We start from the raw sequence: 57,671 nt of genomic DNA, 5'->3' as shown, positions 1-57,671 counted from the left end.
GTTGGGATCAGTATCGGTATTCAAAAATCAATCGAGGACTTAGTGGCGTTAGTAGATGGTTTTGTGAATGAAGGCTATAAACGAATGAAGATTAAAATCAAACCGGGTTGGGATGTAGAAGTAATGCGTACATTACGTGAGACGTTCCCAGATGTGGCGTTTATGGCGGATGCGAACTCAGCTTATCGTCTCACAGATGCTGAAACGCTCAAACAGCTAGATGCTTTTAATTTAACAATGATTGAGCAGCCATTGGCGTCAGATGACATTATTGATCACGCAGCTTTACAAAAATTAATCGATACGCCTATCTGCTTAGATGAAAGTATCCATTCATTAGAAGATGCACGTAAAGCTGTTGAATTGGGCAGTACTAAAATTATTAACATTAAAATTGGACGTGTCGGTGGTTTAACTGAAGCCAAGAAAATACATGATTATTGTGAGGCGAATGACATTCCTGTTTGGTGTGGCGGCATGCTGGAGTCGGGTATTGGTCGTGCACATAATGTGGCGTTAACTACATTATCGAATTTTATTTTACCTGGTGATACAGCAGGTTCCAGTCGATATTGGGAAAAAGACATTATCGACCCAGAAGTTGTGGTGAAGGACGGTCTTATTGAAGTTCCTCAAAAAGCGGGTATCGGTTATGAAGTAAATAGAGAGACGATCGACTTGTTTACAGTAGCACAGAAAACTTATAAATAATGTGACTTCCGCTGAAATAGAGGAGCTCAGGCTAAGAACTTCACATCCTGTGGAAACGCCTGAATGATCAGGATAGTGCTGTTGCTGGCGCTACGCTTTCACGCAAAAGCCATTTGTTGGCCTATAGCCTGCAGTGGATGACATGGAATTATGCCGAGGCATAGTTGATTTAAATAGAAAAGCAGGTGTTCTATGAAAAAAAGTTGGCAGATAGGTGGCGCATTTGTAGGATTAATCGTTGGTGCTGGCTTTGCATCAGGACAAGAAATTATGCAATACTTTACGAGTTTTGGTCTTTACGGTATAGCAGGAGGAATTGTCGCAACAATCGCATTTGCTTTTTTAGGGATGAGTCTAGCGCAATTAGGGGCAGATTCACAAACGACATCTCATAAAGAAGTAATCTATCAAATCGGTGGGCGTTATGTTGGCGTACTATTAGATATAGTCATAACGTTCTTCTTATTTGGTGTAGCGGTTGTTATGTTTGCGGGATCAGGGTCAACGTTTGAGCAAATGTTCGGTATGAACCCGATGATCGGCAGCATTTTCATGGTAATCATTACGATTTTAACGCTGCTATTAAATGTGAAAAATATTATTAATATAATAGCTTTAGTGACGCCATATTTAATGGGGATTGTTTTTATCATATTAATTTACTCTATTTTCACAATGGACTTAACAATTGCAGAACAGAATGTGCTAGCGAAAGAGCAATCATCTGCGGCTTCCAATTGGCTAGTAGGTGCACTCCTCTATGTATCTTATAACATAGCTGCTGGTACGGCGATGCTAATTGTTATGGGGGGGACGGTTAAAGAGCGTAAGATTGCTGGTTTAGGCGGTTTTCTTGGTGGTATTATGCTCGGTGTTTTAATCATACTTATTAATATTGCTTTATTCGTTAAAATGGACGTAGTTGGTGGGACAGCGATGCCAACATTAGAGCTAGCCAAACAAATTCATCCTGTAGTGGGGATTTTAATGTCTATTGCTTTATTAGGCATGATGTACAATACGGCTGTAGGAATGCTTTACGCCTTTACAGTACGTTTTATAGCGCCTGACCATAAATATTTTAAAATAGGAATCGTGGTAATTGGTTTAATAGGCTTTGTTGCGAGTTTAGTTGGGTTCACGACATTAGTTGGAAAGGTTTATTCAACAATGGGCTATTTAGGTTTTGCATTAATTATTGCAATAATCATCTCTTGGTTACGTAGAATACCAAAAGCTTCATAACTATGTTTTGTAGATTCTCTAGTGTTTTTGTACAACACTAGGGAATTTTTTTGAGATTTTAGTAATAAAATAAAATGGAAAGCATACAGTAATTGTAGGTTTTTTTATTTGTAGTGATTTTTAAAATTCTACTTTATGTAAAATAAATTCTCGAAAAATTAATTATATCCTATATAGACGCTAGACACTATTTTTTAGAAATGCTATATTAATGATGTCATAGTTTTTTAATAATTAGGAAAATTAAGGGGTTGTCAACAGAATTATAGGGTGGCATTGCATATTGTTAAAACGTATGTCATAGAGACTGGACGCCCTTAAGAAAGCGCTCAGTCGGAACGGAAATCAACATACATTATGCGATAACCTACAACCTTTTCTAATTATAAGAAGTGATTGAGTAAAGAGTTATAAGAAGGATGATAGATGTCTATGGTAAAGAAAACATTAAAACAACGCATTGTTGACGCTTCTGTAGTGCTATTTCAGCAAGATGGCTATCACAATGTAACTGTTGATCGCATTGTTGAATATATTGGTGCATCAAAGGGTGGATTTTATCATAATTTTAAATCGAAAGATGAACTGTTATATGAAATTCACGATGTATTTATTTCGTATGTGATTAAACAGTCACAGGAGGCATATGACAAATACGAGACACCGATTACACGTTTATGTGCAATGCTGCAAACACTAACACAAGTGTTTGATATGTATCAAGCGCATATTACGGTTTTTTACGAGGAAAGTCATTCCTTGGCACAGGAATATAGTGAAATCATTCATAAAAAACGAGACCAATATCGGGATATTTTACAAAGAGTCATAGAGGAAGGCCAGCAAACAAAGGATTTTCGTACAGAACTACCTTGTACTATTGTAACGATGGCTATTGTCGGGATGATTAACTGGACATACAAATGGTTTAAGCAATCAGGTCCATTAACAATGGAGGAAATTACAGAAGTATTTACGGATATGATATTGCGTGCGATTGTCACTGAACAAGCAATGGACGAAGCAATTCAATTTATGGTCAAGGGGAAGCCAGCAACGACTGGTTTTATTAATATTTAAAACAAACCGACTAGTCGGTATTAACTTATTTCAACGCGTATCCAAACACCCGTTGAAATAGAGGAACTCAGTCTAAGACCGCCACGTCCTGTGGCAACGACTGAATGACCAGTATCACGTTGGTCCAAAGCCTTTGGCAAATGTCACGGAGTTATGCCGAGGCATAATTGATTTATTACAGCTGTCATCTGAACGAAATCTGCTATGGCAAATTAAACATTAGGGGGACTGGGGATGAACTTTGAACTAACGAAAGAGCAAGAGATGATTCGAGATATGGTACGTGATTTTGCTGAAAAAGAAATTAAACCGTATGCTCGTGAGATTGACGAGACATCGACGATGAGAATAGAGAGCTTTAAAAAGATGGCAGAGCTAGGCTTATTAGGGATCCCGTTTCCTGAAGAGTACGGCGGTTCAGGCGGAGATACTGTTTCCTATGCACTTGCTGTTGAAGAAATCGGACGTGCATGTGGCGGCACAGGATTAAGCTATGCAGCCGCAGTTAGCTTAGGTGCTTCGCCTATTTACAATTTCGGCACAGAGGAGCAAAAGCAAGAATGGCTTGTTCCGTTAGCGAAGGGAGAAACATTAGGTTCGTTTGGTCTAACAGAGCCAAATGCAGGTTCAGATGCTGGTGGAACACTTACAACAGCTGTAATTGATGGTGATGATTACATCATTAATGGTGAAAAATGCTGGATCACAAACGCGGGCTTTGCACGTCAAATTATTGTGACAGCAGTGACAGGTAAACGTGAAGATGGTAAAAAAATTATTTCATCTATCATTGTACCAACTAACACTCCTGGCGTAACGATCAACTGCAATTACGACAAAATGGGCGTACGTGGTTCCAATACGTGTGAGATTATTTTGCAAAATGTTCGTGTACCAAGAGCTAATCTTTTAGGGGATGAAAAACGAGGATTTAGCCAATTTTTAAATACGTTAGACGGTGGGCGTATTTCCATTGCTGCATTATCAGTAGGAATTGCACAGGCAGCTTATGAGAAAGCATTAAAATACGCTAAAGAACGTGAACAATTTGGTGCACCTATATCAAAACTTCAGGCAATACAATTTAAATTAGCCGATATGGCAATGGAAATAGAGCTTGCACGTACGTTAGTACATAAGGCGGCATGGCTTAAAGATCAAAAGAAACCATTCGGGAAGGAAGCGGCAATGGCAAAATTATTTGCCTCTGAAATGGGCTTCCGCACTTGTAATCAAGCAATTCAAATTCACGGTGGTTCAGGGTATATGAAAGAATACGACGTAGAGCGTCATTTGCGTGACATTAAGTTAATGGAAATCGGTGAGGGAACATCTGAAATTCAACGTCTCGTTATTTCTCGTCTAATTGGTTGCTAATCATAATCAATTATGGCTCGGCATAGTTGCGTCCGGAATCGGCTTTGTGCTAGCACAAAGCACTCCTTTCCGATTCTGTGACATCCGCTGGAGGCTTTGGGCCAACTGATGTTGGTCACTCAGTCTTTGCCACAGGACGTGGCGTTCTTAGACTGAGTTCCTCTATTTCAGCAGGTGTTTGGACATCCACTGGAAAGTAGCTTAAACAAGCATTCATTTCACCACTTATAGAGATGTGAGATGAATGCTGAAAGAAGTTAAATAGCATAGGGGGATTTTCATGGCAGAACTTGTGTATCAAACTATTGGTCAATTGCTAGATGAACAATCTAAACAATATCCACAACGCGAAGCATTAGTGTATGCAGATAGGGATTTACGTATGACTTATGAGGAGCTCAATCGGCAAAGTCGTTTAGTCGCTAGAGGGTTGATGGCTCTTGGAATAGAGAAGAGTGAGCATATTGCAGTTTGGACGACTAATGTTCCAGAATGGGTACAGTTGCAATTTGGTACAGGTAAAATGGGAGCCCCAATCGTCACTGTAAACACTAATTATCGTTCAAGCGAGTTGGAATATTTATTGAAGCAATCCGATGCAAAAACGATTATTTTAATTGAAAATTATCGAGACCATTCTTTTATAAATACACTGCAAGAGTTATGTCCAGAGCTTGAACATTGTGAACCAGGCAATTTGCAATCAGAGCGACTACCTTTATTAAAAAATGTTATTTTAATTGGCGAGACAAAATATCCCGGAGTGCTAAACTGGTCTGATGTGTTATCTGCTGCAGAGCAAATAACAGAGGAGCAATTAGACCAAAGACAGCAAGCACTTCATTATGATGATGTTATTAATATTCAATATACTTCAGGAACAACAGGTTTTCCGAAAGGTGTTATGTTAACGCATTATAACTTAGTCAATAATGCGATTAATATTGCAGAATGTATGCGTTTAACTTACGAAGATCGCTTGTGCATTCCTGTCCCATTCTTCCATTGCTTTGGTTGTGTAATTGGAACATTAGCGATTACTACTAGTGGTGGGACGATGGTACCAGTGCAAGAGTTTTCACCTACTGAGGTGTTACAAACGGTTGAAAAAGAAAAGTGTACCGCGTTACATGGCGTACCAACGATGTTCATTAGTGAACTTAATTTACCGAATTTTGCATCTTTTGATCTATCAACGTTGCGTACTGGAGTAATGGCTGGCTCTAACTGTCCGATCGAGGTTATGAAAGCAGTTATCGACAAAATGGGTATGAAGGATATTACGATTTGTTACGGGCAAACAGAAGCCTCACCTGTTATTACACAAACGAGAGCTGATGACCCGCTACTGTTAAAGGTGGAAACAGTTGGCCGCGCATTGCCAAATCTAGAAGTTAAAATTGTCATTCCTGGTACGAACGAAGAAGCTGCGCCGAATGAGCAAGGGGAGCTATGTACGAGAGGCTACCATGTCATGAAAGGTTACTATAATAACCCAGAAGAAACGCTTCTTGCAATAGATGAGGATAACTGGCTGCATACTGGGGATTTGGCAACGATGGATGAGGCGGGCTATATACGTGTAACAGGGCGTTTAAAAGATATGATTATTCGTGGCGGTGAAAATATATCTCCTCGAGAAATTGAAGAATTCCTTTATACACACCCAAAAATTGCGGATGTACAGGTTGCAGGTGTTCCTGATCCTGTTTATGGAGAGGAAGCGGCAGCCTGGATTATTTTGCGAGAAGAAGAGCAGGCAACAGAGGAAGAGATTCGAGATTATTGTCGGGATAAAATCTCTAGACATAAAATACCACGACATATTTTCTTTATCGAGGACTATCCAATGACTGCATCTGGAAAAGTACAAAAGTTTAAATTACGAGAAAATTTTGTTCCTACAGTGAAGTAAAAAGGGGGTCAGACTTATGTTCAAGAAGGTGTTAATTGCCAATCGTGGAGAGATAGCTAGACGTGTTATAAGAACATGCAAACGGCTAAATGTTCAAACAGTTGCAGTCTATTCTGAGGCAGACGCTGAAAGCTTACATGTGAAGGATGCAGATGAGGCGTTCTGCCTTGGAAAGCCACCTGTTGCCCAAAGCTATTTAAATATTGATCGTATTCTTGAAGTTGCGAAGGAAAGTGGCGCTGACGCAATTCATCCTGGCTATGGCTTATTATCAGAAAACGCTGAGTTTGCTAAACGTTGTACAGAAGCGGGCCTCGTATTTATTGGGCCAAGCGCGGACGTAATTGCTTCGATGGGTAGTAAATTAGAAGCTCGAAAAACAATGAAAGCTGCCGGTGTACCAATTGTTGAAGGTGTAGAGACACCGGTAAAAGATGTCGCGGAAGCTATTGAAATTGCTTCCCGCCTAGGCTATCCGATTATGTTAAAAGCCTCTGCTGGCGGTGGAGGGATCGGCATGCAGCTCGTTGAAAATGCCGAGCAATTAGCAAAAGCCTTTGAGGGGAATCAAAAGCGTGCACAGTCATTCTTTGGTGATGGCACGATGTATATGGAACGATTTATTGCGGATCCTCACCACGTCGAGGTACAAATTATTGCAGACCATGAAGGTAATGTCGTACCACTATTTGAACGTGAGTGTTCGATTCAACGTCGAAATCAAAAAGTAGTCGAGGAAGCGCCATCTCCATTCATTTCTGAGGAAACAAGAAAAAGAATGCTAGATGCATCAGTTAAGGCAGTTCAGCATATTGGCTATGTGAATGCTGGTACGATTGAGTATTTAGTAGATGCGGAGCAAAACTTTTATTTTTTAGAGATGAATACGCGCCTACAAGTGGAACATCCGGTGACGGAGGAAATTACAAAGCTAGATCTTGTGGAGGAGCAATTAAAAATTGCGGCAAAACAACCGCTAGCATTTACTCGCGATAGTATACAAAGACAAGGACATGCGATTGAAGTACGTATTTATGCTGAAAATCCGTCAACCTTTTTCCCTTCTCCAGGCACCATTACGGCATTTGAATTGCCTACAGGTGAAGGTATTCGCCATGAATGCGGCGTAGAGGCTGGCACTGCGGTAACACCTTTTTACGACCCAATGATTAGCAAATTAGTTGTGTGGGGAGAAACACGAGCAATTGCGTGTGAAAGACTGATTAAGGCACTTAACGCGTATAAAGTAGAAGGTATTCAAACAAATATTCCGATGTTGTTGAAAACAGTGACACATGAACAATTTTTAAAGGGCTATACAACCACTAAATTTGTGGATGAATATTATTTACCTCAATTAGCAGAGACGAAGTAAGAACATTTATCCTCATGCAGCAGATTCCTGCTGAATGAAGATAATGGCCTCCGGCGGATGTCACGGATTTTAAAAGAAATGAATAAAGGATGTTAGCCTAACACTTTCGCATCCTGCGAAAACGGCTAACTGACCTGCATCGGTAAAAACGCCACGCCCTGTGGCATTACCGAAATGACCGACATCGTGTCGGCCCTCGTGCAGGCCTGTGCACAATTCAAAATCCGGACGCATTGTTTATCTGCGCGAAAGCGAAGCGTCAGCGGTAATTACGCCAAGGCGAAATTGATCAAAGCATGCGCACTTAAACAATGAGTGCGCATGCGTTATTCATACATTTGGAGGGATTTACAATGGCAACAGTTAAAGCGAGCATGGCAGGAACAGTATGGAAAATCGTTGTAGTAGAAGGCGAAAAAGTGACTGCAGGACAAGATGTGGCAATTTTAGAGTCGATGAAAATGGAGATTCCTATTGCAGCAGAAGAAGATGGCGTAGTTACAAAAATCATTGCGAATGAAGGGGATTTCATTAACGTAGATGACGATATTTTAGAAATCGAATAAGGAGGCTTCTTTATGCAGCTACCAAAGCATGTAACGTTAAAGGAAGTTGGTCCTCGTGACGGCTTGCAAAATGAGAAAACGCATATTGCAACTGCCGATAAAGTACAGCTAGTAAATTTACTTAGTCAAACTGGATTGAATTATATCGAGGTAACGTCTTTTGTGCATCCGAAGTGGATTCCGCAGCTGGCTGATGCAGTGGAGGTTCTTCAAGCCATTAAACGTCAAAAAGATATCACGTATGCGGCACTAGTACCGAACATGCGTGGCTTAGAACGTGCATTGCAGGCTGAAATAGACGAAGTGAGCGTTTTTATGTCGGCAAGTGAGAGCCATAACCAAAGTAATATTAATAAATCAATCGATGAAACATTTCCGATATTACAGGAAGTTGTGGACGGGGCAAAGGCAGCGCATAAAAACGTACGAGGCTATATCTCAACGGTGATTGGGTGCCCGTATGAAGGTTACATACAACCAGAAAAAGTTTTGCGAGTAACAGAAAAATTACTGGAAATGGGCGTCGATGAAATTTCTCTTGGTGACACGATTGGCGTTGGTGTACCGACACAGGTGGAAAGCCTTTTAGAAGAATTATTAAAAAGATTCCCTGTAGAAAATTTTGCGATGCATTTTCATGATACACGTGGCACAGCGCTAGCAAATATCGTTAAATCTTTAGAAATGGGCATTACGAAGTTTGATAGTGCGCTTGGTGGACTTGGGGGCTGTCCATATGCCAAAGGAGCATCAGGTAATGTGGCTACGGAAGATTTATTGTATTTATTAAATGGAATGGGTATTAAAACGGGTGTAGAACTGAATAAAGTGCTAGAGGCTGCACTGTTTATTGAACAGAAACTAGGGAAGGCAGTTGCCTCTAAACAAATGGCGATTGCCCGTAATGAAAGGAGTGCGAGTCAAATATGACGCAACTCGTTCGTTTTGAATTATTACATGGTTGCATTGGGCTTATTACCCTTTCAAGACCGGAAGCGGCAAATGCGATGTCTGTACAATTACTCCAAGAGCTTAGCACGACACTCGACAACATAAATGGTGATCCGGCAGTACGAGTCGTCTTACTAACAGGAACGGGGGAAAAAGCCTTTTGCGCAGGAGCAGATTTAAAAGAGCGTAAAGGGATGCCAGACCGACAAGTAAAGCAGATTGTGCAATTAATCGGAGCAACAGTGGCAAAAGTAGAAGCACTCGCTCAACCAGTTATTGCCGTATTAAATGGCGTCGCTTTCGGTGGCGGACTCGAGCTAGCGTTAGCTTGTGATTTACGCATGGCAGCTGCCCATGCCAAGATAGGCCTTACGGAAACCTCTCTCGGCATTATCCCGGGGGCAGGAGGTACACAACGACTTCCGCGACTAATTGGTATTGGAAAAGCGAAAGAATTAATTTATACAGCGCGTCGATTAAATGCAGAGGAAGCAAGAAGTTACGGCATTGTAGAGTATGTTCATGAGGGACATGAAGTACTTGAAAAGGCACAGCAGCTTGCACTTGAAATGGCAAAAAATGCTCCACTTTCTTTAGTACAGGCGAAAATCGCCATGAATCAAGGTGTTGAAGTCGATTTAGCTACTGGTTTAAAAATCGAATCACTCGCATATAATGCTCTGATTCCTACAGAAGATCGATTAGAGGGCTTACTTGCTTTCCAGGAAAAACGAACACCGCAATATGTAGGGAAATAAAGATCTGATAAGAGATTTTGAAAGGTTTTAAAGTAGAATTTTAAAATATTGGCATATCATCAAAAGTGGAGCTAGATGACTTCTTGGGGCTCATCGAACGCCCCTAGGAAGCTCTGCGCGAAAGCGAAGCGACAGCGGCGAATGTTTTAACTGTGCGAAAGCGTAGCGACAGCAACAAAGCGCCCAGCTGGAACGGAAATCAACCCCACGCTATGATGACGAACCAAAATCTAGGTATATTATTAATTATTTATGCTAAGGCGTAACCGTTTAGGCAAAAGGAGGAATTAACTATGAGCAATGTACCGACAGAAAATACGACGAAAACAATGAAGGAACAAATTTTAGCAGGTGGCTTGCCAAAATATCACGATAAAAATGCACAACAAGGAAAGCTATTTGTACGTGAACGACTCGAATTATTATTAGATGATGGGCTTCAATCCGAAGATGGCTTGTATGCGAACTGCTTAGCAGGGGACCTACCAGCAGATGGCGTTATCACAGGAATCGGTAAAATCCATGGTCGTACTGTTTGTGTTTTAGCAAACGATTCGACGATTAAAGCTGGCTCTTGGGGTAAACGTACAGTAGAAAAAATGATTCGTATTCAAGAAACAGCTGAAAAGCTAAATTGCCCATTACTGTATCTAGTCGATTCAGCAGGTGCACGTATTACTGACCAATTAGAAATGTTTCCTGGTCGCAGAGGGGCAGGACGCATCTTCTATAATCAGGTAAAGCTTTCAGGTAAAATTCCTCAAATATGCTTACTGTTTGGGCCTTCTGCGGCAGGTGGTGCCTATATCCCTGCATTCTGCGATATCGTTGTCATGGTAGAGGGCAATGCATCGATGTATTTAGGATCTCCTCGTATGGCGGAAATGGTTATAGGCGAGAAGGTAGATTTGGAAACAATGGGTGGAGCGAAAATGCACTGTTCTGTTTCCGGTTGTGGAGATGTGCTTGCTAAATCAGAACAGGAAGCTATTTCCTATGCTCGTAAATACTTGAGCTATTTCCCGAATAACTATGCAGAGCGTAGTAAGGTAGAAGCTCCAAAACCACCAGCTTCGTTTGAAAAATCGATTGATGAGCTAATACCGAAAAATCAAAACGTTCCTTTTGATATGTATAAGCTAATTGAACGTATTATTGATGAAGATTCGTTCTGTGAAGTAAAAAAATTATTCGCTCCAGAATTAATTACAGGGCTAGGACGCATTAATGGGCAACCCGTTGGAATTATCGCCAACCAACCGCGCGTAAAGGGAGGTGTTTTGTTCCACGATTCAGCTGATAAAGCTGCAAAGTTCATTTCACTTTGTGATGCGTTTAATATTCCGCTTCTTTTCCTTGCCGATGTACCAGGCTTTATGATTGGTACACAGGTTGAAAAAGCAGGGATAATACGCCATGGTGCGAAAATGATTTTTGCAATGAGCGAGGCAACCGTTCCTAAATTAACGGTCATTGTTCGAAAGGCATATGGTGCAGGGCTGTATGCAATGGCAGGTCCAGCTTTTGAGCCAGACTGTTGTATTGCATTATCCAACGCACAAATTGCTGTAATGGGACCTGAAGCTGCAGTTAACGCAGTCTATGCCAATAAAATTGCTGAACTCCCAAAAGAGGAGCAAGCAAGCTTTATTGCAGAGAAACGCAAAGAATATCAAGAGGAAATCGATGTCTATCGTCTAGCTTCAGAGCTGATCATTGACGATGTTATTGAGCCAAATGATTTAAGAAAAGCACTTGAATCACGTTTAGAGCTTTATATGTCAAAGTACTTATTATTCTCAGAACGTAAGCATGGAGTAAATCCAGTATAAAACCTTGAAATAACGCTGTCTCAGCTAATAATTGAGGCAGCTTTTTTTATTTTGTGTTGTATTTGACATGTTGTTCAGTCATCTCTTTTCTAAGCGAGATCGGACAGATGTGAAGGCTATACAATTTGCGATAGTATGCTATAACGCTTTATCCATCTTATTATTACCACTTGCTTAGGGAAGCAGGGAATATTAAAATTATGTGAGGATATAGGGAAGTAGGTGGTATTGGCATGACAAAAAATAGTATACATAGTGGAGCCAAGCTACCGTTACCTTATCGTTCATTAATAGATACATATTATTTACCGATAAAGATAGCAGGGTGGATCTTTTTTTGTATCTATTCTGTAATAGCTTTTTATAAACTAGTCATTGATCGTCTAGTGAATGTGGTCGTTATGTTGTTCAATGGTGAATATTCTTTTGGTGAATTAGGGCTGTTTGATTATAGTAACTGGCGATTAACGACAAATTTTATTCCCTTTGATACAATTCTTCGCTATATAAATTACGCTCAGTATTTTAATGTTGATATCATTATTATTAATTTACTCGGCAATTTATTAATATTTACCCCAATGGGCTTTTTACTACCACTATTATCAAAAAAGTGCCGCAAAGCTTGGATCGTTATTTGTATAGGCTTTATCTCTAGCCTAGCGGTAGAAACTATCCAGTTTATTTTTACGGTTGGCTCAGCAGATATTGATGATTTAATTTTAAATACGCTAGGAGCATGGCTTGGCTACCTAGCCTATAAAAGTATACTTATTAAACCTAAAAAAGATAGATAGAAAACAGTCCTTGCTAAAGGGCTGTTTTTTTAGTGGTGAATTAACACCATTTATAAAGTAATAACAGTAATAATTTTTATTGAAATTATATATTGCAGTAATAAATGAACGAAAAAACAAATTTAACTATAGGTTTTTATGCCTATTTTGACGAAAGTGAATTATTTCGTTAGGAGCTTAGTATTAATTTGCTCTTGAATTTGATAAAGAAAATTCCGATAATTAAGGTACAGAAACTATTCAGAGAAGAAATTATCATATCTATTTTTTAACTCGCATATTAAATAAGAAAGCCGAGGTGAATCATATGAAACTATCAAGTTTATTAGAACAAGAAAGACTGTCATCACACTATAATCGTAAAAAGATTTTACAGCGAAAACAAGCAGGTGATGCATATCGAAAAAATGCAATGTATTTTCCACCAAAGAAAAATCCATTATTGCTTGAGCTAGAAAATTTACTTTTAGGGCATACAGATCAAGAACTCTATGAACAACAAAAAGAGGAATCTAAAGAAGTCACGCCACAACAACAAGCAATCATTCAAGATTTGCAACAAACGAAAAAGAATGTGCTCGCTCATGAGCAAACGCAAAAAGCTGAAGCTCTTGCGTATTCACAGCTAGAGCATGTAAATGTGGAGACGTTACAAATATTAGATCAGGTGAGGAATACAGCGCTAGCCCCCTCGCAGCCATCACCACAAGATTTACGTGTAGCGGCAAGTGCAAATGCTCAAATACAGCATATGCAAGCGCAATTAAATGGTCAAGAGGTAGATGAAAGTGAACCTGCTTTTGTACGTGAAAGTATTGACGTTAATGTACCAGAGCGTTTTTCGAAGGAATTGAAATTGGATCCATTTGCAGATACAATTTTCGGTAAGAGTTATGCGGAGGCATATAAGGCGCGAACATTTAAATCCGCTTCTGAAAAATATGCCACTCATATTCAAATGGCAAAAGAAGGCTATCAACCAGGAAATGACCCTATGTTCTCCATGATAGCCTAATGCTGCAGATAGGAGATTTTTGACATGGCGAAGGCAAAGCATGCGAAAACAAATGCGATAAGATTATTGGAGCAACAAAAAATACAGTTCGAAGTAATTGAATATGAGACTGGTGACGGCCAAGTTGACGGAATATCGGTTGCAGAAAAAATTGGTCACCCAGTTTCTCATGTTTTCAAAACATTAGTAGCAAAGGCAAGTGCACAAAAGCTCTTTGTGTTTGTTATCCCTGTAGCAGATGAGCTTGATTTAAAAGCTGCTGCAAAGGTTATCGGAGAGAAAAAAATCGATATGCTCCCGGTCAAGGAGTTACTTGGTTATACAGGCTATGTACGAGGCGGATGCTCGCCAGTCGGCATGAAGAAGCTTTATCCGACTGTGATCGATGCGTCGGCTCAAGAGCAAGGAAGTATTATTGTAAGTGCCGGAAAAATTGGCATGCAAATCCACGTACAGCTAGATGATTTAGTCGCTGTGACAAAATCAAAGATTGCATCAATCACCACTACCCAAAAATGATATGCTGGGTAGTTTTTTTATTGGCATTTTGCGGATGAATCACTTAGATAAGCAGTAGACTGCTAGCTAAGAAGGAGAAACACTTAGGTAACTCGAAAATGCTCTGCAAGTCGGTCGATATCCATGAATTTGAGAACATTACTTTCTATTTTGTTTTTTTATGGTAGGGGCAGGAGCAAATGCAACTGTTATTATTACTCCTAAATATAAAGGATACTTTAAAAATTCATTTGTTGAATAACCCAATAAATAAGGTACACCTATTAACATCATTGTTAATACCAATTAAACAATCCCAATTTTTTTTATCATACATTTCCCTCCAAACGTAAAAATTCGACTTTATCTTGGATATTCCTTTTTTATCTTATGTGAAAAATTAAAAGTAGCTTTTCATTTTTTTTAAGGTTCCTTCATATAATGCAAGGCATAAGAAAGGGGGATCGAAATTGAACGGAAATGTGACTTATTACTATGGACACGCACTGACTGGGCAAGGAGTTAAACATTTATATAAAGAACTGATGGATGAGGCAGAATTAGTTTATATTTTGCAGGGTGCACCGACGTTTAAAGGATCTGAGCTTCTTAAAGAGCTTGGGTATTTTTATGTGAAGCAGGGCTTTGCGGTGGAGTGGTTTAAGCATGCTTTGCTGGAGGATGTTGTAGAGGCAGTATACGTTCAAGGCTGTAATCGATTATTTGTATGGTCATCGGAGTGGGGGATTGAACCCACTTTTCTTGGCACAAAGCATCGGGTGATGTCATTTTATGATTGCTTAGAAGAAGTTCAGCTTGAAAAGGTTGGCGAACAGCTTGCTAATACGATGACGGAACGAGAGTCATGGCGTGAGAAGTGTATTTCGTCGCTTACTAAAGCTATAAAGATTCATGATGATTGGGAAGTAGTCACACAGAGCTGTATGAACTGGGAGGCATTAAATGACCAGGTTGAAAATTTAAAGGCAGATGTTTTCCAATCGATGGTCTTGAACAAAACAGGTGTGCGCACGCACCGCTTACTCGGAACATTAACACCGAGGGGGGCCGAAAATACAGTAGATAGTATAACGAAAAATGTATCTCGGAGATTGATGATCAAAGGAAAACCGGGTACAGGTAAATCTTCGTTAATGAAAGGTTTGGCAGACGAAGCGAATGCGAGAGGTCTCGATGCGCAAATTATTTGGTGTGGGTTGGATGCAAACTCTGTTGATATGGTTCTTATCCCGGAATTAAATTTCTGCATCTTTGATAGTACGGATCCTCATATCTTTGATCCCGAGGACGGCAGACTAGGGGATGAAATTTTCGATATAGGGAAACATTGTGCAATTTCACAGAAAGCAGAGGCGCAAATTGAAGATATTCGAGCAAATTATAAAGAAGCAATGCAAGATGCCATGGGTTATTCGAAACGTTATGCGGAAGCGGAGTATACAGTCCGTCGGCTAATCGATAATTGTCTATCGTCATCTCTATGGCGAGAAAAAACTGCCCCACTATTCGAAAGATTAACAAAGTAATTTTTCTTATAACATGCATGTGCTACACTAGGAGCTAGAACAGTTTTCCTAGGAAAGGATGATACGCTTGTCAAAAGTATTGAATGCATTTTTAGATGAAAACCTACAAGACTTACATGAACAAGGCTTATACAATGAAATTGATCCAGTAGAGGGAGCAAACGGACCCATTATTCAGGTACGTGGCAAAGATCTAATTAATCTATCCTCAAACAACTATCTTGGCTTAGCAACGAATGAAGAATTAAAGCGTATTGCCAAAGAAACAATAGAGACATACGGTGTGGGGGCTGGAGCAGTCCGTACGATTAACGGTACACTTGATTTACACGTAAAATTAGAGGAAAAGCTTGCTGAGTTTAAAGGAACAGAGGCAGCGATCTCTTATCAATCTGGTTTTAACTGTAATATGGCAGCTATTTCAGCTGTTATGGATAAAAATGATGCGATTCTTTCAGACCAATTAAATCATGCTTCGATTATCGATGGCTGTCGTTTATCACGTGCGAAAATTATTGCCTATAATCACTCCGATATGGATGATTTACGTGCAAAGGCAAAGGCCGCAACAGAATCAGGCTTATACAATAAAATCATGGTTATTACGGATGGCGTATTCTCAATGGACGGTGATATTGCAAAATTACCAGAAATCGTCGAGATTGCGAAAGAGTTTGATTTAATAACATATGTAGATGATGCGCACGGATCAGGGGTAACAGGTAAAGGGAAGGGTACTGTAAAGCATTTCGGTTTAGAAAAAGAAATCGACTTCCAAATTGGTACACTTTCTAAAGCAATTGGTGTTGTTGGTGGGTATGTAGCAGGTAAGAGAAATTTAATTGACTGGCTAAAAGTGCGTTCTCGTCCATTTTTATTCTCAACAGCATTACCACCAGGTGATGTTGCTGCGATTACAGCGGCAGTGCAAATGCTGATTGACTCAACAGAGCTTCACGATAAGCTTTGGGAAAATGGCGATTATTTAAAAACGGGTCTTGCTAAATTAGGCTTTAATATCGGCGAATCTGAAACGCCAATTACACCATGTATTATTGGTGATGAAAAGCTTACACAGGAATTTTCACGTCGCCTATTTGAAGAAGGCGTCTACGCTAAATCAATCGTTTTCCCAACGGTTCCAAAAGGCACAGGACGTGTTCGTAACATGCCTACAGCGGCACATACAAAAGAAATGCTGGACGGCGCTCTAGCAATCTATGAAAAAGTCGGTCGTGAACTAGGCGTTATTCAATAAAAAATTGGGCTATCTCAATAGTGAGGTAGCCCAATTTATATTAATGTTCCGATAAATCGGTGAAACGTTCCGATAAAATCTGTAATTGTTCCGATAAAACGCAAATTTATTCCGATAAATCTTTTATCTCCATCTCAAACTGCCGGACGATTTATTTACGCTCCATCTTTTTTCACTAATGTGATATCACGTAGTCCTTTTATTGATATTGCCCCCGCTAAAGCGATGGAAACTTTTAATTCATCATATAAATTCGTCATTACTTTTTCGACTCCTTGCTGCCCATCTAATGCTAGTCCGTAGACGAAGGGACGACCAATGGCAACAGCATCAGCTCCTAAAGCGAGTGCCTTAAGAGCATCCATTCCACGATATACACCGCTATCTAAAATAACAGGAATTCGTCCTTTTACAGCTTTCACAATATCAGAAAGGGCATCGAGTGAACCAATTACGCCATCCAATTGGCGACCACCGTGGTTTGATACGATAATACCGTCAATGCCGTTTTCAATAGCTAGTTTTGCGTCTTCAGGATGTAAGATTCCCTTCAGTAAAATAGGGAGATTAGAACGGCGCTTTAATTCACGTACATTCTCCCAATTTAATGTAGGATGGAACACATTTTGCAAAACGCCCTGTATATATGACTCGAATGAATCATCTGGTAAAGAAGCAGTAAAAACAGGATCATTCATATAGTTTCCTCGAGCATACCCAAGTTTTAAAGGTGAAAATTGATTGCGAACATCTTCTTCGCGCCAGCCAAGCATGACGGTATCTACAGTTAAAACAATAGCCTCAAAACCAGCAGCCTCAGCTCGGGCTGCCATGCTATATGCAATTTCCTCATTTGTTGACCAATATAATTGAAACCATTTAGTAGCAGTAGGGGCTGTTTGTGCCACATCTTCAAGTGCATAGCTTGAAACTGTACTTTGAATATAAGGAATTTTTAACTGATCAGCCGCACGTGCAACGGCAAGCTCTCCCTCGTCATGTGCCATTTTGTTCATGCCAACAGGAGCAAATAAGAGCGGAGTTGGATGTACTTTTCCGAACAGCTCAATCGATGTATCAATACTTGAAACATCCTGTAAAAAGCGTGGAATAATAGAGTATTTTTCAAAGGCGGCACGGTTATTTCGTAATGTTTGTTCACCCCCAGCACCTGAACGAATGTAGCCAAACGGACCAGCTTCCATCTTTTCAGCAACAGCCTTTTCTAAATCTGCAAAGCAAATAGGGAAGGGGGCTTGTGCATTTATATTTTTTAACAGTAGATCACCATGTGTTGTTTTTGTCATCGTAATCCTCCTATCAATCTTTCTTTAGTTTCGCAGCAAAGCGGTTACCCATTGATTGAATAATCTGAACAAGGATGATTAAGATAAACACTGTCGCATACATCACATCGACCTCATAGCGTAAATGACCGTAACGATATGCGAGATCACCTAAACCACCAGCACCAACCATTCCAGCCATTGCTGTTGCTCCTATCAGACCGATTGTGGCAATTGTTAAGCCTAAAATAATGGATGGACGAGCCTCACGTAGTAAGACATTCCAAATGATGTGACGACGTTTAATACCCATTGCTGTATAAGCTTCCACAACACCTGGATCAACTTCCAATAGTGCCGTTTCCATAAGTCGCGCAATATAAGGCGCTGTATAAACAACAAGCGGCACAATAACACCTTTTACACCAATAGTTGTGCCAACGATCAGCTTCGTGAACGGTAAAATGAAGAATAGTAATATAATGAACGGTACAGAGCGAATAATATTAATAAATAAATTGAAAAATTGATAGAGAAATTTATTTTCAAATGATTGCCCTGGTCGGGTTAAAACGATTAAAAGCCCTAAAGGGATCCCAATTAAAATAGAGAACAATAATGAAATCCCGACCATTTGAAAGGTTTCGATAATGGATTGCCCAATAACATCTGACCAGTCTGCAAAGAAGCTTTGAATGCTATTCATTTAATTCGCCTCCTAATTCCTCAACGTCTACCCCGTTTTCTGTAAAATATTTAAGTGCCTTTTCTACGATATGTGCCTCACCGTGAAGATGCACGACAATATTCCCGACGATGCCGTTTTTTAATTCAATGATATTGGCTGTTAAAATATTTGGTTGTACATCATAAACTTTGCTGACTTCTGCAAGTAATGGCTTCCCGGTACTTTCACCAAGGAATGTTAAACGAATCACACTTCCGGAAAGATTCAATTGCTCGATAAGGGAAGGAGATAAATTACGTTGAGAAATAGTGTTTAAAAACTTTCGTGTCGTTGGGTGCTGAGGCTTCGAAAATAGTTCTATAGCAGAGCCATATTCCACAACCGTCCCTGATTCAAGAACGGATACATCATCGCAAATTTTTTGAATAACATTCATTTCATGTGTAATGAGTAAAATAGTGATGCCCAGTTCACGGTTAATTTTTAAGAGAAGCTCAAGAATAGCGTCAGTTGTTTCAGGATCGAGAGCACTTGTCGCTTCATCACTGAGTAAAATCTCAGGCTCTTGGGCTAGTGCACGTGCAATAGCGACACGTTGCTTTTGACCACCCGAAAGCTGGCTAGGATAACTATCTAATTTCTCTGTTAGGCCAACAATTTCTGCATATTTTGCAACGCGTTTTTTCACTTCAGAGTCGTTATAGCCTAGAAGCTTTAATGGTACCGAGATATTGTTGTAAACGGTCGCTGTTTTTAAGAGATTAAAATGCTGGAAGATCATGCCGATTTTTTGACGCGTTTCGCGAAGGTCGTTTAAAGAAAGGGAAGTAATATCTACATTGTCGATCAATACTTTACCTGTTGTTGGACGCTCTAATAAATTAACACAGCGAATAAGGGTACTTTTTCCTGCACCACTGTAGCCAATAACCCCATGAATTTCACCTTTTTTGACATGTAGGTTAATGCCATCTACTGCTTTAACGATGCCTTTTTTAGTTTTAAATTCTTTTGTTATATTTTCTAGTTGAATCATACTGTGATATCTCCTTTCTAAGTCCTTTTATAAAGCAAGAATCTGCTAGCATTCCTATAGGAGTCTCGCAGATTCTTAATTTATGAAAGGCCCTTCATCGTTACTTACCAGCTTGGAATGATAGAACCTTTGAATTCCTCTTCAATAAATTTGCGTACTTCATCAGATTGATAGGCTTCAACAAATTTTTTAATCGCTGGGTCATCCTCGTTTTCAGAACGTACCGCGATGTAGTTTACATATGGAGAGTTAGTAGATTCTAAAAGAATGGAGTCTTTTTTAGGATCAATACCAGCATCAAGAGCGAAGTTCGTATTAATAGCTGCCACATCTACTTCACTAAGCTGCTTCGGAATTTGTGCAGCTTCTAATTCAATGAATTTAAAATTCTTTTTGTTTTCTTCCACATCGCGAGTAGAAGCTGTTAAGTCTGCACCTTCTTTTAATTTAATGATGCCTGCCTCTTGAAGAACAAATAGAGCACGAGCACCGTTTGTTGGATCATTTGGTAATCCGAAAGTAGCACCATCAGGAACTTCATCCAATGATTTATATTTCTCAGAGTAAATGCCCATTGGAGTTAAAATTGTTTTTCCTACTGGCACTAAATCTGTTTTGTGATCTTTGTTAAATGCATCGAGGAAAGGCTTGTGTTGATAGCTGTTTACATCAAGATCACCCTCGGCTAACGATGTATTTGGCAAAACATAATCAGAGAACGTTTTTAGTTCTACCTCTAAGCCATTTTCTTTGGCAACTTTTGCAGCAATTTCTGCAATTTGTTCGTGTGGACCAGAAGTTACACCTACTACAATTTTATTTTCATTAATAGCCTTACCTTGACTACCTTTATCTTCTTTAGTACCGCAACCTACTAATGCTGCTACTAATGTGAGACTTGCTAAACCTAGTAAAATTTTGTTTTTCTTTTTCATGAGACATACCTCCAAAGTTGTTTTATCGGTTTGTATAAAAAACAATTTCGCCTTGGCGTAATTGCTGTCCGGATTTTGAATTGTGCTAGCACAATTCATTCCTTTTTAAAATCCGTGACATTCGCCAGAGGCTTTTATCTTCATGTAAATGAAGATAAAAAAAACTCTCTTAAAAAATTAAGAGAGGCTCATAAAAAAGTGTCCTCTCTTATCTTTCAAACGATATCGTTTGCAGGATTTAGCACCTTCCTTAAAAAAGGAGGTTGCCGAGCTTCATAGGGCCAGTCCCTCAGCTACTCTTGATAAGAGATTTATAATATTTTTTTGTAAATCCGATAGGACTAATATAAATTATTGGTTATGGTAAGTCAATGGAATTTTTAAAATTTTTTATTTTATTACAATATTCCATTAAGGGAGATGGGTGGGAATGTTAGTGAGAGTCAACTATGTGTGGGGTGGGAGATATGAAACGCATTTTCATGGCTCTATGAGCGATTAGTGGGGTGGTGTGTCCGTATGAAGAAATGGGTTATGACCAATGTTATCCAATAGAAGAAGGGCTAGAGCTACCACAAAAGATAGTGAGATCAAAAGACTGTCCCTTAGCAAGCGTGAGCTGATGGGACAGTTTTTTTGATAGAGGGAATCAAATGTTCATGAGTTAAATAGGTTTAATTTTTCAATTCTGCTGACCGCTTCACGTAAGCGTTCTTCACTTACGAGTAAACCTACACGAACATAGCCTTCACCGTATTGACCGAAGCCATTGCCAGCAGCTACTGCGATATCAGCTTTGTTGAGCAATACATCAGCAAACTGCTCGCTTGTATAACCTAATGGAACAGGGAGCCATGCAAAGAAAGAGCCCTTTGGTGCCGTTACTTGCCAACCAATGCGCTGTGCTTCTTCGATAAGAACATTTCGTCGACGCTCATAAGTCGCTCTTAGCGTATTCGCGCAATCCTGTGATGCTGTAAGGGCAACCGCTGCTGCTTGTTGTACGGCAGGGAATTGACTACAAAATAGATGATCTTGAATAAGATTAATAGCCGCAACAATATCAGCGTTACCAACTGCAAATCCAATACGCCAGCCTGCCATATTGTATGTTTTAGATAATGTATACATCTCGATGCCGACCTCTTTGGCACCTTCCGCTTGCAGGAAACTAATAGGTTTCTTGCCGTCAAATCCAATTGCACCGTAAGCGAAATCATGTGAGACGATCATGTTGTGCTCTTTAGCAAAGCGCGCCGTTTCCTCGAAAAATTCAAGTGTTGCAGTACCACCAGTTGGGTTGTTCGGGTAATTTAAGTAAAGTAGCTTAGCCTTTTCTTTTACGTCATCAGAAAGAGCATGATAATCAGGCAGGAAATCATTTTCTGCAAATAGTGGCATAACTTCAAAATTAACATCACCTAATACAACACCAGATAAGTAATCTGGATATCCAGGATCGGGTAATAACATTGTATCACCGGGGTTTAAAACCGCTAATGGTAGCTCAACAAGACCAATTTTTGTACCACCAAGAATAGCTACCTCAGTTTCAGGGTCAATATCAACATTGTATTCACGTTTGTAGAAGTCTGCAGCTGCTTGACGTAATTCTACTAGGCCGCGGAATGGAGAATATTTATGATTTTGAGGGTTTTCAGCTGCCTCCTGTAACGCTTTTATAACGTGTTGGGGAGTGGGCTGATCTGGATTGCCTTGACCGAGATTGATAACATCGCGCCCTTCTGCTAAAGCACTATTCACTTTTTGCACCAATGCTGCAAAAAATTGAGTCGGGAGTTGCTGTAGTTTTTTTGAGAATTCCATGCATGTTCTCCTTTTTAGAAAATAATAATTGATGCAAATATTATTACTTTTTTTACTAATTGTCTAGAGTCTCAATTTATAAAGATGGACGCACAAAATACAAACAGAGAGCATGCGAGCCTAAGTACAAAGAAGATTCCGAACGTAATTATGCCTTGTCATTGTAACAACATCTGAGGCATCTTAACAATGCCCATAAAACATAGGTTTTGGCCTTACTTTTAAGCCCTTTAAAATAATATTTAATTTTTTTTTAATTACTGTAACTTTTATTAATCTTAATCGTACTAATTAATAGAATCTAAAACTAAGAGCAAAAATGATTAGTAAGATTCACTTTCGCGAAAAGGCCAGGGCTCACTTTATTGCTGAGATCCTGGTCTTTTTGTTTTTGTTCCAAAGCTGCTCTAAGCTCAGACAACAGCGATATCATTTTCAATTGTAGTATAATGAAATATAGAAAAGCACAAATGCAGTAAAAGAAATACTTTTGGGAGAAGGGGAGGAATTAAGATGAAAATTGGGTGTATCCAACTAAATGTTGGTTTTGGCAAAGTAGAAGAAAATTTTGCTCGTGCGGAAGAAAAGATTCGTGAAGCGGCAAAACAAGGTGCAGAAATTATTGTATTACCGGAAATGTGGAATACAGGCTATGCACTTGAAAAATTATCAGAGCTTGCAGATGTGAATGGAGAACGTTCGAAAGCATTTTTATCAAACCTAGCGAAAGAGCTTGGCGTACATATTGTTGGAGGCTCTGTTTCAACGAAGAAGGGCGATAAATTTTTCAACACGATGTATACGTTTGATAACAATGGTGAGTTAGTAGGTGAATATAACAAGGCACATCTTTTCCGATTGATGGACGAGCATTTATATTTAGAAGCAGGGGATGAAATGAATCGCTTTGCCCTTGGTGATATCGAGGCTGCAGGTGTGATTTGCTATGATATTCGCTTCCCAGAATGGCTACGTGCTCACGCTTTAGATGGCGCAAAAGTATTGTTCGTGCCGGCACAATGGCCGACGCCACGTATCGATCATTGGAACACATTGCTGCAAGCACGTGCCATTGAAAATCAATGCTTCGTGATCGCTGTTAATCGTATATCGAGAAAAGTAGAAAACTTTAATGGTCAATCAATGATTATTCAACCGTGGGGCGAAGTGCTTTGGGTTGGTGCAGAGGACGAGGAAGTAGCTGTCATTGACGTGGACTTTTCGATTGTCGATGAAGTACGAGGCAGAATTCCAGTTTATGACGACCGCAGACCAGCATTATATAGTGGAGTAGTTACCGAAAATTAAAATCTGATAGCACGCTCATAGCGATTTTGAGCGTGCTATTCTTCAACATCACTGATCAATCATAAACATGTAGTTAGTTTTTATCCTCAATTAAAGAATTGGCGAGCAACATAAATTCAAGCGTAATTCGATTATGCCCCTTCATGAAATTTTTCCCTAAAAGACTTTCAAGCTTTTTTAAACGATGGTAGAGTGTTTGGCGTACGATGAACAGTTGGTTAGCGGTTTGTTGTTTAGAGCCGTTCGTTTGCAAGTATACTTGCAGCGTTTCTAATAGCTTACTATTATTTTTTTTGTCGTATTCAATAACGGGCTGTAAATAATCTTGAATCACTTCCTGCAAATTTACTTGCATCTGTAATTTATAGATGAGGTGATACAAATGTAAATCATCATAAAAGTAAGATGTAGTTTGTACTTTACTGCAAATATACAATGTTTCGAGTGAAGTTTGATAACTCTTCGGTATTTCCTCTACGTCTGCTACGACTTTGCCAATGGCTACTTGATACCCTTGAATCATTTGTTTTTTATAAAAATCAGTTTTCTGCAGGGAAGAAACTAATGTATTTAATAATTCGCGACTCGATTTACTATCTTTCTGATGAAGTAAAATAAAAATGACATAGCTTTTCCTTTCGTATAGAAATGGTATAAATCCATTTTGCTCAAAAAGGTTTCGGTAGTAGAGCTTGCTGTAGACGACATCCTCTTGTACTTTAGAGACTGCATTAGGCATTGCTAACATAAAAACGGCCCCGCTAGAAAGCTTATAGCTAGAATGATAGCTGACGATAAATTTATAAATTTCCTCTTTCGATAGTTTTTGATCGATCCAATCTCCTAAAATAGAGGCATCCTCAATGTCCCTTTTCTCTTCAATATAAAATTCTCTCATTAACAGCTGTGCCAAGGCAGTAGCTGTACGGTCTAAAATAAGTAATTCAAACTCTGAGAATAGACCATCTTCTCTATAGAGCGTTAAATCTGCATAATGCTGGTCAAAAATAAAGATGGGCTCATTTTTAAACACGGTTGCTGATTTTTCCAGCGTAACTAGTTGTTGGCGCTTAGTATGCGGCATATTTGGAAAAAAGATAGGCTCTCGACCTTTAATAGAAAAGATGATTTGTGTCTTCAATTCATGATACATATTTTGTAAAATTTCTTCTGCGTTTTGTCCTAATAGAGCATTTTTATTTAATGTTTGAGAGTAGGATTCTAAAGTAGAGATCATTAAATATTGTTGATTCATAATTTGACTATGTAAATCTTGTGTAATACGGACGAAAGGAACCGTGTCATGAAAAACGATAATAGGGAAGCTATGACGGTTAGCAAGAGCTACAATCACTTCCGGGATGGTCTGTATGGAAGTCCCGTATTCAATGCATAGTGCCGCGCAATTTTTTTCGATTAAAGATTCTACGAAAAAGATAAAGTTTTCGATGCTGTGCTGAAGGCTGATCCCCGTTGTTAAAACTAATTCATCACCAGCTAGAAAATTATCTACTTGTATAATTTCAATGACATGAGCCCACTTTACAATTCGTAATAAACCATCATCACCAGCTACGACCTCTGCACTTTGGAAGTATGTGTTTTCTAATACATCCTTCACTTGAAGCTTAAATTGACTCATGTTACCCTCCCTCCTTTTAACATAGATATTTATCTAGTTTTCTCATTAATGTATTATTTTTGCTGAAATTAACTTGAATATTGTATTTTTAGAATGTTTAGTCTATTTTACATTATGTTTAAAACAAATGCATAGAATTTTACAGTCTGTCTATACCTTCATTTCTATGTAACATGTAAAATTTTTGTAAGCGGTAATCCAATCTAATAAAAGAGGTGAGCTGAATATGGAGCAACAAACGCAATTACAGAAAGGGTTAAAGAAAAGGCATATGACGATGATCGCGATTGCGGGGGTTATCGGAGCAGGTCTATTTATGGGAAGTGGCTCAGTAATTAACCTTGCCGGCCCTGGCGCAATTTTATCTTATATATTTGCGGGCATTATCGTTATTCTTGTCATGCGAATGCTTGGAGAAATGGCAGCTGTCAATCCAACAAGTGGGTCTTTTGCGCATTATGCACATGAAGCCATTGGTCCGTGGGCAGGTTTTATGATTGGTTGGTTATATTGGTTTTTCTGGGTTGTTGCTATTGCTTTAGAGGCAACTGCAGCAGCTGCAATCATTCAATATTGGTATGACGGGATTCCTTTATGGTTACTAAGTCTTTTATTAACTGTCGCACTTACTTTAACAAATGTCATTTCCGTAAAAGCTTTTGGTGAATTTGAATATTGGTTCTCTCTTATTAAGGTTGCGAGTATTATAGCTTTTCTTGGACTAGGTGCATTCATTATTTTTGGTATCGCACCTAATTTTAATGCAGTAGGTACTGCTAATTTGATCGGTGAGGGTGGCTTTTTACCGAATGGTTTTGGAGCAGTCCTGATGGGGGTAGTTATTGTTATTTTCTCCTTTATGGGCACAGAAATTGTGGCCATTGCGGCAGGGGAATCTGACGAACCGTTAGCAGCGGTGACAAAAGCTACGAATTCAATTACTTGGCGTATTTTGATTTTCTACGTGGGATCGATAACGGTAGTTGTCACATTATTACCTTGGCATTCCTCAGATATTTTAACAAGTCCCTATGTAGCAGTGTTGGATTACATCGGAATTCCCGCAGCTGCACAAATCATGAATTTTGTTGTATTAACAGCGGTTTTATCTTGCTTAAACTCTGCGCTTTACGCTACATCTCGAATGGTATTTTCTTTAGCGGAGAAGGGGGAGGCCCCAAAAGCATTTTTGAAATTAAATAAAAAGGGTGCACCTGTTAATGCCATATTAACAGCGACATTCTTCTCTTATATTGCCGTTATTATGAACTATGTTTCACCAGATAAAGTGTTTATGTTTTTACTTAGTTCATGTAGTGCAATTACATTGATTCTTTACTTAATCATTGCGTTTTCACAATTAAAAATGCGCCGGAAAATGGAGAAAGAAAACCCCGAGCTATTAAAAGTGAAAATGTGGTTATTCCCATATTTAACGTATTTCACAATCTTGGTTATAACAGCATTACTGATCGCCATGTTCTTTATTGAATCGATGCGTTCACAAATTTTATTCACATGCATTGTAGTGGCAGTAGTGATGATTTTCTATTTAGTTACACAAAAGAAAAAGTCGCCTAACCCGGTAGATGAGGCTAGCTCTATTTTCCAAAAGGAAGAGTTGGATTTTGAATAACTATAAACGAGGAGTGGGGAAATTATGACAGTTCAGCAAAAAATGAAAATATTATCACATTTTATTAATGGTGTTGAAACAGCCGGTACTAGTGGTCGCTACGCAGACGTGTATAATCCAACAATAGGAGAGATCATTGCGCAAGTACCGTTAGCAACTAAAGATGAAGTGAAGCAGGCTATCCAGCTAGCGAAGGCAGCATTCCCTTCATGGAAAAAGACATCGATTGGCAAACGGGTTGAGGTTTTACATCGTTTCCGTCAGTTATTAGTAGAAAGACAGGATGAGCTCATTGAAGTCATTTGTGAGGAAAGTGGGAAAACGAAGGAAGATGCAAAGGGCGAAATTGTTCGTGGCATTGAATCCGTAGATATGGCAATCAGTTCCCCGCAAATGCTGAAGGGAGAATACTCGGTGAATGTAGGCGGCAATATTAATGCCTTCTCTGCAAAAGCCCCACTTGGAGTTGTTGCTACAATTGCTCCATTTAATTTCCCTGTTATGGTGCCATTGGCAATTACAAGTATGGCGGTTGCAGTAGGAAATGCAGTGATTTTAAAGCCATCTGAGCGTGTGCCAATCTCGGCATTATATTTAAGTAAGTTATGGAAAGAGGCAGGACTGCCAGATGGAATTTGGACAGTCGTTAATGGTGATAAAGAAGCGGTTAATGAACTGCTTGAAAATAAAGAGATACAAGCAATTTCATTTGTTGGATCCACACCTGTTGCGGAATATATTTATCAAACAGGGACGAAGAACAATAAACGTGTCGCTGCATTTGGTGGCGGGAAGAACTTTATGATTGTAATGCCCGATGCAAACCTAGAGCAAACAGCTAATGCCTTTTTAGGTGCAGCATTTGGAGCGGCGTCTCAGCGTTGTATGGCTATTTCTGGAGCAATCGTCGTTGGGAAAGATACGGAACAACGCTTTACAGAAATATTGAAGGACAAAATCTTGAAATTAAAGGTTGGTCCATATACAGATAGCGAGGTAGATTTTGGCCCAGTTATTACGCAACAATCAAAAGAGTCGATTCTTCGATATATCGATGGTGCTGTTGAAGAAGGGGCTAACCTTGTAACGGACGGCCGAAATCCGAAAATATGCGAAACGTCTAAAGGCTTTTTCCTTGGACCGACATTGTTAAATAACGTAACTCCACAAATGACTATTTTTAAAGAGGAAGTTTTTGGCCCTGCTCGCATTGTTGTAGGCGTCGAATCCTTACAAGAAGCTATTGATTTAATTAATGACCACGAACTTGGAAATGGTGTCACGATGTTTACGAGCAGTGGTTCGGCGGCGCGTAAATTCCAGGAAGAAATTGAAGTAGGAATGGTAGGTGTTAATGTTCCGATTCCGATTCCAGTTGGCTATCACAATTTTGGAGGTTGGAAGCGCTCTAAGTTTGGTGAAGGGCATATGTTTGGACCGGACCAAGCACGATTCTTTACGAAAGCGAAAACGATTTCGGAACGCTGGCCTGATGAAACAGAGGATACGGCAAGTTCATTTGCGTTTCCAAGCAATAACGATGTGACTAAGTGAAAAAAACTAAAAGGAGTGTATAGATATGGTTCAAGTAAATCTTAAAAGTGATATTTTAAAGAAAGATGAACAATATGTATGGCATTCAATGAAACCTTACAATCCACAAGCGACATATGTAGTAGAAAAATCAAATGGTGCGAGGATCGTCGATACAGATGGCGTTGAATACATCGATGCAATGGCAGGTTTATGGTGTGTAAATGTAGGCTATGGACGCAAGGAATTAGCAGATGTTGCCCATGAGCAAATGATGAAAAACGCTTATGCTCCTTTATCGCAGGGGCATTTACCAGCAGTTGAACTGGCAGAAAAAATCAATGAAATGCTTGGTGGAGATTATGTTATTTTCTTCTCTAATAGTGGGTCAGAGGCTAATGAAACTGCGTTTAAAATTGCACGTCAGTATCATCAACAAAAAGGAGAAAGCTCTCGCTATAAAATCGTTTCTCGCTACCGTGCCTATCATGGGAATTCTTTCGGAGCATTGGCTGCGACAGGGCAAGCGGAACGCAAATATAAATATGAACCATTATCTCCTGGCTTTATTCATGTAGCACCACCAGATCAATATCGAGAACACGAAAGTGATACACTTGCTCCAACAGATTTAGCAAGCGTTAAGGCTGTAGATAAGACGATGACGTGGGAGCTAAGTGAAACAATAGCCGCGATGATTTTAGAGCCGATTATTACAGGTGGAGGCGTCATTATGCCTCCTGAGAACTACTTAAAGGGCATTGAAGAAGTATGTAAAAAACATGGAGCATTAATGATTGTAGACGAAGTAATTTGTGGCTTCGGTCGAACAGGAAAGCCATTTGGATTCATGAACTACGGTGTAAAACCAGATATTATTACGATGGCCAAAGGGATTACGAGTGCCTATTTACCATTATCAGCTACAGCGGTAAAACGAGAAATTTATGAGGCATTCACTGGCTCTGATGCATATGGTTATTTCCGCCATGTTAATACATTTGGTGGGTCACCAGTCGCATGTGCGGTTGCATTAAAAAATATTGAGATTCTTCAGCAAGAAGCATTATTTGAAAGATCTACTGAGGTTGGAGCAACTTCCCTCCAAACACTGCAGCAAGCATTAGGTAATCACCCGAACGTTGGGGATGTTCGAGGCAAAGGCTTATTACTGGGCATCGAGTTAGTGTCAGATAAAACGTCGAAGGAGCCTTTACCAGTAGATAAAGTAAATGCTATTATTGCTGCATGTAAGGAGCAGGGTGTTATTATAGGTAAAAATGGTGCAACTGTTGCAGGCTTTAATAACGTATTAACATTATCTCCACCACTTAATATTGTACAAGAGGATCTTGATACAATCATAAAAGTTGTGATTGATAGTATTCATAAAGTGCAGGCATAATATAAAATCTAAAAGTAAAGCTGTCTCAAAAGTCGTAAAAACTTTTGAGACAGCTTTTTGAATGTCTTATAGCATAAGAAAGGCAAGGCGGAGTAGGAGTATGAACAAAGCTCCTCCTGCTAGGAATAGCAATAATAAAATTCTCTTTTTAATAATGTTGTTCATACCCTTCACCTTACTCTTTTGTTGTTTTAAACATGTAGCCGCTATATGAATTATAGATAATCATCACAATACCCATTAACATGAAATTGGAGATGAGTGAACTACCACCATAGCTTAAAAATGGCAATGTCATACCTGTTACAGGTAAAAGTCCAATGGTCATACCGATATTTTGTGTAATTTGGAAAGCTAATAAACTGGCAATACCGGCTCCCATCAGCGTCATAAATGGGTCCTTTGCTTCTACTGTAATAAGAACTATACGGTAAATAACAAAGAATAAAAGAACAATGACAAATGCCCCTCCGATGAACCCGAGCTCTTCAGCAATGTTCGCAAAAATGAAATCTGTATGCTTTTCCACGACATAGACATCATTGTTCATGTAGCCTTTTCCGGTAAACTGTCCTGAACCAATTGCCGAAAAACCCTGCCTTGTTTGAAAAGATGAGTCCGGATATTCATTAGGCTGCAACCATCCATAAATGCGAGAAACTTGATGCCTTGATAATTTATTTAAAATTTTATCTGTAAAAAAATCATTGAATTTTACATAAAGAATAACCATAACGCTGAGAATTGATACTGGGATAGCTGTGAAAATGATTAGCAATTTTCTTTGTATACCTGAAAAGAAAAGCATCGGTACAATCATCGACATATATAGCATGACCATGCCCGTATCAGGTTGCTTGTAAACAGCAAGCGTAGGTGGAAGAGTGATAACAGCGATGATTAAGAGTAGCCGCATATCTGTTAAAAAGGTAGGGCGCACATATTTTTCTCTATGCGCAACAATAACCTTACTGACCACGATTAAAAACGCCAACTTTAAAAACTCTGATGGCTGAATGGATCCTAACACAGGGATATGGTACCAACGTTTCGCTTCATTGACAGTGCGGGCTATACTTTCGGGGGCAATGAATAAGCCAAATGTTAACAAGACCATCGCCCAATAAAATGGCCAGCCTATTTTTTTTAGCTGCTCAATATCAAGTGTTGCTACTCCATACATAATGAAAAATCCGATTAGGTAATAAAAAAGCTGCTTTATAATGAACGAGCTTGTATACTGCTCAAACACCGTGCTACTGGAATGGACAAATAGACAACTAATAATACCGAGTAATGACAAGCTAATGACTAAATTTTTATCTAACTTCTTGAACTGTAACATTCAAACACCCCCTTTTTTAATCAACTTCGCCTTGTTGTAATTGTTGCTGACGCTTCGCTTTCGCACAGAAAAAACAATTGTTGCTGACGCTACGCTTTCGCACAGAAAACATTGTGGTTTAACATATCTGCATTCATCTCACTACCTTTCGAAAGGAGCGTTTTCTACTGAATGAAGATAAACCAACTATTAATAGGCGACGATTGGTAAGAATGGAAGGTTGCAGGGGAGTGAGGCTCTTCACCATAATGTGGAGGTAATTTCCGGATCGTATGGGCGTGTTGCTAAAGGTATTTGATGAGGACTAATATCACGTTACCAAGAGGGGAAAATGCACCTATTATAGTAGAAGTAATGGGATAAATTTCATAACTCTTCGCGAAATCTTTACAAAAACAAAACACTAGCTTTATATTGTCATACTATTATTATTGGTAAGAGTTGGAGAAGGAGCCGAAGATGATGCGTTTTTTTCGATACATAATGGTGAAGGACAAGCTACTTGTACTGATGATTGTTTGTGTACTATCGAATGTATTGCTAGGTATTTTTAGCGTTGATTATTTACGGAAAATGTCATGGCATGCAAGTGAAAGCTATACAGAAGGACTTGTGCCGATCGGATGGTTAAATGAACTAGAAGAATCACAACGACAATTAGATTATTTAGTGAGTTCAGCTAGGGATTATCGAGAAATGTCTGACATTTTAATAAATGCTGAGCAGCCTTTAAATCATTTAGAAAGTGTAGAAATCGATAAAAAGATGAACCATCAGATGAAGAAATTGAAGACCTTGCTAGCTCAGCAAGTAGACTTGATTAATCGTTATAAGCAATTGGGGCACAATGAACAACAATCATTTTATGCGCAGTCGTATTTGCCTGTAAGTCAGCAAAGTCATTCATTATTAGAAGAAATTCAAAACTATTTGGTTCAGAAGGCTACGGAACAGCAACAGACATATCAGAAAGATGTGCAATTTGGTTATTGGCTATTAGGCGGAGTATGTTTATTTGTTGTTTTGCTAGTCATCTGTATAGGATTTATAGCAACAAAAGCTGTGAATATACCGACGCGCCAATTGAAGTCATTATTAAAGCGTGCAGAGCAGGGTGACTTCACCGCGAATGCTAGTTATGTGGCACAGGATGAGCTTGGCGAAGTCGTATTGTCTTACAATCAAATGGTCACAGAGGTGAAAAGACTACTTCACACAGTATCAAATAGTGCGCATGAGGTTGAAGAAATGACAGGGAAACTGCAGAAATCCTCCGAGCAATCGTCTAACACGACACGTAAAATTGCAAAGGATGTGCAGTCCATTTCAAATTCAACTGCTGCTTCTACTGAGAAATTAGCTTCCAATACAGCATCGCTAGAGGAAGTGCTAAATGGTGTGCAAGTGATTTTAGAAAAAGTACAGGTTGTTGAAAACTTTGCTCATAAAACTGCACGTGATGCAGAAAGTGGTACGGAAATTGTACAGGCAAATTTAACACAAATACAAGCTATTAAACGTGCAGTTGAAAAATCGAATACTGCCATTTTCAATCTTGTAGAAAGAGCAGCTACAATCGATCAAATGGTTGAGGTGATTGAAAAAATTACAGCGCAAACAAATCTCCTAGCCTTAAATGCATCTATTGAGGCTGCTAGAGCAGGGGAGCACGGTAAAGGATTTGCGGTTGTGGCCAATGAAGTACGAAAGCTCGCGGAGCAGACAGTCCACTCAACAAAAACGATTACGTCCATCGTACAAAACATTCATTTAGATTCTAGCTATGCTGTGCAAATGATGGATGGAGTGTTAGTCGCAACTGAAAAGGGCGTACAGGTTACCGGGGATACAGCAACAAGCTTTGATCAAATTTTAGAAAAAGTACATACAATGAAGCCGTATATAGTGGAAGTATCTGCAACCGTTCAAGAAATTGCTAACCATACGAAAAAAGTTAGTGATGATGCGGCAATGTTAACATCATTTTCGGATACAAATGCAGCATCAACTAAACATGTAGCTACTTTAACTACTGATCAGTTAACCGCGCAGCAGCAATTCCATGATTATATTAAAGAGCTACATAAAGTATCGAAAGTTTTACAAATAGCCGTAAAGCGCTTCTCAATTTAATAAGAACAAAAGGACCTTTCTTTGAATACAAGGGAGGTTCTTTTTTTGGGGCAAGTAGGGGCAAGGATCATTTCAATGTACAATGCTATTATAAAAAAATGAACAAATGTACTTTTCGGGTGTACATATGTATTTTGTATGTTTGTCTAGCACAATATTTTGTAGGGCTCATATACTGATAGTAAAGGATTTTTACTGTCTGTCTTTCAAAATTCTAAATATTATGGTTGTATTTTTAATATGAACAAATTATAATGATAATCATCAGAAGTGTTGTTAAATCAATGTTTGTTTATATATTAATGTACTCTTGAGAAGTGCAATTGTTCACAGGTGGAGGTTTGGAGAAATGAAAAAGATAATGGTTACAGGTGCGCTAGGTCAAATAGGTTCTGAGCTTGTAGAAAAACTTCGTGGTATTTATGGAGAGGACAATATATTAGCGACAGATATCCGGAAGCTTGAGCATTCTAAAGGTCCGTTTGAAGTATTGGACGTGACAGATGGACAAAGAATGCATGATTTAGCGAAAGATTTTGGTGCAGATACAATGATGCATTTAGCAGCGTTATTATCAGCAACAGCGGAAAAAAATCCATTGCTTGCGTGGAATTTAAATATGGGTGGTTTAATGAATGCGTTAGAAGTATCACGTGAGTTAAACTTGCAATTTTTCACGCCGAGCTCAATAGGCGCGTTCGGTCCGTCGACACCGAAGGATAATACGCCACAGGATACATTACAGCGTCCAACAACAATGTATGGGGTAAATAAAGTTGCTGGTGAGCTATTATGTGATTATTATTTCGATCGATTTGGTGTAGATACTCGTGGTGTCCGCTTCCCAGGGTTAATTTCATACGTAACTCCTCCAGGAGGAGGAACGACAGACTATGCAGTAGAAATCTTCTATGAGGCGATCAAGCAAGGAAAGTACACGTCTTATATTCAAGAAGGTACGTACATGGACATGATGTACATGCCAGATGCATTGCAAGCTATTGTAGATTTGATGGAAGCCGATAGTAGCAAACTAATCCATCGCAATGCCTTTAATATCACTGCAATGAGCTTCGAGCCATCTGAAATTGCGGCGGAAATTAAAAAGCATTTGCCACATTTCCGTATGGATTATCATGTAGATCCAGTACGTCAAGCGATAGCAGATAGCTGGCCAAATTCTATAAATGTAGAAGCAGCACAAAAAGAATGGGGCTTTAAAGCACAGTATGACTTAGCAAAAATGACAGTTGATATGCTAGAAAAATTAAAAATCAAACTGCAAACAAAAGCTTGTTCATAAATAAATACCTAAAAATCGGACGAAGAATTTAATTTCTTCGTCTTTTTTATTTTGATTAGGCTCATCGGAATAATGGAAATCAACTTATAAACATGGTAGACGTTTTAACAAATGTCACCCTCAAATTATTGTCGCTTTTTAGTAAAAGTTAACAATAAAAAGAAAATTATTGGAATATATAGCGTAATTTATAATTTTCCAATATAATCATATTCAGAATATTAATAGTATTCAATTAAATTAACTATTAATATTTCACAAAGGTAAAAAAGGAGTTCACTAGAAGAGGGGATTGATGGTTTTTATGATGCAGACGCCGTTAGTATTAACAAACTTTATTAAACGAGCAGAAAGCTATTTTGCTAGAAAGACTATTGTTTCTCGGACGAGTCCACAGAAGATTCACCGTTTAACATATGGAGAATGGGCGAAAAGAACGCGTCGCTTAGCGGATGCGCTCACAAAGCTAGGGATGACAAGAGGAATGAAGGTTGGCTCCTTTGCTTGGAATCAGCATCGCCACTTAGAGGCTTATTTTGCGGTGCCATGTTCCGGCGCTATTTTGCACATGGTGAATATTCGTTTATCAGAAGAGCATTTAATTTATATTATTAATCATGCAGAAGATGAAATTTTAATGATTGATGTGGACTTGCTACCAATCATCGAAAACATTGCGCCTGAGCTTAAGACAGTGAAACATTATATTATTATGACGGACGAGGATACTTTGCCAGAAACGACATTACCGAATGCCTTATCCTATGAGGATATATTAGCAGCAGCAGATGAAAACTATCAATTCCCAGAGGATATAGGGGAAGAGGAGCCTGCTGGAATGTGCTATACAAGTGCTACAACAGGAAATCCAAAAGGGGTTGTATATTCACATCGAGGTCTAGTGCTACATAGTATGATGCTGAGTATGTCTGATTCAATGGGCATTTCTGAGCGTGATGTCGTGATGCCAATTGTACCGATGTTTCATGCAAATGCATGGGGCCTACCATTTGCTAGTGTCAATGTAGGTGCTACACAAGTATTGCCGGGCCCACAATTCACATCAGCAATCATATTGGATTTAGTAGAGCAGGAGAAGGTTACATTAACAGCTGGGGTACCGACAATTTGGATTGGTGCGTTGCAGGAACAGGAGAAGCGTGAGCGAGATATAAGTTCGTTACGTGCTATTTGTTGTGGCGGGTCAGCTTCACCTACTCGACTTATTCGTACATTTGAAGAACAATATGGCATTCCGTATATTGTCGTGTATGGAATGACTGAAACTACTCCAATTGTAGCGTTATCAAATTATATGTCTTGGATGGATGAATGGCCTATTGAAAAGCGTATTGAATCGCGAGCAATGCAAGGAATGACGATGGCTGGTATTGAATCGAGTATTATCAATGACAATGGGGAAGTGCCGTGGGATGGAGAGACGATGGGTGAGTTACGTTTACGAGGTCCGTGGATTTCACACGAGTATTATCGGGATGAGCGTACCAATGATGCCTATCGAGACGGTTGGTTATATACAGGTGACATTGCGGTACGAACAGAGGATGGCTTTATCAAAATAACAGATCGTACGAAGGATTTAATTAAGTCGGGTGGAGAGTGGATATCCTCGGTTGATTTAGAAAATGCATTAATGACTCATGACGCTGTGCTGGAAGCAGCAGTTATCGCAATTCCGCATGTCAAATGGCAAGAACGCCCGTTAGCTTGTGTAGTATTGAAGGAAGGAATGTCAGCAAGTGAAGAGGAGCTTCTTGCATTTTTAGAAAGCCAGTTTGCAAAATGGTGGGTACCAGACGATGTAGTATTTTTAGATGAAATACCAAAAACATCAGTTGGAAAGTTTCTGAAAGCTAGGCTTCGAGATAATGTAGCAGAAATTTATCCGAAATTAGGTTCACTCGTATAGATTAAAGAGCGATTTCCACAAAGGGAAGTCGCTCTTTATCTTTATTTATTTAGCATTTGGAATACTTGTTCAACGTCTTTGTCTCCACGACCAGAGATATTGATAATAATGCTTTCTTCCGGGGATAATGTTGGCGCAAGCTTAAGTGCATGAGCCACGGCGTGGGAGCTTTCAAGTGCAGGAATAATGCCTTCAACCTTTGATAGCACTTGGAATGCTTCGAGCACCTCTTCATTTGTCACTGTTACATATTCTCCGCGACCAATTGTTTTTAAATAGCTATGCTCTGGACCAGCTCCAGGATAATCTAGTCCAGCGGCAATCGAATAGGTTGGTAATGGATTGCCTTCTGCATCTTGCAGTACTAAACATTTGAAGCCGTGTAATTCACCCGGTGTTCCTTCATTTAATGTGGCAGCCTTATCTGGCTCAATACCGATGAGGCGAACGTTTTCATCTGCAATATACTCTGCAAACGCACCGATCGCATTACTACCGCCGCCGACACAAGCAAGTACTGCTGCTGGTAGCTTGCCTTCTTTTTCTAAAATTTGTTCGCGACTTTCACGGCTAATAACGGATTGGAAATGCTTCACCATTGAAGGGAACGGGTGAGGCCCAACAGCAGAACCTAGTAAATAGAAAGTCGTCTCGTAGTTTTCTACTAAATCAGCAAATGCTTCATCCACTGCATCCTTTAATCGTCCTTGACCTTTATCAACAGCTACTACCTTTGCACCAAGAAGCTCCATACGGAAGACGTTTAATGCTTGGCGTTTTGTATCCTCTAAACCCATATAAATTGTGCAATCCATTCCGAACATTGCACAAGCAGTTGCTGTTGCTACACCATGCTGACCTGCACCTGTTTCGGCGATAACACGATGAGCACCCATGCGCTTGGCCAATAAAATCTGTCCAAGAACGTTATTAATTTTATGTGAACCAGTATGGTTAAGATCTTCACGTTTTAAATAAATCTTTGCGCCACCTAATTGTTTTGTTAAATTTTCAGCGAAATAAAGTGGAGATTTGCGTCCAACATATTCACGGAAATAATAATCCAGCTCTTTATTAAAGTCTTCATCGTCTTTATATTTTTGAAAGTTTTCATCTAAAATACTTAAAACATTTTGAAGCTCATCGGGAACAAAGCTACCGCCAAATTCACCAAAATATCCTTTTTTCTCTGCTACTGTACTCATCTTCTCTCGACTCCTCTATCTAATTTTTCCATAAAAAAAAGCCACTACAATCCTTCTGTAAAAAGGACGAGTAACCGTGGTGCCACCTTCATTCGCAATAATTGCGCGCTTTCGTACTCCGATAACGGGGAGTAACTTCGTCCTCACATTTGATGAGGCTGCTCCAAAGTCCATTCACAAGTAGGTACTACTGATTTGCACCAACCATCAGCTCTCTTTAAGTACTAGCGCTTGCTACTATTCTTTTTCCTAGCATTTATTGAAATGAATTGTAGGATATTTTCAGAATATTGTCAAGGTGTCTTCCAAGAAATAAAAAAAGACGAATCTAAAAGATCCGTCAATAAAATTAAATTAAATTTTTGAAGTTTAAGCGTTTGTTCAATACATACATAATCGGTGCACCAACCGCCAAGACAACAAATTCACCTGCAGCAACAGTTAACCATGTCCAGAAGAATGGTAATTCTAACGCTAAATTCAATTCAAATGCAATGATGAACATTGTACAAGTAAATAAAAATGTATTAATGATTAAACGTGCCCAAATATTTTTGACAAATTTACAAATAAGAATGAGCAACCCAAGAGTAATCATCGAATGGCCTACACCGAAAACTAAATCGTAGATGCCGAGTGGTGAAAAGAGGTTAGAGATGAATACACCAATAATGATCCCAACGGCAAAGCGTGGATTAAACGCAACTAAATGGTTAAACATTTCCGATATTCGGAACTGCACCTCTGTAAAGCCAAATGGCGCGACTAATAATGTAATAGCAATGTAGAGTGCGGCAATAATGCCACTCGTTGCTAAAAATTTTATTTTCATATTTATTTCTCCTTAGTTTTTTTACGTGGGATGGTTACGAACCACGTGAAGCAAATGCAATCATATCAATGTTCATGCTTATTTGTAAATAGCTACGTGTAAAAAATTATAGTATTAACGATAATAATTTGATCTTTGTCAAAGTTTTTTTATGACAATGCCTATGAAAAGGGGCTTGTACACCTACTAAAAAGTTATGCAGAAATAGCAGATGAGAAGTAACCTCGAAAGTTAGAAGTCGTGGATCTGGCCGGTCACTTGTTAAAACAGTACTTTTAACAAGTGACCATTTCAGTAATTTAAAACACTAAATAATTAAGCAAATTTTGGGGCAAAGGTGAATGGAGGCTCTATTGATTGAAAATGGACGTACAAAATAGTGGGGGATGAATATATCCAATGACTATGAACAGCACTTTTAGACATTACTCCTCTAAAGTATTTTTAATTTCTTCTATTTCAAAAATTAAATCGTTAACTTGTTTCTTGAATTCATCTGTATATTCTAATTCCTCTTCCATTTCTTTTGTATACTCTAAGGCATTTAGGGTGAAATCCAGAGCAAATTCAAATAGACTGTCACATAGATTAGAAATGATTGTATCAATATTTCCTGTAGTTGCATTTTGATGTTCTTGCGAATAAGAAGGTTGATTTAAATCGATTTTATCATTATTCATGGTATTCCTCCTTTTTGGGAACGGCACTAATCTCATATGCATCATATGCATTAAATGTAAAAAGGGGGACTAAAATGAACACTTTCTGTAGATCTACTAGCAAGAAATAAAAGAGTATTGCACGTCTAACCATAAAGGGAGTAATACTTCTAAAGCACTCGCAGGTTGTTTTTATTCACCAATTTAAGACGTTACTCAAACTTCTAAAATATCCCTTTACTCAAAGTAGTTGGCTAGTTGAAAACTTGAAAAAGTAAGAGTGAATTAAAGCTGTTATGAAGTCCTGACATTTTCATTGTCAGGTTTTTTAGTTTTTACATATATTACTTAAAATTAGATGTCGGAAAAATAACTTCGCTAAATTGTAAAAAATTTTTTTGTTATGTTAGAAAAAGAAATCAAATTGTAAAAACAGCGTAGTTTAGCGGTTTAAAGCGACAAATTGATTGAAAAGAAAAAATATTCGACTGGAATTAATAGTCAGAAGATTCATAATGTTGTTGACGAACCTTGCTAATAACGATAATATAGCGATACGTTCACACTTCGCTTGGATAAAGTGTGATAAATATAAGAGATCAAAATCGGGGGGATTATTTGTGAAAAGCAATTTAAAAAAGCTTTCGTTCCTGTTATTTGGGTTAGTTTTAATACTTGCTGCTTGTGGTGGTAGTGGTTCTAGTTCGTCGGATTCGAAAGGGAACGAAACGAATAACGCAAGTGAGAGCGGTAATGCAGACGATAAAACATATAAGATCGGGATTACTCAAATTGTGGAGCATCCATCTTTAAATGCTGCAACTGAAGGTTTCAAAAAAGCGATTGAAGAATCTGGCTTAAAAGTAGATTACGATCCACAAATAGCGCAAGGGGATAACAGTCTTAACACGACGATTGCAAACAATCTAGTAAGTGCAAACGTAGATTTAATCTTTGCGAACTCTACGCCGTCTGCACAAGCGGCAGCAACAGCAACTAGCGATATTCCAATTATCTTTACTTCTGTAACAGATGCTGTTGGCGCACAGCTCATTGACTCTATAGAGAAGCCAGGGAAAAATGTAACAGGAACAATCGATTTACATCCTGATACTATTTCGAAAACAGTGGCGTTCTTAAAGGATTTGGGAGCGAAAAAAGTAGGGATGGTTTACAATGCTGGTGAGCAAAACTCAGTGGCACAAGTAAAAGAAGTGAAAAAAGTGATGGATGAGCAAGGCTTAACGGTGGTTGAGGCATCTGCGGCAACGTCTGCAGAAGTAAAACAAGCTGCTGAATCGTTAATCGGTAAAGCTGATGCATTCTATATTATTACTGATAATACAGTAGTTTCGGCACTTGAGTCTGTCATTGATGTAGCAAATGCTAATAAATTACCATTAGTTGTAGGAGAGCTTGACTCTGTGGCACGTGGTGGCTTAGGTGCATATGGTTTTGAATATTTTGACATCGGTTATGAAGCAGGGCAAATGGCTGTGAAGATTCTAAAAGGTGAAGGAACTCCTGCTGATATTCCAGCTCAATATCCACAAAAGCTAAAACTATTAATCAATAAAAAAGTAGCAGATGATTTAGGAATCGACATTAAAGATTCTTGGGGTGCGGAGCTTTTAGAAAAGTAATGACCTAACATATCATCTTATGGAGTGAAGCGGGGGAGAACTAAAACTGCCTCCGCTTTATCTTCTTTTAGAGTGTTTTGGGGCGATGTTGAATTCATGTAATTCCTATTTAAAATTTGCCTAGTATCATAACGTAGGGTTGATTTCCGTTCCGACTGGGCGCTTTGTTGCTGCCGCTTTGCTTTCGCACAGAGCAAAGCTTCCTGGGGGCGTCCGATGAGTCGCTTGGGGCAACAGGATGTTGGTCACGAAGGCGTTATCACAGGACGTGATGCTTTTAGCCTTCGTTCCCCTACCTGCTCGCTCCAGGGTCTCGGGCCAACAGATGTCTTTTGCGCGAAAGCGTGAGTGCAACGTAGCGGCAGCAGCAGGTTTTGATTGTGCGAAAGCGCAGCGACAGCAACAGGTTTTGGTTTTGTTTGTGCGAAAGCGCAGCGACAGCAACAGCAACAGCAACAGCAGGATGTTGGTCACGAAGGCGTTATCACATGATGTGATGCTCTTAGCCTTCGTTCCCCTATCGCTGATCCTCGAGGAGTCGCCCAGTCTCCACTCCAATCAACTTATATACATTGAATAGTATTAATTAAATCATCTCCAACTTTTGGTGATGAGCCATTATTGAACAAGTGGATTTAGTAAAGCTTTCTACAAGTGAGCACGGAACCTACTTCTGGCAATATGAATCCATCGTTTTAGAGAATGGATCTCAGATAAGAATTTTTAATGAAAATTAGTTTAAGAAATTATTAGGAGATGATTCAACTATGTTTATAGCAATATTTGGCGCAACGGAGCAAGGAATCATCTATGCGATTATGGCACTTGGTGTGTATTTAACATTCCGCGTGTTAGATTTTCCGGATTTAACGGTTGATGGAAGCTTTGTAACAGGGGCGGCTACAGCGGCGACGATGATTCTGCTTGGTTACCACCCGATCTTAGCGACTTTAGTGGCAATTGTTGCTGGATTTATTGCTGGATGTATGACAGGAATTCTTCACACAAAGGGGAAAATTAATCCTCTATTATCGGGGATTTTAATGATGATTGCTTTGTATTCTATTAACCTACGTATTATGGGATCCACTGCAGAAAATACGATAGGTCGTCCGAATATTCCACTTTTAAATTCAGAAACTTTATTTTCAAAGTTTCAAGCATTTTGGAGTAATTTAGGAATTGATACGGCATTAAATAACGTGCTAAAAGGTTTTGGTGTTCAGCAGCAACCTTCAACATGGAGCACAATAATCGTAGTATTAATCATCACGATTTTAATTAAGTTCATTGCAGACTGGTTCTTGAAAACAGAAATCGGCCTGGCTATTCGAGCAACTGGTGATAATAAGCGTATGATTCGTAGTTTCTCGGCAAACACAGATACTCTTATTATTCTTGGGCTTGGACTTTCTAATGCACTTGTCGCATTTTCGGGAGCTTTAATCGCTCAATATTCGAAGTTCTCAGATGTAAGTATGGGGATCGGGATGATTGTTATCGGTCTGGCATCTGTAATTATCGGCGAAGCAATCTTCGGTACAAAAACGATTATGCGCACAACTTTCGCCGTCATTGCCGGAGCTATTATTTACCGCATTATTTTAGCATTAGCTTTACGAGTAGACTTCCTTGATTCAGGAGATATGAAATTAATAACAGCTATCATTGTTATTATAGCGTTGATTTTACCTCAATTTATCAATAAGAGTAAGGAGCGCAAACGTAGGGTGAAGCGCGCAGCGGAGAAAACACGAGTAAAGACGGTTGAGCAGGGAGGGAAGGGCCTTGCTTAAATTACACGGTATTAATAAGGTTTTCAATGAAGGTACGCCTGATGAAAAAATTGCACTTGCAGAAATTAATTTGCACTTAAAGCCAGGGGATTTCGTCACAATTATCGGTAGTAATGGTGCTGGTAAATCGACTATGATGAATATGATTTCTGGCGCACTAACACCAGACTTTGGCACGGTTGCAATTGATGGAAATGAGGTTACATCTTTACCAGAATATAAGCGCTCCCACTACATCGGTCGCGTATTCCAGGATCCAATGGCTGGTACAGCACCAACAATGACGATTGAGGAAAATTTAGCATTAGCTTACTCACGTAATAAGAGTAGAGGTATGCGCTTCGGTGTTGATAAAAAGCGCCGAGAATTTTTTAAGGAATCGTTGGAGATGTTGGGCTTAAATTTGGAAAATCGTCTGTCTGCAAAAGTTGGCTTACTGTCGGGAGGTGAGCGTCAGGCGCTGTCTCTTTTAATGGCGACCTTCACGAAGCCTTCGATTTTATTGCTAGATGAGCATACTGCGGCACTTGACCCATCTCGTGCCGAGTTAATCACACGTATTACGAAATATTTAGTCGAGAAAGACAGCTTAACGACCTTAATGGTCACGCACAATATGCAACAAGCTTTAGACTTAGGAAATCGACTGATTATGATGGATAAAGGTCAAATTATTTTAGAGGTTGGCGAGGATCGCAAGCATGAATTAACTATCCCAGATTTAATGGCAGAGTTCGAACGTATCCGCGGTGAGAAAATGAACTCAGACCGTGCGTTACTAGGATAATAAACGATAAAACGCTCATACATAGGTGTGGGCGTTTTTTTCGTTGGATATCGATATTTTTAAAAAGTTGGGTGATAATGCAATAAAGTTAGTTAATATAAAACTGAAAATTTAGTTAATTTAGAAGGAGTATATTATAATCTAGCTAAAGGAGGTGAAAATATGTTACTCAAAAAGCGCGAAGTTTCATCAAAGCAACGCGTGTTAGAAATGATCGAGAGACGTTTACCGAAATCTCACGCTAAGTATAATTATTTTCAAGAAATGCTAGGAAGAACAAGGGCTGGCATTGTTGGCGAGCAAAGAGTAGATCGGGAATGGCGTGAAATCTATTTGGAGCATGCGTATTATTTATTGCATGATGTAGATCTTAAGGCTGAGAGTGCTGCTGGATCGACACACCAAATGGATACATTATTTATGTCCCAACATTTTGTGCTAATCGTTGAAATCAAAAATATCGTTGGGCATGTAGAATATATGGAAGATAACCATCAATTTATTCGAATTACTTCTGATGGCAAAGTAGATGGCTTTAGAAATCCTATTGATCAAGTGAAGCGACATGCTAGATTTTTGCGTCGGCTATTTCAAATGAGTGGGCAACATATACCTATTGAATATATAGTCGTTTCTGCAAATCCGAATATGATTATGACGTCCTCTTTCTTGTCCCAGCCAATTATTCATGTAAGTGGCTTGGCTGAAAGGATCAATCAACTGTTCAAGCAGCATCAACAAGTCTGTCTAAGTGAAAAAGATTTGAGAGACATATCAGCGCATATTTTAAAGATGCACACACCAACTCACTGGACCCTAGATATTATGGTGGATGAATTGAAGACGGGGGCACTATGCTCGCAGTGTCATTTTGACCATGTCCTACGTTACACCCATGGGAAATGGCGTTGTAGCAATTGCCAATCGATTGATAATCAATCAATGCTAATAGCATTACATGATTTTCGATTAATGCTGGGCAACAATATTACAAATGCTCAATTTCGTAATTTCTTTGATATTGACTCAGAGAAGGCAGTTTATTATTTATTGAAAAAGTTAAAATTTGAAGAGATAGGTAAAAATAAAAATAGGAAATATGTAATTCCTACCGATTTATTGAAGTGAAGGTAAGCGGCGCAAACTATCGGTGCGGTCAGATAGTGTCGCTTGTAAGGTAAATGTCGATATTTTTTTAAAGTTGGTCGATAAAACTCTGAAAAGTCTCGATAAACAAGAGAAAAGTTTCGATAAATCTCTGAAAAGCCTCGATAAATCTCAAAAGTGCCTCGATAAACCTAAAAAAGCCACACTCATATAGCAAGTGTGACTCTTTATTTTAGACCAGTAAACCGAATAGTTGAATGTCGTTGTTTACTTCTTTGTATTTGAAGCCGAATTCATTCATGCGTACTAGTAAACCTTCGTAGTCTTCTCGATTGCCGAGTTCGATGCCGACTAAGGCAGGACCACTTTCTTTGTTGTTTTTCTTAGTATATTCGAAAGTTGTAATGTCGTCATTTGGTCCTACAACGCTTGTTAAGAATTGGCGAAGGGCGCCGGCACGTTGTGGGAAGCTTACGATGAAGTAGTATAGTAAGCCTTCGTGAATTAAAGATTTTTCTTTAATCTCCTGCATACGACCGATATCATTATTACCACCACTAATGATGATAACGACTGATTTGCCTTTAATTTCCTCTTTATAAGAATCGAGGGCTGCTACTGATAATGCTCCAGCAGGCTCTGCGATAATGGCGTGTTTGTTGTAAAGATCTAAGATGGTTGTACATACTTTCCCTTCTGGTACTAGTACGATGTCGTCTAAGTAGCGACGACAAACATCGTATGTGTGATGTCCGACGCATTTTACCGCGGCCCCATCTACGAATTTGTCAATCCAATCAAGTGCCACTGCGCCACCTTCTGCAAATGCAGCTTTCATACTGCCTGCCCCAGCAGGTTCTACACCGATAATTTTGCTATGAGGAGAAAGGTTTTTCACATAGGCAGAAACACCGGACATTAAGCCACCGCCACCAATACTACCAAATACGTAGTCAATTGGCTCCTCCATGTCATTCATAATTTCAACAGCGACAGTTCCTTGACCAGCAATGACATCAAAATCATCAAATGGGTGGATAAAGATTTTTTCGTGCTCTTCACAGTAAGCTAATGCACCTTCTGCAGAATCATCAAAAGTATCACCTGCTAAAATAATTTCTACATAATCACGACCAAACATACGAACTTGGTCGATTTTTTGTTTAGGTGTTGTTTGAGGCATAAAAATACTTGCTTGAATTTTCAATTGTGCACAGGCGTAGGCAACACCTTGAGCATGATTGCCCGCACTTGCGCAAACAACGCCAGTTTTACGAGCCTCTTCTTCAATTTTTTTAATCTTATAATAGGCACCACGAAGTTTAAATGAGCGTACATGCTGTAAATCTTCGCGTTTAAAATAAATATTAGCTCCGTATTTCTCGGATAAATAGTCATTTTTTTGTAGCGGCGTGTGCACCACTACGTCTTTTAAGAAATGATGTGCAATCAAGATATTTTCTACTTGCACGGTTCTAGTGTCAGCAGCTTCCATAGTATTCATCCTCCGTTATCCGTATAAAACATTTATCTATGATAGCACACTTTATATGCTTTTTGTCATTAATTTTTAGTAAATTCTAAATTTTCGGTGTCTATTTAATGCAAAATAGATTTATTCGAGAATTTTTTGGAGAAATAAAGGATGCACACATTTCCTCATAACGGAAATGGTCCAGCATATACTAGAATACCTTAGGACAAGTAGGAGGGTATGTAATTGGAAATCATTCAAGGAATTCTATCTACATACATTCAATTTTTCAATTGGGAAATGTGGAAAGAAATTTTGACTGACCCTGTATCTTGGGGGTTAATATCAACACTTATTATAATAGAAGGTTTGCTTTCGGCTGATAACGCACTTGTATTAGCTGTGCTAGTGAAGCATTTGCCAACCAAGCAACGAAAACGAGCATTAATGTACGGAATGTTGGGAGCCTATTTTTTCCGATTTTTATTTATTGGGGTAGGCGTTTACTTGGTAGAATTCTGGTTTATTAAAGTGCTAGGAGCTCTGTATTTAGGTTGGCTATGTGTCGCTCATTTCTTACAGATAGGAGAAGCTGATAGTGCTAAGGAAATGAAAAAAACAGGGTTGATGGTTCGCATTTTTGGAACGTTTTGGGCAACCGTTATTTCTGTAGAACTGATGGATATTGCCTTTTCAATTGATGCGATTTTTGCAGCCTTTGCGATATCCAATCAAATTTGGATATTACTCATCGGGGGAGTACTAGGTATTTTAATGATGCGAACGATTGCAGGCTTATTTTTAGTCATTATTGAAAAAATACCAGAATTAGAGGCAACAGCATTTATTATAATTGGTATTATTGCACTGAAAATGCTAGCTAGCGTCATCGGTATTCACATTCCGCATTATATGTTTTTCGTTGTGCTAATTATTATATTTGCTATAACCTTCATGATTCATTTCTTAAAAAAAATGAGGACTGCTTAACATAAAAGCGGATCTGTTCTCCATTTAAAAAGAGGACAGATCCGCTTTATTGTCAGTAACAAAACGAAAACTTTTATTTTACATAATGATCAGGATTCACAATATAGAACTTTTCAATATTAAGCCAGCTTTCGCTCATTGGTTCACCGTCATCGATGCGTTTTTCTGTTTCTTGCATCATCCAAGCAGTTTGGGATGAGTGTGCTTGTAAGGCACTAATTTTATCTGCCTTCATTTCGCTTATATTGACGACAACATGTGGCTCCCCATTTTTTTCAATCGTATCATTTGCAAAGGCACAGCCCAATACTTGTGGACGAGCGGCTTTTGGCATACGACGAACAGCTTCTACTACTGCACGTGCTGTTGCCTCATGGTCAGGATGCACTGCAAAACCAGGTAAGAATGTAAAGATAAGAGAAGGCATTAACTCTTCTATTAAACCTTCAACAAGCTTTACCATTTTTTCATCGTCTTCAAATTCAATCGTTTTATCACGGAAACCAAGCATACGTAAATCTTGTATGCCCATAGCATCTGCTGCTGCAATAAGCTCCTTACGTCGAATTTCTGGTAAGGATTCACGTGTTGCAAAAGGTGGATTTCCTAAATTACGCCCCATTTCGCCTAAAGTTAAACAGGCATATGTAACAGGTGTATTCATTTTCTTCGTATAGTAGGCAATTGTTCCAGCAATTGAAAAAGCCTCATCATCTGGGTGAGGGTAAACAATTAAAATATGACGTTGTGGTTGTAAATTCAAAAAGTCGTCCCCCTTAATAAGCAAACGGCGTTTCGCTAATTTCAAGTGCAATCGCCAGTTTACCTGAGTAATCTAGTCCAGCCATTAATAAACGGCCGAGATCATCTAGTTCAAAATGTGTGATGCCCTGTGCATAAACCCAGCCATGTGCCATTTTCAAGCCAACACGATGGGGTGAATCATCTACCACTTTAGCAAGTTCATAGTTGATTTTAGCATTACGAATAAAAGCACCTGCATTAAAAAATTTTTCATCAAAGTGTGCTGCATAAGAACCGTTCGTCGTCTCAAGATGGATATAAACGTCTTTGTTGGCGAAAGAATTCAATAATTCCTGTAACGTCTTTACTTGTACCTCTTGCATCTTAACACTCCTCTCGATTATTTCTATTTAAGTATAGTCAAAAAAGATGACAAAGGGAAATTGAAAGGCTTTTGTTGTCAAAATAACAATAAATGCTGTTGGTGAAATACAGAAATTTCTTTATATTAAGATAATTATATTTACTATTTGTATAGGGTTAATTACTTGAAAAAGTTATTCTAATGTATCAATATAGGACACATGAAACGGGTTTATATAAATTGTGTCGTTATAATTTGTATGCGGTTTCATAAATAAAATATGGGGAGATTGATACTATGATTTATGCAAATCCTAATACTCCGGGCGCAGTAGTAAATTTCAAAGAAAAATATGATAACTTTATCGGTGGCGAATGGGTTCCTCCAGTAAAAGGGCAATACTTTGAAAATAAAACACCTGTAACAGGTCAAGTTTTCACAAAAGCAGCTCGTTCAACAGTTGAAGATATTGAGCTTGCTCTTGATGCAGCACACGCAGCAAAAGATGCATGGGGGAAAACAAGCGCAACTGAGCGTGCATCTATTTTAAATAAAATCGCAGATCGTATTGAAGAAAACTTAGAAAAGATTGCTGTTGCAGAAACATGGGATAATGGTAAAGCAGTTCGCGAAACTTTAAACGCAGATATTCCTTTAGCAATTGATCACTTCCGCTATTTTGCAGGTGTCATCCGTGCACAAGAAGGGCGTACAACACAAATAGATAACGACACTGTTGCATACCACTTCCAAGAGCCACTAGGTGTAGTTGGCCAAATCATTCCTTGGAATTTCCCAATCTTAATGGCAGCTTGGAAAATTGCTCCTGCACTTGCAGCAGGTAACTGTATTGTGATGAAACCAGCTGAGCAAACGCCAGTTTCATTATTAGTGTTAATTGAAACAATTCAAGATATCCTACCAAAAGGCGTACTTAACATTGTAAACGGCTTTGGTGTTGAAGTTGGTAAACCACTTGCAACGAACAAACGAATTGCAAAAATTGCATTTACTGGTTCAACAGCAGTTGGTCGCCAAATTATGCAATATGCAACTGAAAATATTATTCCTGTAACGTTAGAGCTAGGGGGTAAATCACCAAACGTATTCTTTGAGGACGTAATGGCTTCAGATGATGAATATTTAAATAAAGCAATTGAAGGCTTTGTGATGTTCGCATTAAACTCAGGTGAAATTTGTACTTGTCCTTCACGTGCACTTGTTCAAGAGTCCATTTACGATAAATTTATTGAACTAGCAATAGAACGCGTAAAAGCTATTAAAATTGGTAATCCATTAGATACCGAAGTCATGATGGGTGCTCAAGCTTCTAACGAACAAAAACAAAAAATCCTTTCTTACTTAAAACTTGGTAAAGAAGAAGGTGCTGAGTGCTTAATTGGTGGAGAAGAAAATATTCTTGAAGGCGATCTTGCAGGCGGTAACTACATTAAACCAACAGTATTCAAAGGTCATAATAAAATGCGAATCTTCCAAGAAGAAATCTTTGGTCCAGTGCTTGGCGTAACTACATTCAAAGATTTCGATGAAGCAATGGAAATTGCAAATGATACAGAATATGGTTTAGGTGCTGGTGTTTGGTCACGTTCTGGTGACATTGCATATCGTGCAGGTCGAGCTATTCAAGCTGGTCGTGTGTGGACAAATACTTATCATCAATATCCAGCAGGTGCTGCATTTGGTGGATTCAAACTTTCTGGTATCGGTCGTGAAAACCACGCAATGATGTTAGATCACTACCAACAAACTAAATGCCTTTTAGTGAGCTACAAAAAAGAAGCACAAGGATTTTTCTAATACCAGAGGATGAATAACAACATGGTAGAACGAGTTACAGCAACAAAAGAGGCTTTAAATTTGATAGAACTAATTAAGAGTCGGCATGGCGCTATCATGTTTTATCAATCTGGGGGTTGCTGTGATGGCTCTGCACCGATGTGTTATGTAGAAGGAGACTTTAAAATTGGTGAAAACGATATCTATCTTGGTAAAATAGGTGACGTTCCTTTTTACATTCATAGAGCGCAATATGAATATTTTAAGCATACGCAATTGATTATTCATGCGATTGAGGGAAGAGGTGCAAGTTTTTCTTTAGATAGTGTTGAAAATATGCATTTCATTACGAACTCTAGAGTATTCACAACAGAAGAGTATAAAGAAGTAATAAAGCTCTTTTAACTTCTTTCAGCGCATGTTTTGTGTAGCGACAGGTAAGGAAGTCTCCCATCACTATAGATGGTGAGATGAATGCGAGTTTAAGTTACTATTTCAGCGGGTGTCCAAACACCTGCACCTGTCGCTACGCTTTCGGTTTAATAGACATTTGCTGAAATAGAGGATCTCAGTCTAAGAACGCCACGTCCTGTGGCATTACCGAAATGGTCGACATCGTGTCAACCCTCATATAGGCCTAAGCATAAAGCCGAATCCAGACGCAATTATGCCGAAGTATAATTGATGGCATCCTTTAATCTATGAAGATGTATCGAGCAATATTCTTGAAAAAAATATTGAAATATATCAATATAATAAAGGTGAAAGCAATTTTGTACAAAATGTGTCGTTTTGTATTGTTTGAGGTTTCACAACCGAAAAGATACTGCGACCACGATTTCTTCTTGAATTGACGGATAAGAAGTGCATAGTATTGAAGGGAATTTAAAACTAGGTAATAACGAATTCTATCTTGGTACAATAGATGACGTTCCTTTAACATTTTATGCATGGACACGGCAAGGAAAGAAGACGGAAAGCTAATTATCATAGTATAGTAAAAAGCCGCGATTCTCTTTTATGACGGAGAATCGCGGCTTTTTATAATGTTTAGTTTTTGGGAGTATGTATTTGTTAATATCGGTTGAGTTTTCGTTCAATGGAATCTAGACGATTGTTGAGATGTTGTAGATGCTTGTGCATGTTTCTAAACTGTAAATTTTGATTTTGTGCGTTTGAGGTTCTTGTTTGTTCCAGTTGCTCTTCCTCTTGCAATGCTAAAATGGTGGAGAGGGTTGCTAATGAATATCCTATTGTTAAAATCATTGAAGATATCACTTCTACTTTGGTAGACGTTATATCTCCAGCTAGAATACCTGTGCCTTCACCTAGGAGACCGGCTTCTTGACCACCTAGATTAGTTGGATCAACATTTATGTTTTGTTGTTTACGTCTTTTCATTTTTCTCCCTCCCATATACAGCTAATATATGGTATAGGAAGAAGTAGCGTATCTTGTCCTGAGCTTTTTACATTTGAGTAATAATCCCCTAGGTTCTAAGTGTGAATTTCTTAATTTTCCGTCAATTTATTTGATTTTTATGGAAAAGTAGAGCAATATAGTGAAAATAAACAGTCGTTTTTAGGGGGGATAGATGTGAATAAAGACTTTAAATATTGTAAAGAATCAAGAGTCATGCGTACAAGTCGGGTTTTTCCGAATGATATTAACAATCATAATACACTGTTTGGTGGTCGATTAATGAGTGATATCGATCAAGTAGCTTCAATTTCTGCTGCGAAGCATAGTCGTAGAGATTGTGTAACAGCCTCAACGGATTCAGTAGACTTCTTGCATCCAATACGCCAAACTGATTCTGTATATTTCGAATCATATGTATCGTGGACAGGAACATCTTCAATGGAGGTTTTCGTAAAGGTTATTTCTGAGAATTTGAAAACGGGTGAACGAAAGGTAGCTGCTACAGCATTATTAACCTTTGTTGCATTAGATGAAAATAATAAACCAACTCCAGTTCCATCTGTCATTCCGGAAACAGTAGAGGAGACAAAGCTACATGAAACCGCAGCTGTACGAGCAAAAGCGCGTGCAGAGCGTAAAAAGGAAAGTAAGGCTTTGGCCAAATTCATTTCGATGAACAATCCATGGGATTAACAGCTCGAAATGATGGAGAACCACTATATGTAAAAGAGGCATCTGATATTCAGATGCCTCTTTCGTCATTAAATTTCAGTCACCGTTACTTGTGGTGCGCCAAAACGAGATTTAGCACCGTGCATAACTGGTCCTACATAGTCATTTAATGCCCAACCGTGAGCGATTGCAGCTGAAACAAATTCTTTTGCTTCAATTACAGCCTCTTTTACTGAAAGACCGTTTGCCAAGTTTGCTGTTACTGAAGCAGCAAATGTACAGCCAGCCCCGTGGTTATAAGTAGAAGCAACTTTTTCAGATTCTAATAAGTAGAATTTTTCACCGTCGAAAAACAAGTCAGTCGCTTTTTCAGTAGCTAGCGCTTTTCCACCTTTAATGACAACAGCTTTAGCACCAAGCTCGTGGATTTTACGAGCAGTTGTTTTCATTTCCGCGATTGTTTTCGGTGTTCCAGTCCCGGCTAATTGTCCAGCCTCAAACAGGTTAGGTGTTGTAACTGCAGCTAATGGTAAAAGATGTTGAATCATTGCATCTGTGTTACCAGGGTTCAATACTTCATCTTCTCCTTTACATACCATTACAGGGTCAATAACAACATTTGTCGTACCAGATTTCGCAATAGCATCACCTGCAATACGAATAATCTCTTCCGTTGACAGCATACCAGTTTTTATTGCGTCAATGCCTGTTGACAGAGCCGTATCGATTTGTTTTTGCAAAAGCTCTGTCGGTAATGGCGTTACGTTATGAGTCCAACCGTTTGGATCCATTGTTACGACAACCGTTAATGCCACCATGCCGTATGTGCCGTGCTCTTGAAATGTTTTAAGGTCGGCTTGCATACCTGCGCCACCTGATGTATCAGAACCAGCAATCGTTAAAGTTTTTTTAAGAACCATGTGGAAGATCTCCTTTATAGATGGAATTTTTAAAATTATCATCTAGTATAGTCTTATCCTGGTTGTATAAAAATAGTCAGTATTATATATTTTTATAAGGTCAGTTTAACTTCTATCAGTAGAAATCTCCCCCTATATATAGGAAAGGAGTTCATATAGGGTGTTAGCCTAACATCATCGCATCTACCCATAACTGACCTGCAAGAAGCAATACAGTCCTTATGAAGGCCTAAACTAAAAGCTGATTTTGGACTTAATGATGCCAATGTATAATTGAATTGAAGCTTGAATTCGACATTATTTTTTTGTACCGTTGTAAGAAGAGAAAGGGGCTTATATTAAGATGAAACAAGCATTCCCGAATGATTGGCAAGCAATACTTGCAGAAGAGATAGAAAAAACATACTTTACAAAGCTCTGTCAATTTGTAGAACATGAGTATTCAACACAAGCAATTTATCCACCGATGAATGATATAATGAATGCATTTTATACAACAGCTTATCAAGATGTGAAGGTCGTAATTTTAGGTCAGGATCCTTATCATGGACCAAACCAAGCACATGGCTTAAGCTTTTCGGTCATGCCAGGAATCCCACATCCACCAAGCTTACGAAATATGCTAAAAGAGTTACAGGATGATCTTGGCTGTCCAATCCCTTCAGACGGAACATTAACAAAATGGGCACAGCAAGGTGTAATGTTATTAAATACTGTATTAACTGTTCGTGAAGGCGAGGCGAATTCCCATAAAGAACAAGGCTGGGAGCAATTCACGGATGCTGTCATCGATAAGTTAGCATCTAGAGATAAACCCGTTATTTTTGTACTTTGGGGTAGACCAGCACAACGAAAAAAACAATTAATTGGTCAATACTCAACGCAACATATTATTTTAGAAGCGCCTCATCCAAGCCCACTAAGTGCTTATCGAGGGTTTTTTGGCAGTAAACCATTCTCGAAAATCAATGCACAGCTAGAGGAATGGGGAGAGCAACCGATTGATTGGTTCCTAGCTTAATGTTTTTTATCTTCATTAAGTAAATGTTTGTATAGCGTCAGCAACAAATGTTTTCTATGCGAAAGCGAAGCGACAGCAACAAATGTTTTCTGTGCGAAAGCGAAGCGGCTCGTTAAAGCGAAATTGAAGCGCTTATCGTTTCGTGTTACATTTAATAATAGAAGAAAGTGGGGGACAACGATGAAGGTGAATTGTTTCAAATGTCAATATTTTAAAGTAACATGGGACCCGCAAACTCCACGGGCTTGTGTAGCGTATGGCTTTAAAACAAAGCAAATACCATCCGTTGTCGTTAAACAATCCTCTGGCACAGACTGTCTGAAATTTATGCCAAAAGCAGAAAGTGGGGGAATGCAATGATTCCTTATCAAGCCGTTATTCAACAACTTGAAAAACAATTATCCGGTGTCAAAAATACTGGAGACGAACAACAAATTCGTGAAGCCTTAACAGCAATCCGAGCATTATGCGATGTGGTATTAGACACCATTTCTAAAGCGCAGTCAAAACATTTGCCACAAATGCTAGTGTCAGAGCCGAAGCAACCAAGTTTATATACAGCAAAAATTGAAGAAGAAGACGGAGCAAATGGCGATTCAATTTTTGACTTTTAATCATGATTAAAGGTAGGGAAATGATATGAAGAAATTTATCGTGACAGGTGCACTTCATGGCTTTTTAGCAGTGGCACTAGGTGCATTCGGTGCACATGCTTTAAAAGAAGTTCTAGACGATTATAGTCGTGGGATTTGGGAAACAGCTGTGCAGTACCAGATGTTTCAAGCTACGGCAATCCTTATCATTGGACTATTGATGAGCTCTAAAATACTAGGTGAGGTCAAGCAGTTAAATTTAGCAGGAATCTTTTTCAACCTAGGGATTGTCTTCTTTTCGGGAAGCTTATATGTACTGGCAATCAGCGGCGTTAAAGTTCTAGGTGCCATCACACCAATTGGTGGTGTTCTATTTTTAACTGGCTGGGTTCTAATTATAGTAGCTGCGCTTAAACATGCTCGATAAAAATCAGACTACAAATTTACTCCTTCACACTATGTGTGAGGGAGTTTTTGTTTTTTACGGATAACAACTAGTAATGAATCAAGAGAATTTTTCTTCCGGATCAACAATATAATTACTATAGAATGGTAGTTTTAATTCCTATTGTTTTTGTAAGGATTTATAGTACACTATAATTATCAAATAAGTTCGACAAATAAGAAGTGAGGTTTTGTGATATGGAGAAGCTTTTTACTTTACTAGATAATAACTATGATGAAATGGTAGCGATTCGTCGTCATCTACATGAATATCCGGAATTATCTTTTGAGGAAGTGGAAACACCAGCGTATGTAGCGGCTTTTCATCGAGCGTTAGGACATGAGGTTCGTGAGCATGTAGGTGGACGGGGTGTTGTTGCAACTTTATATGGAGGGAAGCCAGGTAAAACAGTAGCATTACGCGCTGATTTTGATGCATTAGCCATTCAGGAGGAAAATGACGTTCCTTATAAGTCAAAAGTAGATGGTAAAATGCATGCATGTGGACATGATGGTCATACTGCGACATTACTAGTGCTTGCTAAAGTGCTTCATGCATTGAAAGATGATATTGCGGGCAATGTAGTTTTCATTCATCAGCATGCAGAAGAAATGGCGCCAGGTGGAGCAAAACCTATGATTGAAGATGGCTGCCTAGAAGGAGTAGACGTTATTTTCGGTACACATTTATGGGCACCAACGCCATTGGGCGATATATTGGTGAGAGATGGGGCAATTATGGCTGCCGCGGATAAAGTGGAAATTACGATTCAAGGTAAAGGTGGTCACGGTGCGGAGCCTCATCATTCTATTGATGCAGTTACTCTTGCATCACAGTTTGTAGTTAATGCACAGCAGATTATATCTCGACGTATCGATCCATTAAAATCAGCCGTCTTAACAATTGGTCATTTTGAGGCCATTAATCCTTTTAATGTGATTGCAGAGCGAGTAGTATTAGCTGGAACAGTCCGAACTTTTGAGGAGCCGGTACGCAAACAAATGGAGCAAGAGCTTGAGGCCGTTTTAAATGCTACTTGTTTAGCCTTTGGTGCAAGCTATAATTATCGTTATACGAGGGGCTATCCACCTGTTTACAACCATGTGAAAGAAACAGAATTTGTTGCACAACTTGCGGTAGATATACCAGGAGTAGAAAATATTATAACGTGCCCACCATTTATGATTGGTGAGGATTTTGGGTATTATTTAGAGAATGTACCAGGTACATTTTTCTTCACGGGTGCTAAAAAGCCAGAATGGGAAGTGGCATATCCTCATCATCATGCACGCTTTGATTTTGATGAACGTGCAATGTTGATTGCTGCCAAAACTTTAGGAAAAGCAACATTGCAATTTTTACAAGAAAATCAATAGTTAGCTCCATTAAATAAAAATTAGCATGCTAGGAAGTATCCTACCATGCTAATTTTTATTTAATGGTAAATGCCCACGTAGATTCCTCGTTTCATACGAAAAACATTTGCGGGCAATCAAAAACATGAGACCTAATTGGGAGTCACAACGAAACTGTATTGCAACGAAGTATGAGCAAGAAGTAGCGAAGGAGCACCCTTTTGCTCGGTCCTCCTTGCTATTGAGGAGTGGAATTTAGAAAATACGAACTTATGAATAGCTCATTTCAATTATGGAGTTTGGTCAAAGTATGCCATTTCCTCATCATATTCAGCAAAATCAAAGTAAATCATTGGGAATAGGAAACGATGATTCGATTTGAGTTCACGTAAAATAACATGATCTCTACCAGCAGCTTCTACAACGCCTCGCACTACTTTCGTGTTTTTCCCTGGCTCAATCGCATGCTCGAAGGAAAAATGGAAAGTACCAGGTTTTCCACGATTCAAACGAAAAATATTTTCAATATACGATTGCTCCCGTCCAGGTTGGCGTGCTCCAGGAAGTACCTGTGGAGGCACTTGAGGCATTTGTTGTTGTTGCGTTGTCGGTGTCCAATAATAAGGCATCATAAGTTATCAACCTTCTTTCTTTTAGATTTGAGGACAATCTTCTTCGGTTGGCGAGAAGAAGCAATGTGCTTTGAATCTTCCCGTGTTCCACTGACCATACCATTGTGCTGGACAATCTCCCTCAGGTCTGAAAAACCATAGTGAACGTGTTGCTGGATGGAATCTTTCACCTTGAATAACTCTCCTTGCTAATCGAAGGTCTTGATCACGTGCTCGCTGATAAAAGTAGCCTTTTAGTGTCGCTTCAAAGCCCCCTGGACGCTGATATACCATTTGTTCAA

At 38.9% G+C, this 57,671-nt stretch carries 53 protein-coding genes, 2 riboswitches and 1 other annotated feature (2 of these 56 cut by a window edge); of the genes, 35 read left to right on the top strand and 18 right to left on the bottom strand.

What is annotated here, in order from left to right:
* The 15 genes from menC to ACVYAD_RS15590 form a co-directional block, all read left to right on the top strand.
* Window positions 1-711, top strand: partial view of an o-succinylbenzoate synthase gene (gene menC, locus ACVYAD_RS15660; protein WP_349662028.1) — the 3' portion only. Its footprint begins 396 nt before the window's first position; only the last 711 of its 1,107 coding nucleotides appear in the window; the start codon falls outside the window, past its left edge; the stop codon is at window positions 709-711.
* Between the two features lie 192 nt (window positions 712-903).
* On the top strand, window positions 904-1,956 hold the full coding sequence (locus tag ACVYAD_RS15655; RefSeq protein ID WP_476427070.1) for a YkvI family membrane protein: 1,053 nt from the start codon (window positions 904-906) through the stop codon (window positions 1,954-1,956).
* Between the two features lie 432 nt (window positions 1,957-2,388).
* Entirely contained in the window at window positions 2,389-3,036 is a 648-nt protein-coding gene (locus ACVYAD_RS15650; RefSeq protein ID WP_349662034.1) for a TetR/AcrR family transcriptional regulator, read from the top strand.
* A 234-nt stretch (window positions 3,037-3,270) separates the two neighbouring features.
* Window positions 3,271-4,413, top strand: coding sequence for an acyl-CoA dehydrogenase (locus ACVYAD_RS15645; protein ID WP_349662026.1), 1,143 nt, complete (start codon window positions 3,271-3,273; stop codon window positions 4,411-4,413).
* A 280-nt stretch (window positions 4,414-4,693) separates the two neighbouring features.
* Window positions 4,694-6,328 (top strand): AMP-binding protein, encoded by a 1,635-nt coding sequence (locus ACVYAD_RS15640; RefSeq protein ID WP_476427069.1) that lies wholly within the window; start codon window positions 4,694-4,696, stop codon window positions 6,326-6,328.
* 16 nt (window positions 6,329-6,344) lie between these two features.
* Window positions 6,345-7,703 (top strand): acetyl-CoA carboxylase biotin carboxylase subunit, encoded by a 1,359-nt coding sequence (locus tag ACVYAD_RS15635; RefSeq protein ID WP_476427068.1) that lies wholly within the window; start codon window positions 6,345-6,347, stop codon window positions 7,701-7,703.
* Between the two features lie 353 nt (window positions 7,704-8,056).
* Window positions 8,057-8,269 carry an acetyl-CoA carboxylase biotin carboxyl carrier protein subunit gene (locus ACVYAD_RS15630; protein ID WP_036160711.1) on the top strand — a complete coding sequence of 71 codons (213 nt, stop codon included), beginning with the start codon at window positions 8,057-8,059 and terminating at the stop codon, window positions 8,267-8,269.
* Between the two features lie 12 nt (window positions 8,270-8,281).
* A complete protein-coding gene (locus ACVYAD_RS15625) occupies window positions 8,282-9,199 on the top strand; it encodes a hydroxymethylglutaryl-CoA lyase (RefSeq protein WP_476427067.1) in 918 nt (305 codons plus the stop codon).
* Window positions 9,196-9,978 carry an enoyl-CoA hydratase gene (locus tag ACVYAD_RS15620; protein WP_476427066.1) on the top strand — a complete coding sequence of 261 codons (783 nt, stop codon included), beginning with the start codon at window positions 9,196-9,198 and terminating at the stop codon, window positions 9,976-9,978. The genes ACVYAD_RS15625 and ACVYAD_RS15620 overlap by 4 nt, the downstream gene beginning before the upstream one ends.
* Before the next feature lie 293 nt (window positions 9,979-10,271).
* A complete protein-coding gene (locus ACVYAD_RS15615; protein WP_197139540.1) occupies window positions 10,272-11,810 on the top strand; it encodes an acyl-CoA carboxylase subunit beta in 1,539 nt (512 codons plus the stop codon).
* A 233-nt stretch (window positions 11,811-12,043) separates the two neighbouring features.
* Window positions 12,044-12,607 carry a VanZ family protein gene (locus ACVYAD_RS15610; RefSeq protein ID WP_476427065.1) on the top strand — a complete coding sequence of 188 codons (564 nt, stop codon included), beginning with the start codon at window positions 12,044-12,046 and terminating at the stop codon, window positions 12,605-12,607.
* A gap of 307 nt (window positions 12,608-12,914) precedes the next feature.
* Complete coding sequence (locus tag ACVYAD_RS15605) at window positions 12,915-13,622, top strand: hypothetical protein (RefSeq protein ID WP_476427064.1); 708 nt, start codon at window positions 12,915-12,917, stop codon at window positions 13,620-13,622.
* A 24-nt stretch (window positions 13,623-13,646) separates the two neighbouring features.
* A complete protein-coding gene (gene ybaK, locus ACVYAD_RS15600; RefSeq protein WP_476427063.1) occupies window positions 13,647-14,141 on the top strand; it encodes a Cys-tRNA(Pro) deacylase in 495 nt (164 codons plus the stop codon).
* 449 nt (window positions 14,142-14,590) lie between these two features.
* A complete protein-coding gene (locus tag ACVYAD_RS15595; RefSeq protein WP_476427061.1) occupies window positions 14,591-15,667 on the top strand; it encodes a nucleotide kinase in 1,077 nt (358 codons plus the stop codon).
* A gap of 58 nt (window positions 15,668-15,725) precedes the next feature.
* Window positions 15,726-16,925, top strand: a complete 1,200-nt coding sequence (locus ACVYAD_RS15590; protein ID WP_476427060.1) for a glycine C-acetyltransferase — start codon at window positions 15,726-15,728, stop codon at window positions 16,923-16,925.
* 155 nt (window positions 16,926-17,080) lie between these two features.
* Here ACVYAD_RS15590 and ACVYAD_RS15585 read toward each other — a convergent pair whose 3' ends face one another.
* From ACVYAD_RS15585 to ACVYAD_RS15565, 5 genes are all read right to left on the bottom strand, one after another.
* Window positions 17,081-18,232, bottom strand: coding sequence for an alpha-hydroxy acid oxidase (locus tag ACVYAD_RS15585; RefSeq protein ID WP_476427059.1), 1,152 nt, complete (start codon window positions 18,230-18,232; stop codon window positions 17,081-17,083).
* Window positions 18,233-18,245: 13 nt separating this feature from the next.
* Window positions 18,246-18,917, bottom strand: coding sequence for a methionine ABC transporter permease (locus ACVYAD_RS15580; protein WP_476427058.1), 672 nt, complete (start codon window positions 18,915-18,917; stop codon window positions 18,246-18,248).
* The gene (locus ACVYAD_RS15575) at window positions 18,910-19,935 is read right to left on the bottom strand and encodes a methionine ABC transporter ATP-binding protein (protein ID WP_349662013.1); all 1,026 of its coding nucleotides are present in this window, start codon (window positions 19,933-19,935) and stop codon (window positions 18,910-18,912) included. The genes ACVYAD_RS15580 and ACVYAD_RS15575 overlap by 8 nt, the downstream gene beginning before the upstream one ends.
* 104 nt (window positions 19,936-20,039) lie before the next feature.
* A complete protein-coding gene (locus ACVYAD_RS15570; protein WP_476427057.1) occupies window positions 20,040-20,870 on the bottom strand; it encodes a MetQ/NlpA family ABC transporter substrate-binding protein in 831 nt (276 codons plus the stop codon).
* 205 nt (window positions 20,871-21,075) lie between these two features.
* Window positions 21,076-21,179: riboswitch (SAM riboswitch) on the bottom strand.
* A 348-nt stretch (window positions 21,180-21,527) separates the two neighbouring features.
* Window positions 21,528-22,697 (bottom strand): aminotransferase class I/II-fold pyridoxal phosphate-dependent enzyme, encoded by a 1,170-nt coding sequence (locus ACVYAD_RS15565; RefSeq protein ID WP_476427056.1) that lies wholly within the window; start codon window positions 22,695-22,697, stop codon window positions 21,528-21,530.
* A 513-nt stretch (window positions 22,698-23,210) separates the two neighbouring features.
* On the opposite strand from ACVYAD_RS15565, the gene ACVYAD_RS15560 reads away from it, so the two are divergent.
* On the top strand, window positions 23,211-24,005 hold the full coding sequence (locus ACVYAD_RS15560; protein WP_476427055.1) for a carbon-nitrogen family hydrolase: 795 nt from the start codon (window positions 23,211-23,213) through the stop codon (window positions 24,003-24,005).
* 73 nt (window positions 24,006-24,078) lie between these two features.
* On the opposite strand, the gene ACVYAD_RS15555 is transcribed toward ACVYAD_RS15560, so the two are convergent.
* Window positions 24,079-25,647 carry a PucR family transcriptional regulator gene (locus ACVYAD_RS15555; protein WP_476427054.1) on the bottom strand — a complete coding sequence of 523 codons (1,569 nt, stop codon included), beginning with the start codon at window positions 25,645-25,647 and terminating at the stop codon, window positions 24,079-24,081.
* 226 nt (window positions 25,648-25,873) lie between these two features.
* Here ACVYAD_RS15555 and ACVYAD_RS15550 point away from each other — a divergent pair, with 226 nt between their 5' ends.
* The 3 genes from ACVYAD_RS15550 to ACVYAD_RS15540 are packed head-to-tail and all read left to right on the top strand — an operon-like array spanning window position 25,874 to window position 30,221.
* Complete coding sequence (locus ACVYAD_RS15550) at window positions 25,874-27,283, top strand: amino acid permease (RefSeq protein ID WP_386829978.1); 1,410 nt, start codon at window positions 25,874-25,876, stop codon at window positions 27,281-27,283.
* Window positions 27,284-27,307: 24 nt separating this feature from the next.
* Window positions 27,308-28,837: a CoA-acylating methylmalonate-semialdehyde dehydrogenase gene (locus tag ACVYAD_RS15545; protein WP_476427053.1), complete on the top strand. Its 1,530-nt coding sequence runs from the start codon at window positions 27,308-27,310 to the stop codon at window positions 28,835-28,837.
* A 25-nt stretch (window positions 28,838-28,862) separates the two neighbouring features.
* Complete coding sequence (locus ACVYAD_RS15540) at window positions 28,863-30,221, top strand: aminotransferase (protein ID WP_476427052.1); 1,359 nt, start codon at window positions 28,863-28,865, stop codon at window positions 30,219-30,221.
* A 175-nt stretch (window positions 30,222-30,396) separates the two neighbouring features.
* Here the strand turns inward: ACVYAD_RS15540 and ACVYAD_RS15535 are convergent, their stop codons facing one another.
* Window positions 30,397-31,566, bottom strand: coding sequence for an FtsW/RodA/SpoVE family cell cycle protein (locus ACVYAD_RS15535; RefSeq protein ID WP_476427051.1), 1,170 nt, complete (start codon window positions 31,564-31,566; stop codon window positions 30,397-30,399).
* A gap of 459 nt (window positions 31,567-32,025) precedes the next feature.
* Here ACVYAD_RS15535 and ACVYAD_RS15530 point away from each other — a divergent pair, with 459 nt between their 5' ends.
* The 3 genes from ACVYAD_RS15530 (at window position 32,026) to ACVYAD_RS15520 (ending at window position 36,932) form a co-directional block, all read left to right on the top strand.
* On the top strand, window positions 32,026-33,699 hold the full coding sequence (locus tag ACVYAD_RS15530; RefSeq protein WP_476427050.1) for a methyl-accepting chemotaxis protein: 1,674 nt from the start codon (window positions 32,026-32,028) through the stop codon (window positions 33,697-33,699).
* A 349-nt stretch (window positions 33,700-34,048) separates the two neighbouring features.
* On the top strand, window positions 34,049-35,002 hold the full coding sequence (locus tag ACVYAD_RS15525) for an L-threonine 3-dehydrogenase (protein ID WP_079559321.1): 954 nt from the start codon (window positions 34,049-34,051) through the stop codon (window positions 35,000-35,002).
* A gap of 304 nt (window positions 35,003-35,306) precedes the next feature.
* Window positions 35,307-36,932: a long-chain fatty acid--CoA ligase gene (locus tag ACVYAD_RS15520; protein ID WP_476427077.1), complete on the top strand. Its 1,626-nt coding sequence runs from the start codon at window positions 35,307-35,309 to the stop codon at window positions 36,930-36,932.
* A gap of 41 nt (window positions 36,933-36,973) precedes the next feature.
* Here the strand turns inward: ACVYAD_RS15520 and trpB are convergent, their stop codons facing one another.
* The 4 genes from trpB to ACVYAD_RS15500 form a co-directional block, all read right to left on the bottom strand.
* A complete protein-coding gene (gene trpB / locus ACVYAD_RS15515) occupies window positions 36,974-38,137 on the bottom strand; it encodes a tryptophan synthase subunit beta (protein WP_349660707.1) in 1,164 nt (387 codons plus the stop codon).
* A 59-nt stretch (window positions 38,138-38,196) separates the two neighbouring features.
* Window positions 38,197-38,397, bottom strand: a binding site (T-box leader).
* A gap of 89 nt (window positions 38,398-38,486) precedes the next feature.
* The gene (locus ACVYAD_RS15510) at window positions 38,487-38,969 is read right to left on the bottom strand and encodes a QueT transporter family protein (RefSeq protein ID WP_079559325.1); all 483 of its coding nucleotides are present in this window, start codon (window positions 38,967-38,969) and stop codon (window positions 38,487-38,489) included.
* A gap of 6 nt (window positions 38,970-38,975) precedes the next feature.
* Window positions 38,976-39,020, bottom strand: a riboswitch (PreQ1 riboswitch).
* A 264-nt stretch (window positions 39,021-39,284) separates the two neighbouring features.
* The gene (locus tag ACVYAD_RS15505) at window positions 39,285-39,395 is read right to left on the bottom strand and encodes a DUF1259 domain-containing protein (protein ID WP_476427048.1); all 111 of its coding nucleotides are present in this window, start codon (window positions 39,393-39,395) and stop codon (window positions 39,285-39,287) included.
* Window positions 39,395-39,649 (bottom strand): hypothetical protein, encoded by a 255-nt coding sequence (locus ACVYAD_RS15500; RefSeq protein ID WP_349660704.1) that lies wholly within the window; start codon window positions 39,647-39,649, stop codon window positions 39,395-39,397. Before ACVYAD_RS15500 ends, ACVYAD_RS15505 begins: the two co-directional genes overlap by 1 nt.
* Window positions 39,650-40,248: 599 nt before the next feature.
* Between ACVYAD_RS15500 and ACVYAD_RS15495 the strand changes: the two genes are divergently transcribed.
* From ACVYAD_RS15495 to ACVYAD_RS15480, 4 genes are all read left to right on the top strand, one after another.
* The gene (locus tag ACVYAD_RS15495; RefSeq protein ID WP_476427047.1) at window positions 40,249-41,271 is read left to right on the top strand and encodes an ABC transporter substrate-binding protein; all 1,023 of its coding nucleotides are present in this window, start codon (window positions 40,249-40,251) and stop codon (window positions 41,269-41,271) included.
* A gap of 767 nt (window positions 41,272-42,038) precedes the next feature.
* The gene (locus ACVYAD_RS15490) at window positions 42,039-43,067 is read left to right on the top strand and encodes an ABC transporter permease (protein ID WP_349660702.1); all 1,029 of its coding nucleotides are present in this window, start codon (window positions 42,039-42,041) and stop codon (window positions 43,065-43,067) included.
* On the top strand, window positions 43,060-43,854 hold the full coding sequence (locus ACVYAD_RS15485; protein ID WP_476427046.1) for an ABC transporter ATP-binding protein: 795 nt from the start codon (window positions 43,060-43,062) through the stop codon (window positions 43,852-43,854). The genes ACVYAD_RS15490 and ACVYAD_RS15485 overlap by 8 nt, the downstream gene beginning before the upstream one ends.
* Before the next feature lie 162 nt (window positions 43,855-44,016).
* The gene (locus ACVYAD_RS15480; RefSeq protein WP_476427044.1) at window positions 44,017-44,982 is read left to right on the top strand and encodes a nuclease-related domain-containing protein; all 966 of its coding nucleotides are present in this window, start codon (window positions 44,017-44,019) and stop codon (window positions 44,980-44,982) included.
* A 211-nt stretch (window positions 44,983-45,193) separates the two neighbouring features.
* Here ACVYAD_RS15480 and ilvA read toward each other — a convergent pair whose 3' ends face one another.
* The gene (ilvA, locus tag ACVYAD_RS15475; RefSeq protein WP_476427043.1) at window positions 45,194-46,456 is read right to left on the bottom strand and encodes a threonine ammonia-lyase IlvA; all 1,263 of its coding nucleotides are present in this window, start codon (window positions 46,454-46,456) and stop codon (window positions 45,194-45,196) included.
* 225 nt (window positions 46,457-46,681) lie between these two features.
* On the opposite strand from ilvA, the gene ACVYAD_RS15470 reads away from it, so the two are divergent.
* The gene (locus ACVYAD_RS15470; protein WP_349660698.1) at window positions 46,682-47,425 is read left to right on the top strand and encodes a TerC family protein; all 744 of its coding nucleotides are present in this window, start codon (window positions 46,682-46,684) and stop codon (window positions 47,423-47,425) included.
* 73 nt (window positions 47,426-47,498) lie between these two features.
* On the opposite strand, the gene bshB2 is transcribed toward ACVYAD_RS15470, so the two are convergent.
* A complete protein-coding gene (bshB2, locus tag ACVYAD_RS15465) occupies window positions 47,499-48,188 on the bottom strand; it encodes a bacillithiol biosynthesis deacetylase BshB2 (protein WP_349660697.1) in 690 nt (229 codons plus the stop codon).
* A 13-nt stretch (window positions 48,189-48,201) separates the two neighbouring features.
* Window positions 48,202-48,552, bottom strand: coding sequence for a YojF family protein (locus ACVYAD_RS15460; protein WP_079559334.1), 351 nt, complete (start codon window positions 48,550-48,552; stop codon window positions 48,202-48,204).
* Between the two features lie 278 nt (window positions 48,553-48,830).
* On the opposite strand from ACVYAD_RS15460, the gene exaC reads away from it, so the two are divergent.
* Window positions 48,831-50,351: an acetaldehyde dehydrogenase ExaC gene (gene exaC, locus ACVYAD_RS15455; protein WP_476427042.1), complete on the top strand. Its 1,521-nt coding sequence runs from the start codon at window positions 48,831-48,833 to the stop codon at window positions 50,349-50,351.
* Between the two features lie 21 nt (window positions 50,352-50,372).
* On the top strand, window positions 50,373-50,735 hold the full coding sequence (locus ACVYAD_RS15450) for a DUF779 domain-containing protein (RefSeq protein ID WP_386829997.1): 363 nt from the start codon (window positions 50,373-50,375) through the stop codon (window positions 50,733-50,735).
* A gap of 669 nt (window positions 50,736-51,404) precedes the next feature.
* Here ACVYAD_RS15450 and ACVYAD_RS15445 read toward each other — a convergent pair.
* On the bottom strand, window positions 51,405-51,731 hold the full coding sequence (locus ACVYAD_RS15445) for a hypothetical protein (RefSeq protein ID WP_349660694.1): 327 nt from the start codon (window positions 51,729-51,731) through the stop codon (window positions 51,405-51,407).
* A 234-nt stretch (window positions 51,732-51,965) separates the two neighbouring features.
* On the opposite strand from ACVYAD_RS15445, the gene ACVYAD_RS15440 reads away from it, so the two are divergent.
* Window positions 51,966-52,445 (top strand): acyl-CoA thioesterase, encoded by a 480-nt coding sequence (locus ACVYAD_RS15440; RefSeq protein ID WP_349660714.1) that lies wholly within the window; start codon window positions 51,966-51,968, stop codon window positions 52,443-52,445.
* A 68-nt stretch (window positions 52,446-52,513) separates the two neighbouring features.
* Here ACVYAD_RS15440 and thiD read toward each other — a convergent pair whose 3' ends face one another.
* Entirely contained in the window at window positions 52,514-53,344 is an 831-nt protein-coding gene (thiD, locus tag ACVYAD_RS15435; protein WP_349660693.1) for a bifunctional hydroxymethylpyrimidine kinase/phosphomethylpyrimidine kinase, read from the bottom strand.
* A 343-nt stretch (window positions 53,345-53,687) separates the two neighbouring features.
* Between thiD and ACVYAD_RS15430 the strand changes: the two genes are divergently transcribed.
* The 5 genes from ACVYAD_RS15430 to ACVYAD_RS15410 all read left to right on the top strand — a co-directional run bounded on the left by ACVYAD_RS15430 (window position 53,688) and on the right by ACVYAD_RS15410 (window position 56,779).
* A complete protein-coding gene (locus ACVYAD_RS15430) occupies window positions 53,688-54,365 on the top strand; it encodes a uracil-DNA glycosylase (protein ID WP_476427041.1) in 678 nt (225 codons plus the stop codon).
* Between the two features lie 180 nt (window positions 54,366-54,545).
* The gene (locus ACVYAD_RS15425) at window positions 54,546-54,725 is read left to right on the top strand and encodes a uracil-DNA glycosylase (RefSeq protein ID WP_349660691.1); all 180 of its coding nucleotides are present in this window, start codon (window positions 54,546-54,548) and stop codon (window positions 54,723-54,725) included.
* On the top strand, window positions 54,722-54,979 hold the full coding sequence (locus ACVYAD_RS15420) for a YwdI family protein (RefSeq protein ID WP_476427040.1): 258 nt from the start codon (window positions 54,722-54,724) through the stop codon (window positions 54,977-54,979). Before ACVYAD_RS15425 ends, ACVYAD_RS15420 begins: the two co-directional genes overlap by 4 nt.
* Window positions 54,980-55,004: 25 nt before the next feature.
* A complete protein-coding gene (locus tag ACVYAD_RS15415; RefSeq protein ID WP_349660689.1) occupies window positions 55,005-55,385 on the top strand; it encodes a DUF423 domain-containing protein in 381 nt (126 codons plus the stop codon).
* A gap of 215 nt (window positions 55,386-55,600) precedes the next feature.
* Window positions 55,601-56,779 (top strand): M20 family metallopeptidase, encoded by a 1,179-nt coding sequence (locus ACVYAD_RS15410; protein ID WP_349660688.1) that lies wholly within the window; start codon window positions 55,601-55,603, stop codon window positions 56,777-56,779.
* 269 nt (window positions 56,780-57,048) lie between these two features.
* Here the strand turns inward: ACVYAD_RS15410 and gerQ are convergent, their stop codons facing one another.
* Both gerQ and ACVYAD_RS15400 read right to left on the bottom strand, forming a co-directional pair.
* Window positions 57,049-57,390 carry a spore coat protein GerQ gene (gerQ, locus tag ACVYAD_RS15405; RefSeq protein WP_349660687.1) on the bottom strand — a complete coding sequence of 114 codons (342 nt, stop codon included), beginning with the start codon at window positions 57,388-57,390 and terminating at the stop codon, window positions 57,049-57,051.
* Window positions 57,391-57,411: 21 nt separating this feature from the next.
* A protein-coding gene (locus tag ACVYAD_RS15400; protein ID WP_386830027.1) for a cell wall hydrolase crosses the window boundary here: on the bottom strand, window positions 57,412-57,671 show its 3' portion. The gene runs 124 nt beyond the window's last position; 260 of the gene's 384 nt are visible here — the last part of the coding sequence; its start codon lies beyond the right edge, outside the window — the gene reads right to left on this strand; its stop codon occupies window positions 57,412-57,414.

Source organism: Lysinibacillus sp. G1-3, from assembly GCF_056322905.1.
This window is presented reverse-complemented; position numbering and strand designations above follow the sequence as displayed.

Bases quoted from the DNA above. Each gene is read 5' to 3' on its own strand.
- ACVYAD_RS15420 (WP_476427040.1), top strand. From the start codon at position 54,722: ATGATTCCTTATCAAGCCGTTATTCAACAACTTGAAAAACAATTATCC.
- ACVYAD_RS15565 (WP_476427056.1), bottom strand. From the start codon at position 22,697: ATGGAATTCTCAAAAAAACTACAGCAACTCCCGACTCAATTTTTTGCA.
- ACVYAD_RS15585 (WP_476427059.1), bottom strand. From the start codon at position 18,232: ATGACAAAAACAACACATGGTGATCTACTGTTAAAAAATATAAATGCA.
- ACVYAD_RS15545 (WP_476427053.1), top strand. From the start codon at position 27,308: ATGACAGTTCAGCAAAAAATGAAAATATTATCACATTTTATTAATGGT.
- ACVYAD_RS15605 (WP_476427064.1), top strand. From the start codon at position 12,915: ATGAAACTATCAAGTTTATTAGAACAAGAAAGACTGTCATCACACTAT.
- ACVYAD_RS15505 (WP_476427048.1), bottom strand. From the start codon at position 39,395: ATGTCTAAAAGTGCTGTTCATAGTCATTGGATATATTCATCCCCCACT.
- ACVYAD_RS15530 (WP_476427050.1), top strand. From the start codon at position 32,026: ATGATGCGTTTTTTTCGATACATAATGGTGAAGGACAAGCTACTTGTA.
- gerQ (WP_349660687.1), bottom strand. From the start codon at position 57,390: ATGATGCCTTATTATTGGACACCGACAACGCAACAACAACAAATGCCT.
- ACVYAD_RS15575 (WP_349662013.1), bottom strand. From the start codon at position 19,935: ATGATTCAACTAGAAAATATAACAAAAGAATTTAAAACTAAAAAAGGC.
- ACVYAD_RS15610 (WP_476427065.1), top strand. From the start codon at position 12,044: ATGACAAAAAATAGTATACATAGTGGAGCCAAGCTACCGTTACCTTAT.
- ACVYAD_RS15480 (WP_476427044.1), top strand. From the start codon at position 44,017: ATGTTACTCAAAAAGCGCGAAGTTTCATCAAAGCAACGCGTGTTAGAA.
- ACVYAD_RS15540 (WP_476427052.1), top strand. From the start codon at position 28,863: ATGGTTCAAGTAAATCTTAAAAGTGATATTTTAAAGAAAGATGAACAA.
- ACVYAD_RS15550 (WP_386829978.1), top strand. From the start codon at position 25,874: ATGGAGCAACAAACGCAATTACAGAAAGGGTTAAAGAAAAGGCATATG.
- ACVYAD_RS15410 (WP_349660688.1), top strand. From the start codon at position 55,601: ATGGAGAAGCTTTTTACTTTACTAGATAATAACTATGATGAAATGGTA.
- ACVYAD_RS15625 (WP_476427067.1), top strand. From the start codon at position 8,282: ATGCAGCTACCAAAGCATGTAACGTTAAAGGAAGTTGGTCCTCGTGAC.
- ACVYAD_RS15615 (WP_197139540.1), top strand. From the start codon at position 10,272: ATGAGCAATGTACCGACAGAAAATACGACGAAAACAATGAAGGAACAA.
- ACVYAD_RS15450 (WP_386829997.1), top strand. From the start codon at position 50,373: ATGGTAGAACGAGTTACAGCAACAAAAGAGGCTTTAAATTTGATAGAA.
- ybaK (WP_476427063.1), top strand. From the start codon at position 13,647: ATGGCGAAGGCAAAGCATGCGAAAACAAATGCGATAAGATTATTGGAG.
- ACVYAD_RS15535 (WP_476427051.1), bottom strand. From the start codon at position 31,566: ATGTTACAGTTCAAGAAGTTAGATAAAAATTTAGTCATTAGCTTGTCA.
- ACVYAD_RS15555 (WP_476427054.1), bottom strand. From the start codon at position 25,647: ATGAGTCAATTTAAGCTTCAAGTGAAGGATGTATTAGAAAACACATAC.
- ACVYAD_RS15650 (WP_349662034.1), top strand. From the start codon at position 2,389: ATGGTAAAGAAAACATTAAAACAACGCATTGTTGACGCTTCTGTAGTG.
- ACVYAD_RS15425 (WP_349660691.1), top strand. From the start codon at position 54,546: ATGAAGGTGAATTGTTTCAAATGTCAATATTTTAAAGTAACATGGGAC.
- ACVYAD_RS15525 (WP_079559321.1), top strand. From the start codon at position 34,049: ATGAAAAAGATAATGGTTACAGGTGCGCTAGGTCAAATAGGTTCTGAG.
- ACVYAD_RS15490 (WP_349660702.1), top strand. From the start codon at position 42,039: ATGTTTATAGCAATATTTGGCGCAACGGAGCAAGGAATCATCTATGCG.
- exaC (WP_476427042.1), top strand. From the start codon at position 48,831: ATGATTTATGCAAATCCTAATACTCCGGGCGCAGTAGTAAATTTCAAA.
- ACVYAD_RS15560 (WP_476427055.1), top strand. From the start codon at position 23,211: ATGAAAATTGGGTGTATCCAACTAAATGTTGGTTTTGGCAAAGTAGAA.
- ilvA (WP_476427043.1), bottom strand. From the start codon at position 46,456: ATGGAAGCTGCTGACACTAGAACCGTGCAAGTAGAAAATATCTTGATT.
- ACVYAD_RS15510 (WP_079559325.1), bottom strand. From the start codon at position 38,969: ATGAAAATAAAATTTTTAGCAACGAGTGGCATTATTGCCGCACTCTAC.
- ACVYAD_RS15500 (WP_349660704.1), bottom strand. From the start codon at position 39,649: ATGAATAATGATAAAATCGATTTAAATCAACCTTCTTATTCGCAAGAA.
- thiD (WP_349660693.1), bottom strand. From the start codon at position 53,344: ATGGTTCTTAAAAAAACTTTAACGATTGCTGGTTCTGATACATCAGGT.
- ACVYAD_RS15520 (WP_476427077.1), top strand. From the start codon at position 35,307: ATGATGCAGACGCCGTTAGTATTAACAAACTTTATTAAACGAGCAGAA.
- ACVYAD_RS15570 (WP_476427057.1), bottom strand. From the start codon at position 20,870: ATGAAAAAGAAAAACAAAATTTTACTAGGTTTAGCAAGTCTCACATTA.
- ACVYAD_RS15430 (WP_476427041.1), top strand. From the start codon at position 53,688: ATGAAACAAGCATTCCCGAATGATTGGCAAGCAATACTTGCAGAAGAG.
- ACVYAD_RS15590 (WP_476427060.1), top strand. From the start codon at position 15,726: ATGATACGCTTGTCAAAAGTATTGAATGCATTTTTAGATGAAAACCTA.
- ACVYAD_RS15415 (WP_349660689.1), top strand. From the start codon at position 55,005: ATGAAGAAATTTATCGTGACAGGTGCACTTCATGGCTTTTTAGCAGTG.
- ACVYAD_RS15445 (WP_349660694.1), bottom strand. From the start codon at position 51,731: ATGAAAAGACGTAAACAACAAAACATAAATGTTGATCCAACTAATCTA.
- ACVYAD_RS15440 (WP_349660714.1), top strand. From the start codon at position 51,966: ATGCGTACAAGTCGGGTTTTTCCGAATGATATTAACAATCATAATACA.
- ACVYAD_RS15640 (WP_476427069.1), top strand. From the start codon at position 4,694: ATGGCAGAACTTGTGTATCAAACTATTGGTCAATTGCTAGATGAACAA.
- ACVYAD_RS15630 (WP_036160711.1), top strand. From the start codon at position 8,057: ATGGCAACAGTTAAAGCGAGCATGGCAGGAACAGTATGGAAAATCGTT.
- ACVYAD_RS15620 (WP_476427066.1), top strand. From the start codon at position 9,196: ATGACGCAACTCGTTCGTTTTGAATTATTACATGGTTGCATTGGGCTT.
- ACVYAD_RS15645 (WP_349662026.1), top strand. From the start codon at position 3,271: ATGAACTTTGAACTAACGAAAGAGCAAGAGATGATTCGAGATATGGTA.
- ACVYAD_RS15655 (WP_476427070.1), top strand. From the start codon at position 904: ATGAAAAAAAGTTGGCAGATAGGTGGCGCATTTGTAGGATTAATCGTT.
- trpB (WP_349660707.1), bottom strand. From the start codon at position 38,137: ATGAGTACAGTAGCAGAGAAAAAAGGATATTTTGGTGAATTTGGCGGT.
- ACVYAD_RS15635 (WP_476427068.1), top strand. From the start codon at position 6,345: ATGTTCAAGAAGGTGTTAATTGCCAATCGTGGAGAGATAGCTAGACGT.
- ACVYAD_RS15580 (WP_476427058.1), bottom strand. From the start codon at position 18,917: ATGAATAGCATTCAAAGCTTCTTTGCAGACTGGTCAGATGTTATTGGG.
- ACVYAD_RS15460 (WP_079559334.1), bottom strand. From the start codon at position 48,552: ATGCAAGAGGTACAAGTAAAGACGTTACAGGAATTATTGAATTCTTTC.